Below are 57184 nucleotides of genomic sequence, written 5' to 3'. Positions count from 1 at the left end.
CGACCTTCTGGCACTTGTCGGAGGCCAGATACGCCACCCACTTCTTGGCGCCCGCCTTGTTCTCGGAGGCCTTGGTGACGGAGTCGGCGAGGCCGTTCATCATCGTGGCGCGCTTGCCGGTCGGGCCGACCGGCGTCAGGGCGGTCTTGATGTCCCGGCCCTTGAAGCCCGCGTACGTGGAGATCATCCAGGCCCCGTCGAACGCGGTGGCGGCCTTGCCCGCCGCGACCTGCGTGTTCGCCTGGTTGGACTGGACGTTGTAGTCGGACAGCGGCGGCATGTAGCCCTTCTTCGCCAGGCCGAAGTACCACTGGATGACCGACTGGAAGGTCTTGCTGTCGTACTGGTACTTCGTGCCCCAGCGCGGCTTGTCCAGGTAGCTCCACCCGGCGGAGGCTGCGAAGTTGCTCCACTGGGTCTGGCCGTCGCCGAAGCCGCCGCCGTTGGAGGCCATGCCATAGACCTTGACGTTGTTCTTGTCGAAGCCCGGCTCGTCGCCCCGCTTGCCGTTGTTGTCGATCGTGAGGTGGGCGATGGCCTTCTCGAAGGTGCCGCCGTCCTCCGGGTTCCAGGCGAGGTTGTTCAGCTGCTCGGCGGTGAGGCCCGCGTCCTTCGTCATCTTCGAGTTGTAGAACAGCGCGACGGTGTCCCAGTCCTTCGGGGCGCCGTAGCGGTGGCCGTCCTTCCCGATCCAGTTGGCCGCGAGGCCCGGCTGGTAGTCGGAGTTCTCGATGCCGAGGTCGTCGAGCGGTTCCAGGACCTTCAGGTCGGCGTACTGGCCGAAGTTCTGGATGTGGTCGGTGAACACGTCCGGCTGGGTGCCGGCGATGAACCCGGCGGTGAGCTTGGTCCAGTAGTCGCTCCAGCCCAACTGGGTGATCTTGACGTTCAGTCCGGGGTTCTCCTTCTCGAACCCCTTGGCACAGGCCTGGTAGGCGGGCAGCTGGTTGGCGTCCCACAGCCAGTAGGTGACCGTGTGCGCGGAGGATCCGGCGGGACCGCCCTGTGCGCATCCGCTGACCAGGGACAGCGCCAGCGCGCCGGTTGCCGCGACGAGCGTACGCAGACGAATTCGCATCACAGTCCCCTTACTTGATCCCGGTGAAGCCGATGGAACTGACGATGCGGCGCGCGAAGCAGGCGAACAGCACCAGCATCGGCAGCGCGGCGATCAGCGTCGCCGCCATGAGCCCGGACCAGTCGACGCCGGTCGCCGGGGTCTGCGCCCGGAAGATCGCCAGCGCCACGGTCAGCACCCGCGAGCTGTCGCTGTAGGAGACCATCAGCGGCCAGAAGTAGTCGTTCCAGGAGGTGATGTACGTCAGCACGCCCAGCGTGACGATCGGCGTGGACGCCATCGGCAGCACCACCCGGAAGAAAATCTTGATCTTCCCGGCGCCGTCCAGCAGCGCGGCCTCCTCGACCTCCTGCGGGATGTTCATGAAGAACTGCCGCAGGAAGAACACCGCGAACGGCGTCATGAACATGGTGGGCAGCGCGATGCCGAGGAGCGTGTCCACCAGGTGCAGTTGCTTGATGAGCACGAAGTTCGGCAGCAGGGTGAAGATGGTGGGCACCATCATCCCGGCCAGGAACAGGCCGAACACCTTGTCCCTCCCGCGCCAGCGCAGCCGCGAGAAGGCGTACGCCGCCATCGCGGAGAAGAACAGCTGACAGCCGGTGATCAGGGTCGAGACCAGCACCGAGTTGAGCAGATAGCGCCAGAAGTCGAGCCCGCCGCCGGCCCCGCCCTGTTTGACGGCCTCCTCGGCCGACTGCATGCCCAGGGCGCGTTCGAAGCCGCTCGTGGTGAGGTCCACGGGCAGGGGGTTGGTCGGATCCGCGTTGAGCCCCGCGTTCGTGGACAGCGCGGTGCGCAGGATCCAGTAGAACGGCAGCAGGGTGATGAGGACGATCAGCCCCATCACGGTCCAGGCGGCGGCCCGCCCGAAGGGGAACCTGCGCCGGACCGGTCGCAGGGTCGTCGACGTCGTTGTCGTCACGGCAGCCATACCGGTGTCTTCCTTCCGTCAGCCGAGGTCGGTCCGGCCGGCCCGGGTGAGCCGGTACTGGAGGACGGTGATCGCGCTCAGCACGACCAGCAGGGCGACGGACATGGCCGAGGCGTAGCCGAACTGGAAGCGCCCGAAGGCCGAGCCGTAGATGTAGTACTGGAGCACGTTGGTCGCGTTCGCCGGACCGCCCGCGGTGGTCACGGCGACGGTGTCGAACACCTGGAACGACCCGATCACCGTCATGATCAGCACGACCGCGAGCACCGGCCGCAGCAGCGGCATGGTGATCCGCCAGAACATCCGCCACTCGCTCGCGCCGTCCACCCGGGCCGCCTCGTACATGTCGCCCGGGATCGCCTGGAGACCGGCGAACAGCAGCAGCGCGGTGTACCCGACGTGCCGCCACACGTTGATGAGCGCGATCGTCGGGATCGCCCAGGTCTCGTCGGCGAGGAACGGGATGCGGTCGACGCCGAGGGCGCTGATGATCTCGTTGCCGATGCCGAGCTGGGTGTCGAGGATCCAGAGCCAGACCAGACCCGCGACGACGTTCGACATCAGGTACGGCGTGAGCACGATGCCGCGCAGCATCGCCGACTGGGTCAGCCGCTGGAGGAGGACGGCGATGGCGAGCGCCGCGACCGTCTGCACGCCGATGTTGATGACGACGTACTCGACGGTGACTGTCAACGAGTCCCAGAAGATGGGGTCGTTGACCATGCGGACGTAGTTGTCCAAGCCCACCCACTCCGCCGGTGTCAGCAGGTTGAAGCGGGTGAAGCTCAGGTAGATGCCCCGGAGCGTCGGCCAGAGCAGGAAGACGACGAAGCCGAGCAGCGCCGGCGCGATGAAGAGCGCGGCCAGCCGTCCGTCACCCCGGTTCTCGCCCACGTCGTTCCGTCGGGTCCTGGGCTTGCTGTGGGCCTCCGCCGCGCCGCCCACGGGCAGACGCGACGGAGGGCTGCTGGAGGCGATGGTCATCGGGAGACTCCCTCGCTGCGGCGGCTCGTCCTCTGGCGGGACTTACTTTTGGTGCGAAACAATTGCTGCGTCAAGAGGGGTGCAAACATCTTTTCGCAGGAACCATCATCGCCCTAGAGTGGTCGTGTTGGTTTCAGTGCGAAAGAAAAGGGTGAGGGGAGTCGCACGGACATGACCGCAGGCATCGCCAGCTGGCCGCCGCTGAGCCCGGGGGAGCGCTCGGTAGCCATCGAGGTGCTCGTGCACGGACCGCTGTCGCGCACCGAACTCGCCCGCAGGCTGGGACTGTCGGCCGGCAGCCTCACCCGGCTGACCAAGCCGCTCATCGAGTCCGGCCTGCTGGTCGAGGTGGCCGAGGCGGGAGTGCCTGCGGAAGCGCGCCAGGGCCGCCCCTCGACGCCGCTGGACGTCGTCGCCGACTCCTGGTCCTTCCTAGGCTTCAAGATCACCGAGGACATGGTCTACGGCGTCGTCACCACGCTCAGAAGCGACATCGTCGCCCGCCACGACCGCCCGCTCACCACCCACGACCCCGCCGAAGTCGCCGACGTGCTCGGGGAGATGACCGCCGAGCTGATCCGCGACCACCCCCGGCTCGCCGGGATCGGTATCGGGGTCGGCGGTTTCGTCCAGGACCGCGCCGTCGTCGGGGAGTCGCCCTTCCTGCTGTGGCGGGACGTGCCCCTGGCCGACCTCGTCGAGGAGCGCACCGGGCTGCCCGTGGTCGTGGAGAACGACGTCGCCGCCCTGGTCGAGGCCGAGACCTGGTTCGGCGCCGGACGCGGCCTGGACCGCTTCGTCGTCCTCACCATCGGCGCCGGCATCGGCTACGGGCTCGTCCTGGGCGGCAAGCGCGTGGCCTACGCCGAGGAGGACCGCGGCTTCGGCCGGCACTGGATCGTCGACCCCAACGGCCCGCTCACCCCGGACGGCCGGCGCGGCAGTGCCGTCTCGCTGCTGACCATCCCCAACATCCGCTACCAGGTCCAGGCCGCCACCGGCCGCGACCGGACCTACGAGGAGATCCTCGCGGCGGCCGCCGCCGGGGACCCGATGCCCGCCCGGGTCGTCGACGAGGCGGCCCGGGCGCTGGGCACGCTCGTCGCGCAGATCTCCAACTTCGTGATGCCGCAGAAGATCCTGCTCGCGGGGGAGGGGGTCGGGCTGATGGACGTGGCCGGCAAGACGGTCGAGGACACCGTCCGCGATAACCGGCATCCCCTGGCCGCCCCGGTCGAACTGGAGACGAAGGTGTCCGATTTTCACGACTGGGCGCGCGGCGCGGCCGTGCTGGCCATCAAGGTGCTGGTGCTGGGATCGGCCGAAGTGTGAACAGGCTCACGTTTACTGGGAGATGGACGTGATCAGCGACACTGTCCGGAATTACCGTTTACCTCACGATTACTCACATCGTCTTCACCTGCGGCGACGTATGCTTCACACCATGTCCACCACTGTTGAAACCTCTTCCCAGCGAACGGCTGACGAGGTCAACGAGGAGATCCGGGCCCTGTGGCGCCGGTCGGGCGGGACACTGAGCGTCGAGCAGCGCGAGGAATACCAGCGGCTCGTCCTGGAGTGGGCCGCCGCGGCCCCGCAGTCCGCGCCCGCGGCCTGAGCGTCAGCCAGGTCCGCTGACGCATCGGACCCTCGTCTTAGGGCACCCCTGATCCAATGGGTGCCCTTCTCGCACTTTCCTCGGCCGTCGTCTACGGCATCGTCGACTTCGCCGGCGGCCTGCTGTCCCGGCACATCCATCATGCCGCCGTCACCTTCTTCGGCCAGCTCGGCGGCCTGCTGCTCGCCTGCGCCGCCGCGCTCCTCATCCCCGCCGACACCGTCCACACCGCCGACCTGCTGTGGGGCGCGCTGTCCGGCGTCGGCAGCGGCGTCGCCATGCGGTTCCTCAACCGCGGGCTGAGCCGCGGCGCGATGAGTGTCGTGGTGCCCGTGAGCGCCGTCACCGGTGTCGCGCTGTCGGTGCTGTGCGGGGTGCTCGTCCTCGGCGACCGCCCCGGGGCCATGGCCTGGCTGGGCATCGCCGTCACGGTGCCCGCGCTGTGGTTCGTCTCCGGAGGCGGAGGCAGCGCGGGCAAGGGTACGGCGGACGGACTCCTCGCCAGCGCGGGCGTGGCCGTGCAGTACCTCGCCCTCGGGCAGGCGGCCTCCGCGAGCGGGCTGTGGCCCGTCGCCGCGGGCCGTGTCGCCGCGGTCCTCGTCCTCCTGCCGGACGCCGCCCGCCATGCCCGCCGGCTGAAGCTGCCGCCGGGCCGCTGCGTCCAGGCCCTCCTCATCGGGGCCGGCGCGGCCCTCGGCCTCGTGCTGTATCTGCTCGCCGCGCACCGCCAGTTGCTCGCCGTCGCCGTCGTCCTCGCGTCCCTCTACCCCGCCCTGCCCGTCATCCTCGGCCTCGCCCTCCTGCACGAGCGGATCAGCCGGCGTCAGGCGCTGGGGCTGCTGGGAGCGGGGGCGGCGACGGTACTGCTCACGCTGGGCTGAGCGGGACACCCGCCGGCTCCGGCCGCACGCACGCGCATCATCCCCAAGTAGCCGAGTAGTACTGCCGATACGCCTTGCGGTCCTGCTCCGCGCGGATCCACCGGGTCGCCACCAGGGCGACGAGGCTGCCCGCGATGACGAGCAGGCCGGGGCCGACGTTGCGCGGGTCGGTGAGACGGGTCAGCAGGCCCGACACGTCCTCACCCGAGACCGGCGCCGACGAGCCGGGCGAGGCGGCGCCCTGCGAGGCCGACGGCGCGGGAGAGGCGCCGGTGCCGGCACCGGCCTGCTTGGCCACGATCAGCTTGACGCCCAGCTCGGTCAGCGCCTTCGTCACCGGCTGGAAGAACGTCGTACCGCCCGCCGTGCAGTCCCCGCTGCCGCCCGACGTCACACCGAGCGCGACGCCGTCGGCGAACATCGGGCCGCCGCTGTCGCCGGGTTCGGCGCACACGTTCGTCTCGATGAGGCCGGTGACCGTGCCCTCGGGGTAGTTGACCGTCGCGTTCAGCGCGGTCACCTCCCCTTGGCGCAGTCCGCTCGTGCTGCCGCTGCGGAAGATCTTCTGCCCGACCTCGGCATCGGCCACGCCCGTGATCCGCACACCCTTGCCGTCACCGACCGCCACGACGTCCGCACCCTCGCCCGCGCGGCCGCTGTCGTACTTCACCAGGGAGTAGTCGTCGCCCGGGAAGCTCCCCTTGAGCGACGAGCCGACCTGCTCCCGGCCCCGGTCGTCGGCGAACCAGACGGAACCGTCGGGCCCGCAGTGCCCGGCCGTGAGGATGTAGTCGGTCGTCCCGTCGGTCACGTTGAAGCCCGCCGAACAGCGCCCGGCGGTCGACAGGATCGGCTGCGCGCCGTTGACCCGCGTCGTGAATGTGCCCTCGGTGCGCTCCATGCGCACGAAGCCGCCGATGCTCTCCGCGACGTCGGTCAGCCGCGACCAGTCGGAGGCGGAGACGGTGCTGTCGCCCCGGACCACCACCTCGTTGCTCTTGTAGTCCAGGGCCCAGGCGGTACCGGGCACCCGGGGCGCCGAACGCAGCGTCTTCGTGGCCGACTTGAGGTCGCTCATGCTGTGGCGCACCATCTTCGCCCGCGCACCGGCCCGCTCGACCTCGTCGGCCGCCTTCTCGTCCGTGACCGCGACGACCGGCCGGCCCGCGGAGTCGACCCAGCTGCCCGCCGTGCGGGAGGTGCCGAGCCGGGACACGAGATCGGTGCCCATGCTCGTGGCCGGCCGCGCGGAGTACGGGACGCCGATCGACGGGTCGGGGGGCTCGCTCGCCACGGCGCGTGTGACCATCGTTCCTCCGAGGAGGAGTCCGCCGACGGCCGCCAGCCGTGTCACTCGCCGGACGACCCGTCGTCGTGCGTGCCTCATGCATGGCTCCCGAACCCGAACATCACGGTGTGAACACCGCGGGGCACTCCTTGAGTCGAGTGCCCTCTTCCCATACGGGGCGCAGCCGTGCCGTGTTCAGCGCTCGCGTGATCTCTTCACCGCCGGCCGGCGGCGGGAACGGTCGGACCCAGGTCCGCCGGGGCGGCGAGCAGGGCCCGGCTGCGCACGTCGCCCCAGACCGAGGCCGGGTCGACGTAGGGCCGCAGCAGGGCGGTGAGGGCCGGGTCCCCGCGTCCGTTGAGCTCGTCGGAGGCGATCTTGCGGGCGATCCCGGCGAGGAAGTCCGCCACCTGCACGCGCGCGTCCTCGCGCGCGACGACCAGCCGCAGCCCGGCCAGGCCGACCCCCGCCCGCCGGGCCGTCTCCTCGATCCAGGCGATGCGGTCCGGCGTCAGCATGTTCTGCCGGTCGTGCACCAGACGGACCGGCCGCCCTTCGCCGCTCCACAGCGCGGCCGTCCGGACGATCGCCGGAAGCAGCGGGTTGAGCACCGGGATCAGGGGCGGCCCGTCCAGGAACGCCGCCCGATAGGACACCGCGCGGGCCCGGGTCGCGGCCAGCCGCTCCAGGATCGCTGTCGCGTCCGCATCCGGCCGGGCCCGCCGCAGGGCGTCGACCGTGCCGTAGAAGACCTCCACGGGAGTGCCCGGCTCGCCGTTGTGACGGACCCGCAGCAGTTGGTTGGCCGCCTCCAGGAACGCCCGCCAGTCGTCCTCCCCGAAGGCCCGGCGGCCCTCGCGGAACAGGGCGACGGCCGCGCCCGGGTCGCCCAGCAGCAGACCGACGGCCCGGTCCACCACGAAGAAGGACTTCTCCATCAGATGCACCCGCGCCCGCCCGTGGATCGGCCCGTCGGGCGCGAGCAGCCACTCCAGCACCGCGCGGTGCTTCTCCCGCAGCAGGTGGTTCGCCTTGTACTCCTCGGCCGGCGAGCGGATCCGGTCCCGGATCTCCCGCACGGCCGCCGCCGCCGACGCCATGGACAGCGACATGCTGGCGTGCGCGAACACGTCCGTGTTCCCGCCGGTGAGGTTCTCGCCGTCCGACCCGGACTCGTCGCAGGCGATCTCCAGGAACGGGCCCTCGGCCCCTCCCCGCTCCCCGTCCTCACGATTCCCGCTCACTGCACGGCCCCCTATCGTGTGCCCATGACCAGGATCCCGCACGAGACGTCCGGTGAACCGAATCCCCTGCAGGCTCTCACTCCCGACCAGCTCCGCCGCCGTACGAGCATGAAGTGGCGCACCTATCCGGAGGACGTACTGCCGGTCTGGGTGGCCGAGATGGACGTGCCGCTGGCCGAACCCGTCGTACGCGCCGTCACCGACGCGCTCCGCCTCGGCGACACCGGCTACCCCGCCGGCACGGCGTACGCGGAGGCGCTGGCCGCCTTCGCCGAGAAGCGGTGGGACTGGGACGGGCTCGCCGTGGAACGCACCGCGGTCGTGCCCGACGTCATGCTCGGCGTCGTCGAGATGCTCAAGCTGGTCACCGGACAGGGAGACGCGGTGGTCGTGAACCCGCCGGTGTACCCGCCGTTCTACCAGTTCGTCGAGCACATGGACCGGCGCGTGGTCCAGGCCCCGCTCGGCGCGGACGGGCGCATCGACCTCGGCTTCCTGGAGGAGACCTTCCGCCAGGTGGTCGCGGGCGGAGGACGGGCCGCCTACCTGCTGTGCAGCCCCCACAACCCGACCGGCACCGTGCACACGGCCGAGGAGCTGTCCGCCGTCGCCGCACTCGCCGAGCGGTACGGCGTCCGCGTCGTCGCCGACGAGATCCACGCGCCGCTCGTGGTCGGCCGCACCGACTTCGTGCCGTACCTCAGCGTGCCCGGCGCCGAGCGCGGACTGTCGCTGATGTCCGCCTCGAAGGCGTGGAACCTGGCCGGGCTCAAGGCCGCCCTCGCCATCGCCGGGCCCGGCGCCGGCGCCGACCTGGCCCGGATGCCCGAGGAGGTCGGGCATGGCCCGAGCCACATCGGCGTCATCGCCCACACCGCCGCCCTACGCGACGGCGACGCCTGGCTGGACGCCCTGCTGTCCGGCCTCGACGCCAACCGGCGGCTGCTCGCGGACCTGCTGGCCGAGCAGCTGCCCCAGATCCGCTACCGCCCGGGCGACGCCACCTACCTCGCCTGGCTCGACTGCCGCGCGCTCGGCCTCGGCGACGACCCGGCGGACACCTTCCTGCACCGCGGCCGGGTGGCCCTCAACTCCGGCCTCCCCTTCGGCACGGGCGGCGCCGGGCACGTCCGCTTCAACCTGGCGACCTCGCCCGAGGTGATCGGGGAGGCGGTACGGAGAATGGCCGCCGCGCTGCACTGAAAGCCGGGGGCACGCCGCGCGGGACGCGCTCGTAGACTGCCCGCCATGGACGACAGTGCGCTTGACGACCTGGGCGCGGGCAAGTACCTGCTGATCACCAGCTACCGCAGGAACGGTACGCCGGTCGCCACCCCGGTCTGGGTGGTGCGCGACGGGAACGCGCTCGGCGCCTGGACGCCGGCCGACTCCTGGAAGGTCAAGCGGATCCGCAACCGCGCCGACGTCCTGGTCGGCCCCTGCGACCTGCGCGGCAACCCCACCGGCGAGCAGCTGCCCGCGACGGCGGAGATCTGCGACGCGGCGACCACCGCCCGCTACCGGCAGCTGATCGCCCGCAAGTACGGCATCACCGGCCGACTCACCCTGCTCGGCAGCCGGCTGCGCCGGGGTCTCGACGGCACGGTGGGCATCCGCCTCACGCTGACGCGCTGATGACCCCGGCTCGGGCACGCGCCTTCCCGCGCTGACCCCGGCGTCGGCGCGCGGGATTCCCCACCCGGTCTGCCCGCCCCGCCCGCGGTGACGCCGCACGAGACGATGCCGTACGCGACCCCGACTTCGCCGCACGTGCCCTGTCGGGCTGTCCCGGGTTTGCCGCACGTGCCCTGTCGGGCTGTCCTCGGTTTCGCCGCACGCCCCCTGCCCCGCCTTCCCCGGCTTCGGCCCCGCACCCCGTCGCGCTGACTGCCGCTTCGGCACGCCCTTCCGGCAAGCGCTTTCCGCGCCGGGGGAGTGGACGGCCCGTCCCCGGGACAGACCACCTGTCATGAGCCGAACTCCCGTCCTGCGCGCAGCCGTCGTCGGCACGGGCCACCGGGCCCAGCTGTTCACCCGGGGCCTCGCCGAACGCCCCGGCCACCTCGTGGCCGCGCTGTGCGACCCCAGCCCGACCCGGATGGCCTTCCACAACCGGCTGCTGGCCGAGACCGGCGCGCCGGCCGCCACCACGTGGGAGCCCGACCGCTTCACCGACCTGCTCGCCGAGGAGGACATCGACGAGGTCGTCGTCACCACCGTCGACGCCGAGCACGACCGCTACATCGTCCCGGCCCTGAAGGCGGGCTGCCGGGTCGTCACCGAGAAACCGATGACCGTCGACGCCGAGCGCTGCGCCCGCATCCTCGACACCGTCCGCGAGACCGGCAACCGTCTGACCGTCGCCTTCAACTACCGCTTCAACCCCGTGCACGAGAAGGTCCGCGCCCTGCTCGCCGAGGGCGCGATCGGCGAGGTGCTGTCGGTCCACTTCGAGTGGCTGCTCGACGTACGGCACGGCGCCGACTACTTCCGCCGCTGGCACCGCGAGAAGCACAGCAGCGGCGGCCTGATGGTGCACAAGTCCTCGCACCACTTCGACCTGGTGAACTGGTGGCTCGCCGACGAGCCCCGGGAGGCCTTCGGCTACGGGCGGCTCGGCTTCTACGGCCGCGAGGCGGGGGAGCGGCACGGACTGCGCCGGGACTACGACCGCGCCCACGGCGCCGACCGGGCCGCCGACGACCCTTTCGCCCTGGACCTCGCGGCCGACGGCACCCTGCGCGCCCTCTACCTGGACGCCGAACGCGACGACGGCTACCTGCGCGACCGGAACGTCTTCGACGGGCCGATCACCATCGAGGACGACATGTCCGTCCTCGTGCGCTACGCGCGCGGCGCGACGATGACGTACCACCTGACCGCCTACTCCCCGTGGGAGGGCTACCGGGTGATGTTCAACGGCAGCGCGGGCCGGCTGGAACTGGAGGTCGAGGAGAGCCGCTGGCAGCAGCCCCTGACCCGGGTCACCTCGGCAGCGGGGGCCGTGCACGGGGACACGGCGGCGGAGCACGCGGGCGGCGCCCGCCTCACCCTGCGCCCGCTGTGGCGGCCCCCGGTGGACGTGCCGCTCATGGTCGCCCACGAGGCCCATGGCGGCGGCGACCCGCGCATGCTCGACGCGCTGTTCGGACCTGTCGGCCCCACCCGCGCGGCGGACACCGCGGCGGCGAACCGTCCGACGGCCACCGAACGCGACGGGGCACTCGCCCTGGCGGTCGGTCTCGCGGCCAACCGCAGCTTCGAGACGGGACGGCCGGTGCGCACCGGCGAACTGCTCCCCGGGATCCGGTGACCGGACCGCCCGTCAGCGCCAGGCCCGGTACGGCTCGTCCAGCAGCTGGAAGACCGGCTCGCCCCGTACCGGGTCCTTGGCCGTCGACAGCCGCACCCGGTCCCCGCTGTGGATGCCGATGGGCGGGCCCATCACCCGGCCGCGGACGATGAACCCCTCGGACATCTCGATCAGGGACACGTTGCGCGCCGCGGGCGTGTTGCGGTGCACCACCGTCGAGTGACGCACCGTGCCCGTGCCCTCGCTGCGCTCCGTCCGCAGCTCGCTGCCGCGGCAGACCGGACACAGCACCCGGTGGTACATCGCGGTGCCGCACCAGGTGCAGCGCTGGTAGAGGATGGCCTCGGTGTCCGGGCCCTTCGGGTCGAGCAGACCCGTCGGGGAGCCGGCTGCCTGCTGAGTGACGGTTCCTGAGTGGTGGTACACGCTGGTCAACTCCCTGCACTCGGCCGGAATCCCGTGTGCGTGGTCACCCGCGCACACGTGTGCCCGGTTCGCCGTGCCACCGCGCACGCAGCACAGAGTATGGCACTCAGTGCCACTCGTAAAGGCACTCCGTTCCCTCAATGTGCGGAGGCCTTCAGCCGCGCCCCAGCGTCGACTCGATCTCCTGCACGACCCGCCACAACGGCGCGTCGCGCCGCGAGACGACGACCACCACGTCCTCGGGCTGCTCCCCGGCCGGGGGCACCGGCGTGCCGCCGAACGCGGACTGCACGTACGCCAGCGCGTGGTCCACCGTGGCGTTCGCCTCGCCCTGTCCGTCCGAACGCAGCCAGGAGCGCAGCGCGTTGTTGTGCGCCGCGACCACCGCCGCCGCGATCACATCGGCCTGCAGGGTCCCGTCCCGGCGGGCCGCGAAACGCCGGCGCAGATACTCGGCGAGGGCGCGCTCGTAGCGCCACACCACCGACAGCTCGTAGGCGCGCAGCCCCGGGACCTTCTTGGTGAGGCGGTAGCGCTGTACGGAGAACGTCGGGTTCTCGGCGTACATCCGCAGCACGAGCCGGGCCGCGTCGCAGACCCGCCGCACGGGTTCCTCGTCGCCGGTGCCCGCCGCCAGGAAGGCGGTCATGTCCGCCAGGCACCGCTCGTGGTCCGGGAAGACCACGTCCTCCTTCGAGGGGAAGTAGCGGAAGAAGGAACGCCGTCCGACCCCGGCCAGCGCCACGATGTCGTCGATGGTGGTCTGCTCGTAACCCCGTTCGAGGAACAGCTGGAAGGCTGCCGCCACCAGGGCGTCCCGCATGGGCGGCTTTCCGGTCCCGGCGTCGGCTTTCTCGGAGCTCATGAGCGGGAACGTAGCACCCGGAAGGGTACGCATGGCACTCAGTGCACTCACAGGGAGGAACCGAGTTCCCTCTGAACCCGTGGCGCGGCAGCCGCGTATCTAGCGGCAGGACGATCCCCGAAGACGGGCGCCCCCGAGCCCGGACGGAAGGAGAGCAGCGTGTCGACACCGTCCGAGCCCCGGCAGCCGCACGACGGCCAGGCCCTCGAACCCATCCGCGTCCTGCGGCCCCGCCGCACCGACGCACTCGCGGAACTGATGCGGGAGTACCGCGAGGAGCTCGGCTCCGCACGGGACGGCGACGGGCCCGGCGGCCATGAATCCGGCGGTCATGAGCCCGGCCGTCATGAGCCCGGCCGTCATGAGCCCCGCGGCCATGAATCCGGCGGTCATGAGCCCGGCGGCCTTGAATCCGGCAGCTACGGCTCCAGCGGCTATGGGTCGTCCAGCGGCTTCAAGCCTGGCCGCCACGCGCCTGGCCGCCACGCGCCCGGCGGCTACGAGTCCGTCGTACTGCCCCGGCGGCCGGCCGGCTCCGAGGACCTGACACAGGAACTGCCGCCGCTCACCCGCGAGAAGGGCCACGGCGGTGCCGTGCCCGGGTCAGGGCTGCGCCGGGCAGCCGTCGCGGTGGCCGTCGTCGCCGCGGCGGTGCTCGGCTTCGGCGGCGCCGCCCTCCTGCTCCCCGACGAGAACACCGACGACAAAGCGGCCCCCGCGCCCCGCCCCACCGCGTCCGCCCCTGCCGCCGCTCAGACCCCCACACCCACCCCGCCCCCCGCCGCCGACCCCGACGGCCCCGGCACCCTCCGCGAGGGAGCCACCGGCCCCGAGGTGACCGAGCTCCAGGAACGCCTCCTGCGCATCCCAGACGTCTACCGGGACGGCGCCACCAACGGCCGCTACGACCCCACATTGACCGCGGCGGTCGCCCGCTTCCAGCTCTGGTACGGCATCCGCGGCGACGAAACCGGCGTCTACGGCAACGACACCCGTCTCGCCCTGGAATCCCGCACGGCACCGGGCACCGGCTGACCGCCTGCTCAGGACGGCACCCCGGATGGCAACCGCACCCCCGGCATGGTGAGGTGATGGGTGGTGAGGAGACAGTGGCCGCGCGGGTCGAGGGAGTGGTGTGGGCATGGCGGACATGGACGCGTTCATCGGGCGGCTGGACCCCGACATGTGCGTCGTCACGGCCGTCGCGGGCGGTGAACGGGCGGGGTGCCTGGTCGGATTCGCCTCGCAGTGCTCGATCCATCCCGTGCGGTTCGTCGTGTGGCTGTCCGAGGTGAACCACACCTTCCGGGTGGCCCGGGACGCCGAGGTGCTCGCGGTGCACCTGCTCGCCCGTGAACAGCACGGCCTCGCGGAGCGGTTCGGCGGCCGGACCGGCGACCGGACGGACAAGTTCGAGGGCCTCCCGCTGCGGGAGGCCTACGGCGGGGCCGTCGTGCTGGCGGACGCGCCGGCCTGGTTCGTCGGCCGGATCGTGACGCGCGCGGGCGGCGGCGACCACATCGGCTTCGTCCTGGAGCCGGTCGAGTGGGGCGGGGACGAGACGTACGACGGGCCGCTGCTGCGCCTCTCCGGCGCTCACACCATCAAGCCCGGTCACCCGGTCGACTGAGCCGCGTCCCGCATCCCGCCTCCCGAAGCCGCTAAGCCTCCAGAACTCTCGGCACCCGGACGTCCACGACACACACATCGTCGCGCCGCTCGTCCGGCAGCATCCGCGCGAGCAACGGCCCCAGGGCCACGGGCCCGTCCGCGTCCGAGGACGCCACCGCCTCGGCGAGACGTTCCATACCCCGGTCGATGCCGTCCGGAGGGTGCTCGACCAGACCGTCGGTGAACAGGATGAGCCGGTCGCCCGGCTCGAGACGGCACTCCGCCTCCTCGAAGACCGGAGCCGAGGTCGCGCCGAGCAGCATGCCCTTGGGCCGGCTCAGATACCGCGCCTCGCCGTCCCGCAGCAGCAGGGGCGGAGGATGCCCCGCCTGGGCCCAGAGCAGACGGCGCTGCCAGGGGTCGTACCGGGCCAGCACCATGGTGGCCGTCGCGTGGGAATCGCGGGAGTGCAGCAGCAGCGTGTTCAGCCGGGCCAGCGCGCCGGTCAGCGAGGAACCCGTGATGACCATGCCCTTCGCGGTGAAGCGGAGCTGGGCCATCGTGGCGACGGCGTCGACGCCGTGGCCTGCGACGTCGCCGACCACCAGCAGCGCGTCCCGGTCGGGCAGTTCCACGGCGCTGAACCAGTCACCGCCGACATGAACACCCGACTGCGCGGGCAGATACGCGACCTCGACGCGCAGCCCCGCCAGGTGGACGGGCCGGTTGGCCAGCGGCAGCAGCGCGTGCTGGAGCCGGGACGCGAGGGTCCGCTCGGCCTGGAGCACGTCGTGCTGCGTGAGGATCGCCTGCTCGCTCTCGACCAGCGCCAGCTCCGCCCGCCGCCGGGCCGTCATGTCCTGGACGACACCGTGCACCTCGACGGGCGTGCCGTGCGTGTCGGCCACGGCCTCGGCCACGAGCCGCAGATGCCGGATGCCGCCGCTCGTCCTGATGCGGAAGGGCAGGTCGAACGCCCGCCCCCGCTGGACGAGGTCGCGGACGGCGCGGGTGAACGCGGGCGCGTCCTCGGGCAGCGCGAGTTCCGGCATCCCGGCGAGCCGCACCGGGCCCTGCGCGGGGTCCCGGCCGAAGACGGCGAACGCCTGGGTCGACCAGGAGGCCTCCTGCGTGGCCAGGTTCCAGTTCACCCAGCCGAGGTTGCCCAGCCGCTGGAGATCCGCCAGCCGCTGCTCCTGCCGGTCGGAGGAGCCGTGCCGGATCCAGGTGACGACCAGCGCGTCGTCCAGCCGCGCCACCCGCGCCGAGTAAGTGGACAGCGCCGCGATGCCCGCCACGACCTCCTCGTGCGCGAACGGTTCACTCTCGTACGGCTCCCCGGTGGCCAGGGTGTGCAGGCAGCCCTGCCACAGCGGCTCCTCCGTCAGGGCGGGCCGGAACTCCAGCAGCCGGCGGCCGGCCAGCTCCTCACCGGGGCGTCCCAGCAGGTCACCCGCCCGCGCGGTCGCCGCCTCCACCCGGAAGTCCTCGGTCTCGCCCGACGCGGCCCGCAGCGGGCTGAGCAGCATCGCCGCGATCGGCAGCGCGTCGAACAGTGTCTGCACCGCGTCGGCGGCGGCGTCTCCGGCCCGCTCGGGCGGTGCGTCGAAGGCGCGCAGCCGGCCGGCGCACAGCCCGGTGACGCCCCGCAGATGGGCGCGGTCGCGGGGCGTGAACGACCCGGCGCGGACGCGCAGCACGCCGATGCAGACCTCGGCCGCGCCCGCCGCGTGCACGGGCAGCCAGGCGCGCGACCGCCACCGCTCGGGCGGGTCACCGATCAGCAGTTCCCGACGCTCATGCGTGGCGACGTCCTCCAGCCAGCACGGTTCGCCCGTCCGCAGCGCGTCCAGCGCCGCGATCCCGCTCAGCGGCGGCACCCGGCTCCACTGGGTGGCCAGCTGGTCGTCGATGCCGGCGTGCCCGATCAGTTCGAGTCCGCCGTCGGGCCTGCGGGCGAAGATCATGACGGCGTCGGCCGCCATGTCGGGCGCGAGATGCTCCAGCAGGCACCGGGCCAGGTCGGGCGGTGTCGTCACCCGAACGAGGGCCTGCCCGAGGCGGGCCAGGGCGGCGGAGACGTCGTCCGGCGCGGATGTCTCCATCAGGGCGGCGGAGCCGGCTCCGGGGGCGTCGGCGCCGAGGGGCTCGGTCGCCTCGCCGGGGCCGGGTGCCGTGGGCGCCAGGGAGCCGAGCGTGATCCAGCACTCCTCCAGCAGGGTGCGGCGCGCCGCCTTGGCCCGCTGGAGCAGCCGCTCGTCCGCCGCGTCCGCGGAATACCCGGTCAGCGCCATCACGGCGCCCTTGGCTCGCTCGACGACGGCCGACGTCGCCGCCTGGTCGCGCAGCCGGTCCAGTTCGGCGCGCTGCCGGGCGACGATCTTGGCCAGTTCGACCAGGTCCGGTGCGGCACCGGGCTCCGCCGGTGTCACGGGCTCGCTCGTCACGCGTTGAGCATCGCATACCCGGCCCTGTTCGAAGACTGCCTTGTGCGCACGGGCAGTTTCCCGTTCCCGGGGCCACGCCGGTCACATCAGTCTTCTGAACGTTCAGGGGTCCTCGCGTGGATACAGCCACAGCCGCAGCAGCCGGCTGAGCCTCGGCATCACCAGATACGTCAGCACCGGCAGCAGGACCAGCGGGAACACGGCGGCCCGCAGCGGCAGCGGCCAGCCGGTGGTGTGCGGCGTCACCAGCCACTGGATGAGCAGGGTGAAGGGATACGCGCCGAGGAACGTCGTGAGGACCATCTTCCACCGGGGCGGGGCCTGCACGGTGGTGCCGGGCAGGCTGAACCAGGTCTCCATCCCGGTCGTCGACTGGCGCTCGCTGCTGACCTCGGTGGCGATGTCCTCGATCCGCCGGTGCCAGTGGGCGCGCTCCTCGGACTCCAGCCAGGCGGCGAGCCCGTGCCGGTCGGACCAGCGCAGCACGGCGTGGTAGCGGTGTCCGTCCTCGGGCGTGAGCCAGGAGACGCCCTCGTTGCCCGGGAACTGTCTGGCGCAGCGGGTGATGCCGCGCGTCCACTCCTCGAACTGCCGCTCCCGGCCGGGACGCACCTGCCAGGTCAGAACCGTGGTCACCGGCTCGGCACGCCGGATTTCGGTGGTGCTCATCCCCTCCCGTGTGCCACGCACGACGCGGGTCATGCCCACAGGCCCATGCCCGGAGGGCGGTCATGCCCCGGGGCTCACGGCTGGCGGTTGGCCTCCACCAGCGCCGTGGTGACCGCCCGCACGCTGCGCGCGATGTGCTGCAACTGCATGACCTCGGCCGCGTACAGCTTGATCGTGTGCTCGATGACCCCCTCGTGCAGGCCGAGTCCCGGCAGGTCGGCGCGGGCGGTCTGGAGGGCGGTGCGGGCCACCCTGAGTTCCTGCTGGACCTGGATCTGGGCGTGCCGGGCGAGCAGGACGGGGTGGCGGACGAACGCGGGGTAGCCGGCGTAGCGCGCGGGCACCAGCTCGCGCAGCCACTTGGCCGCCGAGCGCTCCCAGTCGTAGCTCCCGGGGGTCTTGACCTGGCAGGGCCAGTCCGGGCTGATGCGCGTGGTCGTCAGGGGCATGATCATCGCTTCCGGGTGTGCGGCGTCGTGAGGGTGGACGACGGGTCGGGGCGGCCCCGGCCTAGGGGATGACCGGGGCCGCCACGGACACCCGGGACGCCGAAGCGGGTAGGAGCCGGCCCCTCGGGTGCGGAACGGATCCGGAAGGGCCGGGTCGCGATCCGTGTGCAGTATTTATATATGCCATCCGGTTTTCAAGCCGCATGAAAACATTCATGCTCGCTTTGTTGTGGACCGCCGCTCAGTCCCGCAGGAAGAAGTGATGCTGGTCGGCGACCTGCTCGTACTCCTCGAGCCGGGCCTGGGTCCGTTCCGGGTCCGCGTCCGTCATGGCCTGGAGCAGCGCCGAGCACATCACGCCCGGGGCGGCGTAGGAGTCGAAGACCAGACGCGACCCGGTCCCGAGGGCGAAGGCGACGTCGGCCTCGTCCGCGAGCGGTCCCAGCGCCAGGTCGGTGATCAGGGCGACCTTGAGTCCGGCGCCCCGCGCGACCCGGACGGCCGTCAGGGTCTCCTGGGCGTGCCGGGGCATGGAGAACGCCAGCACCCAGGTGCCGCCCGCCTCGCGCGACTGGAGCAGTGCGTCGTAGGCCACGCTGCCGCCCCGGGTCACGAGCCGTACGTCCGGGTGGATCCGGCGGGCGGCGTAGGCGAAGTACTCGGCCAGCGAGACGGAGATACGCAGGCCGAGGACCGTCAGCGGGGTCGAGGACGACAGTTTGCGGCCGATGTCGATGACCAGGTTCGGGTCGGCGAAGTCCCGCCGCAGGTTCTCCAGGTTCTCGATCTCGGCGTCGACCGCCGCCTGCAGCTCGTTGCCCCGGTTCTCCTCGGCCGGTCCGCCGCCCGCGAGGGTGCCGAGCGCGATCGACTGGAGCTTCTCCCGCAGCGCCGGGTAGCCGCTGAAGCCGACCGCCGAGGCGAACCGCGTCACCGAGGGCTGGCTCACGCCGACCCGGTCCGCGAGGTCCGTGATGGACAGGAACGCCGCCTCGGTGATGTTCTCGATCAGGTACTGGGCGATGCGCCGCTGGCCCGGGGACAGCCGGGGCCGGTCGAAGAGCGCTCTGAGCTGGGCGGAAGGGGAGACCTCCGCTTCCGGGGCGGCCTTCCCCGAGGTGATCGCGGATGCCTGTGCGCGTGCCTGCTGCGGCGATGGCACCGGTTCGCCTCCTTCGTCTCCCAGGGAGGTTCAACATAGCTCACGCACCGTGGTGACCAGGGCTTCTTCGCACAGCAATGAGGTGCCCGGCAGGTGGGATACCCGGGCGCCGGGCGGGAACCCGCCGCGGCAGAAGATCCCGACACGACGGACGAGGAGCCGATGCCATGACCGTCCCCGAGGAGAACCGGCCCAAGACGGAGACCACGGACGAGGTCCTGGAACAGCAGGACGAGAACCGGTCCCGGCCGCCGGGCGCGAGCGGCCGCACGCTGCGAGAGGCCCTGGAGGAGGCCGAGGTACGGCCCGACGACTACGACGAGCATTAACGCTCTCCAGGCCACCGCAACCGCACCGACGACGCTTCCGGCAGGTGAGACCGTATGGGCGCACTGAGTGCGCTGGAGGAGACACTGGAAAACCGATGGCAGGCCCTGTGGGCCCGGGTCCTCGACAAGGAGCCGGTCGAGGTCCTCGACGCCCTGCGGCACGAGTGCGACGACAACGCCGTGGTGTGCCGGGCGGGCCGGGTCATGGTCCCCAACGCCTACGACGTGGAACTGGCCGACGAGGTGCACGACCAGCTGACGCGCCACGGCACGAACGTGGGACAGGCGCTCACCGACAGCCTGTCCCGCCACGCGGAACGCAAGGGCTACGAGTTCGCGGGCCCGCTCGCGGTACATGTCGCGAGGTGCCCGGACGTCCCCAACGGCCGCTATCGCGTGGCCAGTCGCGTCATGCAGCACGTGAGCACGGACGGCTTCTTCCACGCGACTCATTGACTCGCACACGACACACTGGTCGAAGACTCACCGGCGATAGATCGTGATCGAGTGCCCGACATCGTCGACCGGGCGGCTGCCGCCGATCAACTCGGCCAGCCGCCCGGTCGCTTTCGCGGCCGCGGAGTCCGACACCGCCAGCACCCCCCGCACCTCGCCGACCGGCACCTCGCGAGGATCACCGGCCCGGATGCCGTAATAGGACGGCACCCCGCTGCCCTTGTACACCAGCCACACCCGCTCACCGCGGTACCGCTCGCGCAACCGCTCCGCCAGCCGCCCCAGATCCTGCCCCCAGTCCACGTTCGAGTCGTGCAGGAACTCCCGCGTCCTGCCCGGCCCGCCGAACACCTCGTTCGAGTACGGCAGGTAATAGGGGTACGTACGCAGCGAACTGGCCGCGACGAACGCCACCAGCACCCCCACCCCGACCGAGACCCACCGCCGCCTCGCCACGAGAACGCACCCGGCCGCCACCGCGAGCAACAGCGGCAGGAAGACGGCGTACCGGGTGCCGAAGTCCCGCGCCCCCTGCATGGCCGCCGCCAGCAGCACCAGAGGCGGGGCCAGCACATACGGCGCGGCCGGCCGCAGGCGGCGCACCGCGAGCACGACGACCGCCCCGGCGGCCCACAGCGCGAGCATCCCGAGCGGCGTCTTCACCAGCAGCGCGGCCGGCAGGTAGTACCAGAGCGAGCCCGAGTACAGCCGGCCGAACAGAAAGCCCTGCCACGGCCGGTTCTCCAGCCCGAACTGCACCCGCATCCCGTCCCGATACGCCTCCGGGAACGGTAGGAGCCGGACCAGCAGCCCCCGCAGCCCGTGCACCACCGGGACATGCTGCTCCGGAGTCCACCGCAGCCGCGGATCGACGATCAGATACGTGGCCCACACGACCGCGATCGCCGCCAGAGCCACCACGCCCGCCCCGGCGGCCGCACGCACGAGGCGCCGGCCTCCCACGGATGCGTGCCCCACAGACACGGCGGCCAGGGCCATGAGCACCGGCACGGCCGGGAGCGTGCTCATCTTCGTCGCCAGGGCCGCCCCCAGCGCCACCCCGGCGAGCGGCACGTACAGCCGGGGCCTGCGGCGCGCCCGCCACAGCAACCACGCCGACGTCAGCACGAACCCGGCCGCCGGCACGTCGAGCGTGGCGAGTGAGCCGTGCGCGATGACGTCGGGGGAGAAGCAGTACAGGGCGAGCGCGGCCAACGCCCCGGGCGTCCCGGCCAGTTCACGGGCGAAGACGAAGACGACCAGCCCGAACAGCAGCGTCAGCGCGATCATGGGGAGGCGGGCCCACAGCATCAGCCGCCAGGGGTCGTTGCCCGTCTCGTACAGCAAGTGCCGCCCCACCGCGCCCTGGTCACCGGTGAAGGAGAAGTCGACGCGCGGATCCGCGAGCGCCACCCCGGCGCCGATGAGGAGCTTGCCGAGCGGCGGGTGCTCGGGGTTGTGGCGCAGCCGGTGCTCGTGCGTGTACTCGGCGGCGGCGCCCACGTACACGGGTTCGTCGATCGTCGGGGTCTGCCGCACGGCGGTGCTGACCATGGCGAAGGCCATCACCGCGAGCAGCACGGACACGAGGAGCGGCAGCGCCCACCGTCTGCCGGACCGCGGGGCGGCCCCCGTCGGCGACGGCGGCGGGAGCGACAGCGGCCGGGGCACGGCGGGAGCGGTCCGGAGGGCCCTCATGGACCCACTCTGCACCAGCCCCCGCCGCCCGGGGCGTCACCGCTTCACGAGTCGCACCGACAGACCGTCAGCGGTGTGAACGGGCACGGCCCGCAGCGTCGTCGAGTCCAGCTCGACGCGGTCGAACCGGCCGCGCAGCGCCGGAGCCGACAGGACCGGGACGGTGGTCCCCGAAACCGGCGGCCGCTCGGCGTCGAGCCGCAGCGACAGCAGGCTGCCCCGGCCCAGCAGCACGCGCCGGCTCACCGTGAGCGCAGGGCCGTGGTTCTTGCGCAGCGTCAGCTCCAGTGCCGACTCGCCCTCCTGGACGTACGAGCCGCGCACCCGCAGGACCTTCTCCGCGCGCAGCGTGCCGCCCGTGACCCGGACGTCACCCTGTCCCAGGGCGTTCGGGGACGCGGCGACCAGCGTGCCGTCCTCGACGACGGTCCCGCCGCGGTACCGGTTGTGGCCGGTCAGGGTGAGCGTGCCCGTGCCGCGCTTGGTCAGACCGCCGTCGCCATCGATGTCGTTGCGCCAGCTGTCGGCCGCGTGGAAGCCACCGGCCGCCGCGTCCAGCGTCACCGTGACGTCGGCGTCGAAGGCGCCGTACCCGTCCGCCGCCGCGAACAGGTTCAGCCGGCCCCACTGCTCGAAGCCGTCCAGCAGGACGTACCCGGAGGGCAGCGCGGTCGTGCGCAGCACCTCGCGGCGCTGGGCCGCGTTCAGGTACGGCAGCCGTGTCTCCAGCAGGACCTCCGCGCCCTTCGGCACGGTGAGCGGGTCCTTGCGGCCGCGGCGGGGCAGGACGTACGTCAACCGGTGTCCGACCGCCCGGGCGTTGGCCTCGCGGTCGGCGTAGGCGTCGCCGGCGTCCGAGTGGGCGTAGGCGTACAGCGTGTCCGCCGTCGTGCCGGTCCTCTCGGTGAAGTAGGCGAGGGCCTGGGCGCGTGCCGCCGCCTTGAGCTCCGCGTTCGCCGGGTCGGCCAGCGTCGCCGCGGTCAGGGCGGTCGCCATGACGCGGCCGCCGATGACGTCGACGGTGGAGTGCATGCCCGACATGATCCGGGTGTGGCTGAGCTCGAACGCCCGCGTCACCAGCTCCTGGAAACGCTCGGGCACCGCGTACGCGTAGGCCAGACCGGCCAGATGGAAGGCGTTGGTGTGGCCGCTCGGGAACCCGCCGTCCTCCTCGGGGGTCTCGGAGCGCTGGCGCAGCAGCTGCGGGGCCACGATCACGTCCGAGTCGTACACCGGGTAGCCGAGGGCGTCCTTCTTCCCGGTGTCGACGACCTCGCTGTCCTCGTTCATCCGCCACGGACGCGGGTACTGGAAGGCGAACTTGGCCGGGTTGCCCGAGGCGAACGGCCCGCGCACGGTGTCGACCAGCTTGGCCACCTTGCCGAGCTCCGAGTCGTGGGAGCCCGCGCCGAGCGCGGATCCGGCCGGGGCGTCGGCGGGCAGGGTGTCGCTGATCTTCCCCGGGGGCGTGCCGTCCGGGGCGCTGGTGATCGACGTGACCGCCCTGGCGCCGGACGTGTACAGGCCGGCGAGCGGGCCCAGACCACCGATCATGGCGTAGCTCTGGTGCTGGCGGTCGTAGAGGAAGGCCTCCTTCGCCTGCGCCTCGGTGCGGGACGTCGTGACCCGGGCGCAGTAGCGCATGTTGGCCCGCAGCACCTCGCGGTCCAGGACGCGGCCGGTGTCCCAGGCGCCGCCGGTCTTCCACACCTTCGCCATGCCGCCCAGGATGCGGACGACGGCGTTGGTCTCCGGGGTCTGGTTCGCGACGACGTTCGACCTGTAGTCGTCGACGAACGCGGCGGGGCCCGTGGCGGCCTTCGCGTCGGCGGCGGCGAGCCAGGCGACGAAGGTGGGCGCGGCCAGCAGGCCGGCCGAGGCGCCGAGGGAGGTCTTGAGGAAACCGCGCCGGTCGACGGACGCGGTGGTGGACTGCCCGGCTGGTGACGGCATGCTGTGCCTCTCCTGAGTTCTGCGAGGGGGGTCTGCGCCGGAGTTCCGCGGCGCGTTCTCCGGCCGTGCGGCCGGACCTGGCGAAGATCTCCGGCCGTGCGGCCGGGGGACGAGCGAAGACTTACGGACGTGCGGCCGGGGATCAGCAAAGATCTACGGCCATGTGGCCGGGGATCAGCGAAGATCTACGGCCGTGTGGTGACCCCGCGGAGAGGGATCGGCCACGAGCCGGTGTCCGGAGCGTGAACGGCACCCGCCCGGCTCACAGCAGCGAACGGGCCAGCGCCACCGCGCCCTCGACCGGCGGCACGCGCAGCGGCCGCGGCCGGGCCCCGGGCAGGGACTCGGCGAGCGCGGAGGTGAACGCGTCGTACAGCGCGGGCTGGGCGAGGACCGTGCCGCCCGCCACCACCACGTCGTCCACCGGGACCCCGCGCGCGGCGAGCCGTACGACGAGTGCGGCGAGCGCCCGCCCGCCGTCGGCGATCACGGCCCGGGCGAGCGGTGAGCCCGCCTCGGCGGCGGCGAACACCGCGGGGGAGTGCCGACCCCATTCGGCGGAGACGTCCCTAGCGGCCTCCAGCGCGGCGCCGAGCGCGGGCACCTCGGCCACCCCGAATGCGGCGACCAGACCGGTCGCCAGCGCGTCGGGCTCCTCGCCGCGGTCATGCGCCGCCCAGACGGCCCGTGCGGCCTCGCGGACGAGTCCGGCCGCGCCGCCCTCGTCACCGAGCACCGCGCCCCAGCCGCCGACCTGGACCGGACCGCCGTCGGGCAGCCGCCCCACCGCGACCGAACCGGTGCCGGCGACCAGCCCGACGCCCTTGTCCAGCCCGGCGGCGGGAACGAGCAGTTCGGCGTCGCCCACGACGAGCGCGGGCACCCCCAGCCGCTCCTGAAGGGCGGCGCGGATGCCCGCGCACTGGCGTGGGGTCTCGCAGGCGTGACCGCCCACGGCGAGAGCGGACGGTCGTACGTGAGAAGGCAGGGCGTCGGCGACCAGAGCGGCCAGCCAGCCGGCGGCGGCCCCGGGGTCGTGCGGCCGCCATCCCGAACTGCTGCGGACATGGTCGACGACGTCCTCGTCGCCCGCGAAGGCGCGCAGATGTGTCTTGGTGCCGCCCACGTCGATACCGACCGCGTAAGGCGTGGAGTCCTGCACGGCTCCTCTTTCGTCGTTGCGCGGTCACGACGACGGCAGGCGAACCGCCCGTCGGACCACGGCAGTTGAAGAGGTAGGGAAGCCCCGGGACGGGCTTCTGCGGAACACGGCAGGCGAGTACCGTGAAGTTCGTTAGGAAGTTAACTAACGAAGTAGGGTGCGCGTCAAGAGGCACGGAATCCCGATGCCGCGCGATCCCTGCCGCCGCCTTTCACGGCCGCAGCACGACCTGGGGAGACCATGCACCTGAGTGAGAGTGCCCGTGTGGTGTTCGACGTACTGGCCGGGACGGGCACGGCCACCCGCCCCCAGCTGGCGGCCGGTGCGGGCCTTTCCAAGCCGACCGTCTCCTCCGCCGTGGCAGAGCTCGAGGCCGTCGAGCTCGCCGCCCACTCCGGCAGGGCCTCCGGCGGCACCGGCCGCAGCGCCGCGATCTACCGGCTCGGACCGGCCGCCGGCGCCGTGCTCGCGGTCGACCTGGGACCCGCCGTGACCCGGGTGCGCGGCTGCGCCCTGGACGGCACCCTGCTCGCCGAGGGCACCGGCTCCCGCCGGGACGCGGCCGACACCGTCCGCACAGTCCTCGACGCGCTGCCCGCCGGGGCGCCGCTGCGGGCCGTCGTCGTCGCCGTCGGTGACGTCCCCACACGGGACCGCGCCGGGGAGCGGCCCGCGACCGCCAAGGCCGGGCCCGTCTTCGACGCCATGGCCGTCGCCCTGCCCGAGGGCGTCCCCGTCCACCTGGAGAACAACGTCAACTGCGCCGCCCTCGCCGAGCTCCACGAGGGCGCCGCCGTCGGCCGCGACACCTTCGGCTACCTGCGCATCGGCGTCGGCATCGGTCTCGCCGTCGTCATCGGCGGCCGGGTGCTGCGCGGTGCGAACGGAGCCGCCGGTGAGGTGGCCCGGCTGCCCTACCCCTGGGACGACGACCGCGCCCCGCGCCACGAGGGCCTGGAGCAGCGCATGGGCTCGCGCACCCTGCTGCGCCGGGCGGCCGAGGCCTGGCAGGACGGTGACGGGCCCCGCCCGCGCACCGCCGAACGGCTCCTCGCCCTGGCCGGGCAGGGGCACGCCACGGCCGGTGCCGTGGTCGCCTCGCACGCCGCCGACGTGGGCCGGCTCGCCGCCGCCGTCGCCGCCGTACTGGACCCCGGACTGATCGTCCTGGGCGGCGGTACCGGCGCGGATCCGCAGCTCCTGCCCGGAGTACGGGCCGAACTGGCCCGGCTGAGCTGGCCCACCGAGGTGGTCAGCAGCGTGGTGGGCGACACCGGCACGGTGGCGGGTGCCAGCAGGCTCGCGGTCGCCCATGGAATTCAAACCGTGACCGGAGCTGTGCGGGCGAAGCATTGACGGCTGCGCCATCGGTCTGCCAATGTCCGGACAAGCGCTTTCTGAGTCGGCCGGGACGCCGACTCCGGGTGAGCCTCCCGCCCGTACGAGAAGTACGGCAGCCGCACGAGGGCGTGCTTGTGCGACGCCGGCCGTCATGGCCGGGGGACCCCACCCGTCAAGGCGTCGCGGCCGGGCGAGGCCGTGCCCCCGGAAAGCGAATCTTTCCCGCAAACTGCACCCGTGCCGCCTCGGCTGGCGCCGTGCTTCCTCCGCTACGACGAAAAGGGATCGAAGATGACCAGTGTGGGTGTGCGGCGCTCCCGCCGACTCGGCCGCGGCGGCATACGCCGTGTGGTTCCCCTCGCTGCCGTGGCCACGGCAGGTGCCCTTCTGCTCTCCGCCTGCGGGTCGGGGTCCGACTCGGGCGGGACCTCCAAGTCGCTGACGTTCTGGATCTCCACGGTTCCGGGGCAGGACGCGGGCTGGAAGAAGATGGTGGCGCAGTACAAGAAGGAAACCGGCGTCAAGGTCAACCTCGTCAACATCCCCTACGACGGTTACCCGACGAAGCTGCACAACGCCGCGCAGGCGAACTCCCTGCCCGACGTGGCGGCCGTGCCGGCGCTGGACCCGATCTGGGCGAACAAGCTGATCGACCTCAGGTCCATCGCCAACAAGAAGAGCAACAAGATCAACCCCAACTTCCTCGCCAAGGACTCGTCCGGGAAGGTGCTGTCCATCCCCTCGGACGTCACCGCGTCCGGCATGTTCATCAACAAGTCGCTGTTCGAGAAGGCCGGTGTCTCCTTCCCGACCTCGCCCCAGAAGACCTGGACCTGGACCGAATTCATCAAGGCGGCGGACAAGGTCCGGGAGAAGACCGGCGCCAAGTACTCCCTGACCTTCGACCAGTCGCCGTCGCGGCTCCGCGCCATGGTGTACGAGCTCGGCGGGAAGTACGTCCACGCGGACTCCTCCGGCAAGTTCTCGGTGGACGCCGCGACCAGGAAGGCCGTGAAGCGCTTCGTCGGGATGAACGACGACAAGACCATGCCGAAGTCGGTGTGGACCAGCGGCGCCGACCCGTCCGCCATGTTCCAGAGCGGTGACGTGGTCGCCTACTGGTCCGGCGTGTGGCAGGTCCCCGCCTTCGCGGAGAGCATCAAGAAGTTCGACTGGGCGAGCGTCCCGACTCCCGCCGAGCCGGTGCAGGCCAGCGACGTCAACAGCGGCGGCATGACGGTGGGCTTCAACAACAACGCCGCCGCTGCCACCGCCGCGACGAAGTTCCTGACCTGGCTGTACGAGCCGGCGCACTACCAGGAGCTGTGCGAGACGTCCGGCTTCCTGCCGGTCGAGAGCGGCCTGAACCCGAAGTACCCCTTCAAGTCCGAGGCGGCGCAGGCGGCGTTCAAGCTGTACAACGAGTCGATCCCGCTCTACGCCCCGATCTCCGGCTACTTCAACACCGCGCAGACGAAGTGGGTGCTGAAGGGCAAGAGCCTCCCCGAGGACCCGACCAAGACGGAGCTCGGCAAGGCGATCAACGGCCAGCAGTCGTCCGACAAGGCGCTGGACAACATCGTGGACGTCTACAACCAGCAGGTCGGCGGCTGAGCGCAGGCCGGCAGGCCCGGGCGGCGGGGTCGAGACACCGCCGCCCGGCCTCGATGCCCACGTGATGCCGGGCTCATGGCCCGAGCCCACAGGAACCCATTCCACCAGCACGGAGTCAGGAAGATGACCAAACGCGCCCCGGACGTGTCCGCGAGCCCGCCCAGGAGACGCAGCAAGTACACCCTTGCGCCGCTCGTGCTCATCGCGGCCAATGTCGTGCTCTTCGCGCTGTTCTTCGTCTGGCCTGCGGTGATCGGGCTTGTCTACTCCTTCACGAACTACACGGGCGTAGGGGTGTTCCAGTTCGTCGGACTGGACAACTACCAGAACCTGTTCGGGGACTCCACCTTCTACGACGCGCTGACCCGGACGCTGCTGTACGCCGTGCTCTTCGTTCCGCTGAACTTCGTGTTCTCGCTGCTCATCGCCAATGTCGTGGTGAGCAGGCACGCCAAGGGCGCGTCGGTCGCCCGCGTCATCTTCTTCATCCCGTGGCTGCTGTCGCCCATCGTCGTGGGTGTCCTGTGGCGGTGGCTGTTCGGCGAGAACTTCGGACTGGTCAACTACATCATCCACGAGCTCGGCGGGAGCGCCGTGCCCTGGCAGTCGAACGCCGACCTGTCGCTGCTGGTGGTGGTGATGGCGGCGTCCTGGGCCTGGACGGGCTTCTCGATGCTGCTGTTCATCGCGGCGATCAAGAACGTACCGGTGTCGTACTACGAGGCGGCCTCGCTCGACGGCGCCGGTCCGTGGCGCCAGTTCTTCCACATCACGCTGCCGAGCATCGCGCCCACCTCGTTCATCGTCATCCTGCTCAATACGATCAACGCGATGAAGGAATACCCGGTGTTCGTCGCCCTCAACAACGGCGGACCCGGAACGTCGAACAACCTGATGGTCCAGTACATCTATGAGACCGGCTTCAAACGGGGCCAGATCGGCTACGCGAGCGCCGCGTCGTTCGTGCTCATGCTCATCCTGATGGCCGTAGCGATCATCCAGCTGATCGTCAACCGGCGGGTGGAGAACCGATGACAACCACAGACATGCCACGCCCGGTCGACGCCGGATCAGGACGGCCCGTCTCCAAGAAGCGGCCCCGCGGCGCGGCCACCGGTGGGCTCCGGCAGGCGGTGTCCGCGACGACACTGCTGTGGCTGCTGGCCTGCCTCTACGGGCTGCCGGTGCTGTGGTTCATCCTCAGCTCCCTCAAGCCGGCCGGCGACCTGTTCTCCTATCCGCTGACGCTCGTTCCGCACGACCCCACCCTGTCGGGTTTCAAGGCAGCGTGGAACAGCGCCAACTTCTCCCAGTACTTCATCAACACGACCATCGTGTGCGTGATCACGACGATCCTCACGGTGGGTGTCAGCTGCTGCACCGGGTACGCGCTGGCCAAGTACGACAACAAGTGGCTCAAGGTCTTCTTCCTCTGCATCCTGGCCACCACGATGCTGCCGTCCGAGGTCATGCTCGCCCCGGAGTTCCTGGTGGTCCGCGACCTCGGCCTCTACAACTCGTTCGCCGGCATCATCCTCCCGGCCGTCCTCACCGCGACCGGATGCTTCATGTTCCGCCAGTTCTTCCTGACGGTTCCCGACGAACTCGTCGAAGCCGCACGCATCGACGGCGCCCGGGAACTGTCGATCTTCCTGCGGATCATGGTGCCGCTCTCCCGGCCCATCATGCTGACCCTCGCCATCCTGTCCTTCCAGTGGCGGTGGAACGACTACATCTGGCCGCTTCTGATGCTCAACGATCCCAACAAGTTCACCGTGCAGATCGGTATCCAGAGCATCGTCGGGGCGCAGAACATCAACTGGTCGGTCCTGCTCGGCGCGTCGGTCATCTCCATGATCCCGCTGATCGTCGTCTTCCTGGTCTTCCAGCGCTACGTCATGGGCGCCGACATCAATGCCGGACTGAAGGACTGACCTCAGGCATGAAGGGCTGATCGACCCGTGCACCTCCCTCACCAGCGCGGTCCGTTGCACGACCTCCCCGACACCCCGGAGGCGTACGACGCCGTCCTCGCCGACGTCACCGAGCAGGCCCTGGCCCGTATGACGCCGGAGGGCAACCTCGAACACCCGGACTGTGTCGACGACATCGGCGACACGTCCCTCGGCGTGACCTCCCTGCTGGCCCTCGCCTGGCAGCGCACCAAGGATCCCCGCCTGCCGGAGGCGGTGCGCCGCAGCCTCGCCTTCCACCTGGACGAGCGGGTCTACACCGAGGACAACCCGGGCTACCCCAACCTCCGGGTGCGCAACTCCAGCCTGCCGTACGCCCGTTACACCCTGGCGGCCGGAACGCACCCCATCGGCGACTGGCCGAGCACGGTGTGGGCCCTGCTCCAGGCGGTGAACGTGCTGGACGCGGCGGACGGACTCGTCGACGACGCACAGCGCGCCCGGCTGTGCGAGGTGGCGCACGGCTACTGGCGCTGGCTGACGGAAGCGACGTTCTTCAACCCGCAGGAGGCCGGCAACCAGGCGATCGGCTGCGTCGTCGGCGGCCTGATGCTGGCCCCGCACCTGCCGTCCGCCGAGGGCGACCAGGTGCGCCGGAAGGCCCTGCGGCTGTACGAGGACGAGATCCGCGCCCACCGGGTCCACGACCGCGGCGCGCTCCTGCCGCCCGAGCACGGCGGCGCCTACGACAACAACTACGGCCCGATCTCCCTGTCCTTCCTCGCCCAGGCCCACCGGGTCAGCGGCGAGGAGGTCTTCGCCGAGGACGGCGACGCGCTCGCCCGCTACATCGACGCCCGCCTCACCAACGGCGGTTTCGACAACGGCGGCCCGCGCTACAGCGAGCAGCACTCCGCCTTCGAGTCGGTGCTGGGCCTGCGCTACTTCAGCGCCCGCATCGGCTCCGACCTGGGCCGCTACCGGGGCGACAGCCGCTGGGCGCGGCACGCGGTCAAGGCGGACGGCGGCGTGGACGGCCACTTCGCGTGGATGCTGGTCTGGCAGATCCAGGACACCACGCGCTGGCACCGCGCCCCGTCGCCGGCTCCGGCCCGGCACCAACTGCGCGCGGGCACGGTGTCGGTGGCCTTCGACGACCGCATGACCCCGTCGGTCATCGAGGCGGGCGGTACCTACTACCTGGCCGCCGCCGTCAACCGCCAGCACGGCTTCGGCCCCGTCACCGACGGCTTCCTGCTGTGCCGCCCGATGGGCGAGGTCCGCGTCCGTGACGTCCGCGCCGACGGCCTGGCGGCCAAGCTGGTCACCAAGCCCGTCGTCGGCCGCGACCACGTCCTGCGCCATGTGCGTTCCCTTTACGTCACCGACGGCACCAGCCTGTGGACGACCGTGGCCGTGGAGCGCCTCGACGGCACCCCGTACCTGCTGTCAGGCCTGCCGTACGCCGAGGACGACGGCGACCGGGTCCGGCGTACGGCGCACGCGGCCGTGTCCTGCGCCGGCACCCTGCGCCTGACCCACCCCGACGCGGAGGGCACCGAGCACTTCGACGCCCGCGCCGAACTCACCCAAGAACAGGCCGCGTTCGCCCTCGCCGAGGACCCGCGCGGCTACGGCAACCCGGACGAGGGCTGGCGCCACCTGATCAGCTCGACCGCGCTGGAGGCCGGCCCCCTCCGGGACGGGCCGGACGACCTGCATGTCTTCGCGGTCCGCTACGGCTCCGCCGAGCCGTGCGCGGTGTCCGTCGAACGGAGCCGGGAGGGCCTGACGGTACGGACGGACACCTTCACCGCCGTGATCGGGGACCCGGCCGGGGACGCCCGCGCCGAGCCGCGGTTGACCCTGCGCGCGGCCGCCGACTGAGGATCGCGGCGTGTGCCCGACCCGACGGTCCTAGCCGAGCGTGTGACCGCCATTGACCTTGATGCGCTCGCCGGTGACGAAGGATGCCTCCGGTGAGGCGAGGAAAGCGACGGCCGCGGCGATGTCCTCCGGCTCGCCCATGCGCCGCAACGGCACCCCACTCGTATAGGCGGCCAACGATTCAGGGCTGGCTCCGGCGTGCCGCTCGACCGGGATCCAGCCCGGGGCGACGGTGTTCACCGTAATGCCGTACGGGCCGAGGGCCCGGGCCCAGCACTCGGTCAGGCTGTGCTGAGCTGCCTTGGCGGCTACGTAGGAGGACATCTCGGGCTGGAGGCGTTCTGGTGCGTCCGAGCCGATCTGGATGATGCGGCCGCCACCGCGCTTCCGCATGCCCGGCAGGACCGCTTGCATCAGCAGGGTGGGGCTCTTGACGAAGAACGCGAGCTGGGCGAGGTGGTTCTCCCAGGTCACCGCCGTCGGGTCCTGCTCCGGCTGGGGTCCGGTGGCGTTGACGATGAGGGCGGTGACGGGGCCGAGGCGGTCGGTGACCTCCGCGATGAGATCCGCGACGGCGTTTTCCTCCGTCACATCCGCGGCGAACGCCTCGGCCGTCCCTCCGGCCGCCCGGATGTCCGCCACCACGCCGCGGGCCCCCTCACTGCTCGCACGGTAGTTGACGGCGACCGGATGCCCGTTGGCCGCGAGACGGCGAGCGATGACGGCGCCGAGGCCGCGGGAGGCCCCCGTGACCAAGGCGGTGCCGGTGCCGGCTGCGCGTGTCATGTCCCCAGAATAGGCAGAGGGAACACCAGGATTGAGGGGGAGGGGCCGTGACAAGAGCGCTACGACCACGAGCCCTTCGCGCTCACTCGCGGTCGCGCACCACCAGGTCCGCTCGCTCCCGCGTCGCCGCGACCAGTGCGGCGTTGGGCTGGTCCGAGCGCAGCACCCAGGCCACCGCCTCGTCGTGACTCTTGCCGAACTCCTCGTGCCGGGCCACCAGCCGGCGCATGCGCTCGTCCTCGTCGAGCTCGCAGAACCACACCTCGTCCAGCTCGGCCCGGACCCGCCGCCACGCGCCCGTGTCCAGCAACAGGTAGTTCCCCTCCGTCACGACGAGCCGGGCCGCCGGCGGCACCGGGATCGCCCCCGCGACCGGCTGCTCCAGGACGCGTTCGAAGCCGGGCGCGTACACCACGTCGTCCGTCTCCACCCGCAGCCGCCGCAACAGCGCCGCATACCCGGCCGCGTCGAAGGTGTCCGGCGCGCCCTTGCGGTCGCGGCGGCCGAGCCGTTCCAGTTCGGCGTCGGCGAGATGGAAGCCGTCCATGGGGACGTGCGCCACCCACGGGTCGCCGGATCCGTTCAGTTCCCGTACCAGTCGCTCGGCGAGCGTCGACTTGCCCGCGCCGGGGCTGCCGGCGATACCGAGGATCGCGCGCCGGCCTTCCCGGGGCAGGGCCCGGGCGCGGCGGACGAGGTCGTCGAAGGTCAGCGGCACACAGCAGAGTGTGTCACCCCTCAGAGTGTGGCGTGCGCCACTCACTGGACATCGCCGGCCGGGGAACCGGACCTGTATGACGCAGCTCGGTCTCCCGGAAGACATCCACGCCTGCCTCTTCGACCTCGACGGTGTCGTCACCAAGACGGCCGTCGTGCACGCGGCCGCCTGGAAGGAGATGTTCGACGCGTTCCTGCGCGAGCGCGACGGCGCGGACTTCCGGCCGTTCGACGCGTCCGACTACGACGAGTACGTCGACGGCCGGCCACGCGCCGACGGCGTGCGCACCTTCCTCGCGTCCCGCGGCATCGACCTGCCAGACGGCGACCCCGACGACCCACCCGGCGCGCAGACCGTGCACGGGCTCGGCAACCGCAAGAACGAGCTGGTCCTGGAGAAGATCCGCACCGAAGGCGTCGAGGCCTACGACGGCACCCTGCGCTACCTGGAGGCGGTCCGCGCCCACGGACTGAGCACCGCGATCGTCTCCTCCAGCGCCAACTGCCGCGACGTGCTGCGCTCGATCGGCGCCGAGCACTTCTTCGACGTCCGCATCGACGGCGTGGTGGCCGCCGAGCGCGAGCTGCCCGGCAAACCGCACCCCGACACGTTCCTGGCCGCCGCCGAGGACCTCGGCATCGAACCGGCCGAAGCCGCCGTCTTCGAGGACGCCCTGGCCGGCATGGACGCGGGCCGCGCGGGCCGGTTCGGATACGTCGTCGGTGTCGACCGCGTGGGACAGACCGACGCGCTGTACGCACACGGCGCCGACGTCGTGGTGAAGGACCTCGCCGAACTGGGGGACACGCAGTGATCGCACAGCGGGCGTACACCGTCGAACCCTGGACGGTGCGCGAGACGGAGCTCAACCTCGACCTGCTGGCCCAGAGCGAGTCCGTGTTCGCCCTGTCCAACGGCCACGTCGGCTGGCGCGGCAACCTCGACGAGGGCGAACCGCACGGCCTGCCCGGCTCCTACCTCAACGGCGTCCACGAACTGCACCCGCTGCCCTACGCCGAGGCCGGATACGGCTACCCCGAGTCCGGCCAGACCTCCATCAACGTCACCAACGGCAAGGTGCTGCGCCTCCTGGTCGACGACGAGCCGTTCGACCTGCGCTACGGGCGGCTCGTCACCCACGAGCGGACCCTGGACCTGCGGCGCGGCGTGCTGGAACGGGTCTGCGAGTGGACCTCCCCGGCCGGCTCGACGATCCGGGTGCGCTCCACGCGGCTGGTCTCGCTGACCCAGCGGGCGATCGCCGCCGTGGCGTACGAGGTGGAGCCCGTCGACAGCCGTACCCGCGTGGTCGTCCAGTCGGAGCTGGTCGCCAACGAGAGCCTGCCCGAGCCGGACGGCGACCCGCGCGCGGCACGGGCGCTGAAGTCGCCGCTGGAACCGGAGGAGGACCTCGCCTCGGGCAGCAGGCTGCGCCTGGTCCACCGCACCCGGCGCAGCGGCCTGCGCGTCGCCGTGGCCGCCGACCACCTCGTCACCGGCCCCGAACAGACCACGACCAGCAGCGAGAGCAACGTGGACGTGGCCCGGCTGACCATCACCTCCGTCCTGGAACCGGGGGAGCGGCTGCGGGTGGAGAAGCTCGTCGCGCACGGCTGGTCCAGCGCACGCTCCCGGCCCGCGATGAGCGACCAGGTCGAGGCGGCCCTCGCGGCGGCCGCGCACAGCGGCTGGTGGGGACTCCTGAAGGACCAGCGGGCCTACCTCGACGACTTCTGGGCGCGCGCCGACGTCGAGGTCGACGGCGACGAGGAGATCCAGCAGGCCGTCCGCTTCGCCCTCTTCCACGTCCTGCAGGCCGGCGCCCGCGCCGAACAGCGCGCCATCCCCGCCAAGGGACTCACCGGCTCCGGCTACGACGGCCACGCCTTCTGGGACACCGAGGCCTTCGTGCTGCCGGTGCTGACCTACACCGCGCCGAAAGCCGCCGCCGAGGCCCTGCGCTGGCGCCTCGACACCCTGCCCGCCGCCCGGGAGCGCGCGGCCCAGCTCGGCCTGCGCGGCGCCGCGTTCCCCTGGCGGACCATCGAGGGCTCGGAAGGCTCCGCGTACTGGCCGGCCGGCACCGCCGCCTTCCACGTCGGCGCCGACATCGCGGACGCCGTCGTGCGGTACGTGGCGGCCACCGGCGACGAGGAGTTCGAGCGCGAGGTCGGTGTGGAGCTGCTGGTGGAGACCGCCCGCCTGTGGCGCTCCCTCGGACACCACGACGACCGGGGCGTCTTCCACATCGACGGCGTCACCGGACCGGACGAGTACAGCGCGATCGCCGACGACAACACGTACACCAACCTCATGGCCCGGGCGAACCTGCTGGCCGCCGCCGACGCCTGCAAACGCCACCCCGACGAGGCGGCCCGGCTCGGCGCCGACGAGGAGGAGCGGGCCGCATGGCGGGACGCCGCCGAGGCCGTGCACGTCCCCTGCAACGAGGAGCTCGGCGTGCACGAACAGCACGCCGGCTTCACCCGCTACCAGCGCTGGGACTTCGACCGCACCGGCCCCGACCAGTACCCGCTGATGCTGCACTTCCCGTACTTCGACCTGTACCGCAAGCAGGTGATCAAGCAGGCGGACCTGGTGCTGGCGATGTACACCTGCGGCAGCTTCTTCGAGGAGTACTTCGACGAGGAGCAGATCGCCCGCAACTTCGCCTACTACGAGCCGCTGACCGTACGGGACTCCTCCCTTTCGGCCTGCGTCCAGGCCGTCATGGCCGCCCGGACCGGCCATCTGGACCTGGCCTGCGCCTACACGGCCGAGGCCGCCCTGATGGACCTCGGGGACCTGGAGCACAACACCCGCGACGGACTGCACATCGCCTCGCTGGCCGGCACCTGGATGGCGCTGGTCGCCGGGTTCGGCGGCATGCGGTGCGCCGACGGTGGTCTGCGGTTCACGCCGCGCCTGCCCGAGAGGTACAGCCGGCTGGCCTTCTCGGTGCAGTTCCTCGGCCGGTGCCTGCGGGTGGAGCTGACCGCCGGTCAGGCCACGTACACCCTGCGCTCGGGTCCGCCCTTGACGATCCGCCATCACGGCACCGAGGTGACGGTGCGTGAGGACGCCCCCGTCACCCGCCCGGTCCCGCCGGCGCCCCGGCGTCCGGCCCCGAGCCAGCCGCCGCACCGCGCCCCGAACACCCGCTGACCTCCGGATCGCGTCAGGCACTTGGCCGAATTCCGGTCTGCACGTCCCCACCCCGCGGGTTAGCTTGGCCATGTTTTCCGATCATCGAACCTCCGCCTTCGGCCCGCGGGCCGTGGAGGTCGCAGCCGGCCTACGCGCGTAGGGGTAAGGGGTGGACGATGTCCGACGGAGCGAACGCCATTCTCGTTCGCAGACGAAGACGCACACAGACGGCCGCGTCGGGCACCAGCCGCAAGAGCCGCGTCGACGGACCGCTCGCCGCGGTGGCCGCCGTCTTCACCGTCGCGCAACTCGTCCTCGTCCGGCCGGTCCTCGGCCTCGGCTGGGACGAGATCGTCTACGTCAGCCAGGTCACCTCCCACACCCCGGCGGCCTTCTTCAGCGCGCCGCGCTCCCGGGGCGTCTCCCTGCTCGTGGCACCGATCGCGTCCTGGTCGTCGTCGACGCCGCTGTTGCGCGTCTACCTCGCCCTGCTGTCCGGCCTCGCCCTCTACCTGGCCCTGCGTGCCTGGCGCGGCCTGTTCCCGACCCGGGTCCTGGTCGCCGGCGGCGCCCTCTTCGCCTCCCTGTGGGTGACCCTCTTCTACGGTCCGCAGGCCATGCCCAACTACTGGGTCGCGATCGGCGCACTGATCACCGTGGGCTGCTTCCTGCGGGCCCGGGCGCAACCCTCCGCCCGGGCGGCACTGTGGGGTATCGCGGCGGGCGCCGCACTCATGGCGTGGATGCGGCCCACCGACGCGGTCTGGGTGACCGTGCCGCTGCTCGTCCTCGTCCTGGTGCGCCGCCACTGGCGGCTCCTCCTCGCACTCGTGGCAGGCCTCGCGGCCGGCGCCGTCGAATGGGTGATCGAGGCCTACGTCGGCCACGGCGGTCTCGGACAGCGGCTGTCCGACGCCTCCCGCATCCAGGGCGGGCTGGGCTGGCAGATCGCCGTCGACGACCAGCTGCGCAGCCTGGGCGGGCGGGCCCTGTGCAGGCCGTGCACCGTGCCGATGCCCAACCCCGTGGTCACCGTCTGGTGGTTCGCCCTGCCCGTCCTCGCCGGCGTCGGCCTGCTCGTCGCGGCCCGGGCCCGGCGCCTGGGACGGACCCTGATCCCCCTGGCCTGCGCCGCCACGGCCGCACTGCCGTACCTGTTCATGATCGGCTACGCGGCGCCCCGCTTCCTCCAGCCGGCCTACGCGCTGCTCGCGCTCCCGGTCGCCGACGCCCTGTGGCACCTGGTCAGAACCCCGGGCGGGAAGTGGCGGCCGGTGGCCGCCACGCTGGTCGCGCTCGGCCTGGCCGGCCATCTGGCGGTGCAGATCGCCGTCCTGGAAGGCGCCGTTTCCCGCAACACCGAGAGCCGGCGCGACTGGGACCGCACCGCCGGCGAGCTGCACCGCCTCGGCGTCCGCCCGCCCTGCCTGCTCACCGGTCACGAGGCCATCCCGATCGGCTACTACACCGGCTGCTCCTCGGGCGCGACGGCCGGCCACAACGAGAACACCACGGTGGCGGACGTCCTGCGCACCGCGCAGCGTCTCCCGGTCGCCCACATCACACCGGCCGGCGGCACCCCGCCCCGCTACGCCCGCACCTGGCCCGTCCACCGGATCTCGGACCTGGACGTTCGCGTCGCACCGCCGGCGCCGGGGAACAGCGGCCACTGAGGCCTCAACTCGCGTTTCCCGCTCGCGTGGTCCAGGTAGGAGTCGGGAGACGAGGGTCACGACGAGGGGGGAACACCATGACGGGGATCGACCACGAGGGTCGGCTGGGGGAGGGGTTCTTCACACCGGGCTCCTCGTCCTTCACCGAGTTCCTGGCGGCCCACCGTCCGGAACTGCTGGGCACCCGCCGGATCCTCCCGGACGGCGTCCGCGCCGAGGGCGCCCCGCACGGCACGACCGTGCTGGCCCTCACCTTCGGCGACGGCGTACTGATCGCGGGCGACCGGCGGGCGACGATGGGCAACCTGATCGCCCAGCGGGACCTGGAGAAGGTGCACCCCGCCGACGACCACACCGCCGTGGCCTTCGCCGGTTCCGTCGGGCTCGCCCTCGACCTGGTGAAGCTCTACCAGGTCGAGCTGACGCACTTCGAGAAGGTCGAGGGCATCCCCATGACCCTCGCCGCGAAGGCCACCCGGCTGGCCACGATGATCCGGGGCAATCTGGGCCAGGCCATGCAGGGCCTCGCCGTCGTCCCGCTGCTCGCCGGCTACGACCCCGCGGCTCCCGAGGGCGGGCGCGGCCGCATCTTCGGCTTCGACGTCGCCGGCGGCCGTTACGAGAAGTTCGGCTTCCACGCCGAGGGTTCCGGATCGCCGTATGCCCGGGGCGCGTTGAAGAAGCTGTTCCGCCCCGGCCTGACCAGGCGCGAGGCCGCCCTTGCCGCGCTCCAGGCGCTCTACGACGCGGCCGACGACGACTCCGCGACCGGCGGCCCGGACCTCACCCGCCGTATCTATCCCGTCGTGTCCGTCATCACCGAGGACGGCTTCGAGCGGCTGCCGGAGACGGAGACGGAGGAGCTCAGCCGCGAGATGGTCGAGCAGCGCCGCGGCCGGCCGGACGGACCGAACGCCGCGGTGTGAGACCCCGGCCGCGGGGCGCCCGGCTCGACGGAGCCTTCGGTCCCGGGAGTTTCCGGTCCCGCGGAGTTTTCGGTTCCATGGACAAGACCTGTCGCGGCCTTTACTGCACATGGATTGCAGGTACTGGAGGATGGCGCGAGGCTGTTCCCCGCAGCCGTCCGTCCGACAGAAAGACCATGCTCCCGATGACGGCCGCCCCTGAGTCCACTCCACCCCTCCCCGCCCCGGCTGCGGCCCAGCGCACGGCCCGGCGCCGCGTCCGTACCTCCATGACGCGGCAGGAGTGGACCAGGGCCGGGGGGATGGCCGCCGTCATCGTGGCCCTGCATGTGATCGGCTGGGTCACCCTCGTCGCGATCGTCGTCCCCGAGCACCGCGCCATCGGCACGCAGACCTTCGGCGTCGGCATCGGCGTCACGGCGTACACGCTCGGCATGCGGCACGCCTTCGACGCGGACCACATCGCCGCAATCGACAACACCACCCGCAAGCTGATGGGCGAGGGGCAGCGGCCGCTGTCGGTCGGCTTCTGGTTCTCCCTCGGCCACTCCAGCGTCGTCTTCGTCCTGGCCTTCCTGCTCACCCTCGGCGTGAAGACCCTGGCCGGACCGGTCCGCGACGGCGGCTCCTCGCTGCACGACGTCACCGGGCTGATCGGCACGACCGTCTCCGGGACGTTCCTCTACCTCATCGCGGCCGTCAACCTCGTCATCCTCGCCGGCATCTGGAAGGTCTTCCGCCGGATGCGCTCGGGCCACTACGACGAGGCCGCCCTGGAGGAACAGCTGAACAACCGCGGCTTCATGAACCGGCTGCTGGGCCGCGTCATGAAGTCGGTCTCCAAGCCCGGGCACATGTACCCGCTGGGCCTCCTCTTCGGCCTCGGCTTCGACACCGCCACCGAGATCGCCCTGCTCGTGCTGGCCGGCTCCGGTGCCGCGTCCGGTCTGCCCTGGTACGCGATCTTGTGCCTGCCCGTCCTCTTCGCCGCCGGGATGTGCCTCCTCGACACCATCGACGGCTCGTTCATGAACTTCGCCTACGGCTGGGCCTTCTCCAAGCCGGTCCGCAAGGTCTACTACAACCTCACGATCACCGGCCTGTCCGTCGCCGTGGCCCTGCTCATCGGGACCGTCGAACTCCTCGGTCTGCTCGTGACGGGGCTCGGCCTGCACGGCCCCTTCTGGGACTGGATCTCCGGCCTCGACCTCAACGTCCTCGGCTACGTCGTCGTGGCGCTGTTCGTCGCCACGTGGGTCGTGGCGCTGCTGGTGTGGAGGCTCGGGCGCATCGAAGACAAGTGGACGGGTGGCCTGGCCCGGCCGGGGCGGGAAGGTTAGAGCCCGCGTAACGGGAAACGCGGAACGGGCACATGAGACGAACGAGTCGACGCAGCGCGACAGGGAGGCAGAAGTGATGGGCACGGAACCGATGCGCCCCGAGCCGATGGCGGACGACGCGTACCAGCCCACCGGGAGCAACGAGGAGCAGGAGGACGCCGCGCCTCTGGACCTCCAGGACGCCGTCGACGAACGGACCTACGACGACACGCTCGACGAGGGCTACTCCCCGCCGGAGAAGCCGCTCGGCGTCACCAAGCGCGGCACGACCGCCGCCGAGCAGCACGAGGGCGAGACGCTCGACGACCGCCTCTCCCAGGAGGTCCCCGACGTGTCCGCCGAGCCCGTCGGGGACGGCGTGGGCGACACCCCTGACGGCGACGGCGAGCCGGTCGACCCCGAGGCGGGCAGCGCCCGTGCGGGCCGCCTGGTCGCCCCTGACGAGGGTGCCCACCCGGACACGACGAAGGAGACCGTCGCGACGGACGTCGGCATCGACGGGGGTGCGGCCGGTGCGGAGGAGGCGGCGGTCCACGTGGTGGAGGACGACAGCGTCCTCCCGGAGGACGACGGCAGGGCGTGACCTCCGGCTGAGGGGAGGGGGGCTACGGCAGCAGCTTCTCCAGCGCGGCCGGGCCCTCCGCGGCCAGCTTGCGCCTGGCCCATTCCAGGGTGCGCGGGGTGAGGTCCTTGCCCGAGGCGAGGACGAGGTCCTCCGGCGACACGTCGGTGCCGGTGCGGGCGTGGAGCAGGCGGTCCGGGGTGGTGCGGTCCTCGGGCGGCCGGGACGCTTCGGGCTGTGAAGTCGACATGTTCTCTGCTCCTAGGGTCCGGATCGCTGGTGCGGCCTCGGTGCTGAAAAACGGGCCCGAGACCACCATTCAACGCGAGAGCCCACCGTGCATCCGGAGAGCCCCGCTCCCGATCCCCGAAACCCCCACGGACGGTCGGCCGCAAGACCCGCTGGGAGCCCGCCGCAGTCCGGAGAAGGCTTGCCGGAAGCCGCTGGGAGGGGGCGGGACGCCGACTCCGGTCCCGTGGAGCTGAACAACACCGCCTGCCGCCGTCAGGGCCGGCCCCGCAGACGGGGCGCGAGCACGAGCATCGTGACGTCGTCCCGCACATCCGGGCAGTACCGGACGAGATCGGTCCACACCCGCTCCGCAAGCGCTGCCGGATCCTCGTCGGCGAGGCCCGGCAGCCGCTCGGCGAGGGGATAGAAGACCCCGCCGGCGTCCCTGGCCTCGGTGACACCGTCGGACGCGAGGAACAGCCGGTCACCGGCCCGCAGCCGCACCGAGACGACCTTCGGCCCGGCGGCCTCGGCGAGGCCCAGCCCCAGCGGCGTGCACGGCTCGACGTCCAGCTCCACGACCCGCCCGTCCCGCAGCAGCAACGGCCCGGACTGCCCGCACGCCACGATCCGCACCACACGCGCGTCGGCGGAGAAGTCCAGCAGCACCGCCGTCGCGAACAGCTCGGCATGCGGTTCGCCCGCGGAGTCCACCGCCAGCCTCCTGTCGAGCCGGGCCGCCACCGCCTCCGGGTCCGGCTGGTCCAGCACCGCCTCCCGGAACGCCCCCAGCAGGGAAGCGACCGTCGCCACCGCGGACAGCCCGTGCCCCTGCACATCTCCCATGACCGCCCGTACGCCGAAGGGGCCCGCGCGTACGTCGAAGAAGTCGCCCCCGACCAGCGTCCCGCTCTGCGCGGCCCGGTACAGTCCCGCGCACCGCACCGGCCCGACCCGCTCCGGCAGCGGCGGCACCACGGCCCGCTGCGCGGCCTCGGCGACGGCCCGCTCGGTCACCAGCTGTGCGTCACGCCTGCTGCGCACGTACGACAGCAGCACGCTCAGCACCGCGACGAAGCACACGGTCAGCAGATCGGTGCTGCCCGGGTCGTCCAGACGGAAGACCGGCACCGTCAGCACGACCACCGCCAGCGCACCGAGTGCCGCCGTCACGACCGGCCCGTGCGCCAGCACGGCCAGCGGCGGGATCGCACCCAGCAGGAAGCCGATGTCGAGCGGCTCCGGACTGATCAGCTCGGCCGTGCAGACGCCCGCCAGCAGTACGGACGGCAGCACCCGCGCCCAGACCGGCGGGGGTGCGCCGCGCAGCCAGCCCCGCCGGTCCAGGTTCCTGTCCCGGTCCGGGTCCCGATCCCGGCCACGGCCCCTGTCCCGGCGCGGCAGCCGGGCACGCGCACGACTCACACCACCACGCTGCTACGCCCCACCCGGCGCCGCACTCCGGGCCCGCGCCAGAACGGCGTGAGCAACCGACGACAACGCCGCAGATGCGCGTGCCAGACCCCGCGTCTGCGGCGTGATCCAAACGACAGGTCCTGGCCCCGATGCCGTTGACGAGAGCGGTCCCAGCCCGCTGAGCTTCGGAGCGCGGACAGCTCAACCCACGGACGGCTGAGCCGATGCCGTGGCGTCGTTCCGCAGTTCCTGGGCCAGCTGTTGCGGGCCGGCGTCCCGCGCCCCCTTGAGCAGGACCAAGTCGCCGGGCTCCACAAGCTCTTTCGCGCCTGTTGCCGACTGGGTACCAGGACGCTGTCCGCACCGTGGGAGCGCGCTGACTCTTCCAGCCACCGTGCTCCTTCCTCCAGCCACGGGGCCTCCGGCCCTCCGACGACGATCAGTGCGGAGATCCCGAGTTCGGCAACCATTCGGCCGATTTCAGCGTGCGCCTCTTTGGAGGCGTCGCCAAGTTTGTGCATCCCGCCGAGGACCGCGATGGTGTCCCGGCCGTTCGCCATCGCAGCCAGAGCCGTCGGCGACGCCCGCACCGCTTCGGGTGCCGCGTTGAAGGCACGACAGAGTTTTGACGCCTGTCTGGCCGGCACGATCCGCCGGCACGTCCTGGCCGCACTGCGTCCCTCACGGCGCCTGCGGGTCAGCCCCCGCATCGTCAAACGCGCCATCTCCAAGGCCCAGCCGCACACTTCACGGTCTTGCCGCTAGCGGGCGCCGCCGTTCAGCAGGTCGTCGGCCGCCGTGAGGATCTCCGTGACCCGCAGGCCGAACGCCGCGTCGCACGTGTGCGGGCGGCCGGTCCGGGCGGCGGTGAGCAGGGCGTCCGCGGCCCGCACCAACGCGGGGACCGCTCCGTCGGAGCTCTGCGGCAGGACCGCGACCCCTGCCTCCCCGTGGAGTTCCACGGCGGCACCGGACGCGGCGGGCGGTGCCGTCAGGCTCAGGGTGAGCGTGCTCGACGCGCCGCCGCTGTGGTCGAGGACGACATGGGCCGTGTCCCCGGGGCCGTACGCCGCCGCCGTCACGCGTCGCACGTCGCCGAGAACCGGCAGCAGGACGGACAGGGCGTGCGGCCCGACGTCCCACACGGCGCCCTTCTCCCGCCGCCACGGCGTGGCGAAGGGGCTCTCGCCGCTGAACACCGCCCCGAGCCACTGCGCCCGCCCCGTGAACCACCCCGGCACCGCCGCCTGTTCGGTGATCCACGCCGCCGGCTCGGGCTGGAAGCGGGTCGTGAAGAACACGACGGAGGCGACCCCGCGTCCTCCACGGCCTCGACCACCGCCCGGCCCTGCTCCACCGTCGCCGCCAGCGGCTTGTCGAGCAGCAGATGACACCCGGCCCGCGCCGCCCGCGCGGCGAGGTCGGCCTGCACCTCGGGAGGCAGTGCCACGGCGACCGCGTCCACGTCGGCGAACAGCGCGTCCACATCGTCGTAGGCCCGGACACCGTGCCGCTCCGCCAGTTCCTTCGCCGCTTCGGGGCGGCGTCCCCACACGCCCGCGAAGTCGAGCTCCTCGTGCCCGCTGAGGGCGGGAGCGTGGGCCATCTGCGCCCATGGGCCGGTGCCGAGCAGTCCTATGCGCATGCCGTCGCCTCTCCACGGTGCCGTGACAGCCGACGGCCGTTCCTCGGCCGCCCGCTCGCCGAAGAGCGTGTCATAAGGAACCGGCCGCGGGGAGGCCAGGCCTCCGGCGCATCTCACTCGCCGGGAAGTGACTGTTCAGCCCAGATGGTCTTGCCGTTGGTCATCTGACGGGACCCCCAGCCCTGGGTGAGCTGAGCGACGAGCAGCAACCCGCGTCCCCCTTCGTCGAAGGTATGGGCCCGGCGCAGGTGGGGCGCGGTGCTGCTGCCGTCGGACACTTCGCAGATGAGGGTGCGGTCGTAGATCAGTCTGAGCTCGATGGGAGGCCGGCCGTACCGGATGGCGTTGGTGACCAGTTCGCTGACGACCAACTCGGTGACGAACACGGCATCGTCCAAGCCCCACTCGGACAGTTGCCGGCAGGCGGTCTTGCGCACGTCCGCGACTGCTGCGGGGTCCGGCGGCACCGGCCAGGTCGCCACGTGCGAGGCGTCGAGGGCCCGGGTGCGGGCCACGAGGAGCGCCACATCGTCGGAGGGGCGATCCGCGATCAGGGTGCCCAACAGGGCGTCGCACACGGCCTCCAGATCCTGAGCCGGTCGCTCCAGCACCTCGCGCATGGCGGCGATCCCCTCGTCGATGTCCCGGCCGCGGACCTCGACGAGCCCGTCCGTGTAGAGGACGAGGAGGCTGCCCTCGGCCAGCTCCAGCTCGGTCGACTCGAAGGGGAGGCCGCCCAGGCCGAGGGGAGGGCCTGCCGGGACCTCGAGGAACTCGACCGTGCCGTCGGGCGCCACGAGGGCCGGCCCGGGGTGGCCCGCGCGGGCGATCGTGCAGCGGCGCGAGACGGGATCGTAGACGGCGTAGAGACAGGTGGCGCCCACGTCGCCGTCGAGCGGGGCCATGGTGTCGCCGCCGACCGCGTGGTTGACCAGGTCGTCGAGGTGGGTCAGCAACTCGTCGGGGGGAAGGTCGACATCGGCCAGCGTGCGTACGGCGGTGCGCAGCCGCCCCATGGTCGCCGAGGCCTGGATGCCGTGGCCCACGACGTCACCGACGACCAGGGCGACCCGGGCACCGGAGAGCGGAATGACGTCGAACCAGTCGCCGCCGACACCGGCCCGGGTGCTGGCGGGCCGATAACGGGAGGCGACCTCGAGAGCCGCCTGCTCGGGGAGACGCTGCGGCAGCAGGCTGCTCTGCAACGTGAGGGAGGTGTCGCGTTCGCGGGTGTACCGCCGGGCGTTGTCGATGCACACGGCGGCGCGAGCGGTGATCTCCTGGCCCAGCAGCAGGTCGTCCTGCTGGAAGCGCTGGGGCCGGCGATGGCGGGAGAACGTGGCCACGCCCAACGTGAGGCCACGCGCACGCATGGGCACCGCCAGCACCGAGTGGAACCCGAACCGCCGCATGCGTTCGGCCCGGTCCGGGGCCGTCCGGTCCAGATCCTCCAGGGCGTCGGGCGTGATGTGCTCGATGAGCGGCCGCCCGGCGGCCAGGCACTCCGCCGCGGTGGAGCCCTCGGGGTAGGGCGCCACGGTCCCGAACGGCACCACGGCTTCGGGGCAGCCCTCCAGCACCGACTGACAGGCGACCCGGCGGAGCATCACCGGACCGTGCGGAGAACCCTGCGGCGGATCCTCGCCCCCCTCGATCGCCGGCAGGAGATCGACCGTGACGAAGTCCGCGAACCGCGGGACGGCCACATCGGCGAGTTCTTGGGCGGTACGGGGCAGGTCCAGGGTGCTGCCGATCCGCAGGCTGGCGTCGTTGACCAGGACCAGTCGCTGCCGTGCGAGGTGCTGCTCCGTCACGTCGTGTGCCGACAGCAGGACACCTTCGGGCCGGCCGTCGGAGTCCCGTACGGGGACGAGGGACACCGACCACACGCTCTCCCGCTCATGGCCGGCGAGGTGCAGCGCGGCTCCGAGCTCCTGGAGACACCCGGTCTCCAGTGCGGTTCGCATGCCCTGCTCGGCCCGTTCGCTCTCCGGGTCGAGGACGATCTCCGTCACCCGCAGGCCGCGCATCTCCTGCTCGGACAGGCCCATCACGCGTTCCATGTCCGCGTTCGCCCACAGCAACCGCAGTCCGGTGTCGTACAGGGCCATGGCGTAGGGAGCCTGGGCGAAACTGCGCCGCACGAACGCGTCGTCCTCGGGCGTCGGTGCCGGTCGGGCCACCGGTGACACCAGCAGCCAGTCGTCTCCGTCGATCGTCCGGTGATGGGCCAGCAGCCCGACGGTGAGGCGCTGGCCGTCCCGGTGCAGCAGCGTGGCCGTCCCGCTCCACCTGCGCAGGCCGGCCAGCGAGTCCACCACGTGGGCCGGGACGGCGTCCGCGACAAGCGCGGCCGCCTTCCGGCCGACCACCTCGGAAGCCCGGTACCCGAGCAGCCGCCGCGCCCCTTCGTTCCACGCGGTCACGATCCCGAGGTCATCGACGACGACCCGGGCCGTCGCCGCACCGTCGAAACGTTCCTGCGACCCGGCGCTCGGGCCGTCGTCCGAGGCGGACGCGGATCCGGTCATGACGTCATCTGCCCTCAATCCCGCCCTGGCGGCCTTCTGCCCAGGAGGCCCCTGCGCCGGAGGTGCGTCGCACCCTCACTATTACGACACTAGACAACAAGAGTGACAGACAGGCGTGTATCGGTCCTCATGTCAGGACGGCGGCACCGATCCCGGACGGAGGGCGGCACCCATGAAGGGCAACGGCACGAAGTGGCCGGACCCGGCCGAATGGACCGGGAAGATCTACAGCGAGGGCTGGCGCGCATCCGAGGGCGGCACGCGCCAGGTGATCGAACCGGCCACGGGACAGGTGCTGGCCGAGGTCGGCGTCGCCTCCTCCGCGGACGTCGTCCGGGCCGGCGCACGGGCCGCCCGAGCCGCCGGGGACTGGGCCGCGGCAGCTCCTTCCGACCGTATCGACGTCCTGCTGCGCGCCTCTTCCGCGCTGCGTGAGCACAGCGCCGCATTCCGCGACTGGATCGTCCGGGAGTCGGCCGGCGTCCCCGCCAAGGGTGACTACGAGATCACCGCCGCCCTCGCCCAGCTGACGCACGCCGTGGGACTCGCGTCCCTGCCCAGGGGCGAGGTCCTGGCCCCGCAGACCCCGGGCGGAACGAGTCTGGCGTGGCGGGTGCCGCTCGGCGTCATCGGCGTCATCAACCCATGGAACGCGCCGCTCCTGTTCGCGGTGCGCGCGCTGGCGCCCGCACTGGCGCTGGGCAACACCGTGCTGCTCAAGCCCGACCCCCTCACCCCGGTGTCCGGGGGCGTCCTCGTCGCGCGGCTCTTCGAGGACGCCGGACTGCCCGACGGGGTGCTGCACGTCCTGCCGGGCGGCGCGCAGACCGGGCAGGCGGTCGCGGCGGATCCTCATGTCGCCATGGTCGCCTTCACCGGCTCCGCCGAGGTCGGACGCGTCGTGGCCCGTGTGGCGGGCGAGGGGCTGAAGCGGGTCGCCCTGGAGCTCGGCGGCAAGAACTCGCTCGTCGTGCTCGAGGACGCCGATGTGGACGCGGCCGCCCTGGCCGGAGCCGTGAGCACCTTCGGATACCAGGGGCAGGCGTGCGTCGCCGCAGGCCGCCACCTGGTCCATGCCGACCTGGTCGAGGCGTACACCGAGGCGCTGGTCCGGCACGCGCGGGCCCTGCGCGTCGGTGACCCCCGCGTGGAGGGCGTCAGCCTCGGCCCGATCATCAGCGAGCGGCAGGCCACCAGGATCGAGCGCATCGTCGACGAGAGCGTGGCCGGCGGGGCGCGCGTGCTCACGGGCGGCCGCCGCGACGGACTCTTCTACCCGCCCACCGTCCTGGACCGCGTCGACCGGGCCATGCCCGCGTTCACCGAGGAGATCTTCGGTCCCGTCGCCCCCGTCCTTCCCTTTCACAGCGAGGAAGAAGCCGTCGAGATCGCCAACGACACCGCCTACGGCCTGACGGCCGCCGTGCACTCCGGATCCGTACCGAGGGCGACCGCCGTCGCCGAGCGACTGGGCACCGGCATGGTCCACATCAACGACGTCTCCGCGAAGGACGCCGCGAACGCCCCCTTCGGAGGCATGGGCATCTCCGGCAACGGCTCCCGCATCGGCGGCACAGCCAGTCTGGAGGAGTTCACCCAGTGGCGCTGGATGACGGCACCCGGACCGGTGTGACCTCGCACGAACGGCGGCCCGGAACAAGAAAGGCAAGGCCCGAAAGAAGAAAGGCAAGGAGTCCTCTCCTTGCCACTCTCAAGCTATAACACACAGGGGGTCTTGCGGCAAGGCCCCATGTCTCCCGCAAACTGTCCCGCCTAGGCCCACGACCTGCGGAAACGGGAGCATGACGTGACCCCCCTGACCACGAGCGCGTTCGACCTTCCCGACCGCCTCTCGCACAAAGCCGACCCGGCGCTGATCGCCGGGGACGAGCGGCACTTCGCCGCCGTCGCCGACTGCCTGGAGCAGTCGATCGCCGAACTGACCGAGCGTCTCGAAGCCGAGCGCAAGGCTCCCGGCGGCAAGGGACGGCAGGCCATGGACCGGGACGCCGAGATCTACCGGCTGACCGCCCGCCTGCGCGCACTGCGCCGCTTCGGACTCGACCTGTGTCTCGGGCACATGGTCGCCACCGACGACTCCGAGCCCGTGTACGTGGGACGGCTCGGCCTGACGGACCGTGAGGGGCGCCGCCTGCTGGTCGACTGGCGGTCCCCGGCGGCCGAGCCGTTCTTCGGGGCGACCCACGCCAACCCGATGGGGCTCGCCAGCCGTCGCCGGTACCGCTGGACCGGCGGCCGGGTCGGCGACTACTGGGACGAGGTGTTCACCGCCGACGCCTTCGACGGGCACGCCGCGCTCGACGACCAGTCCGCCTTCATCGCCAGCCTGGGCACCAACCGCTCGCCCCGGATGCGGGACGTGCTCGGCACCATCCAGGCCGACCAGGACGCCATCATCCGCGCCGGTTCGCGCGGCGCCCTCGTCGTCGACGGCGGGCCGGGCACCGGCAAGACCGTCGTCGCCCTGCACCGATCCGCCTACCTCCTCTATTCCGACCCGCGCCTCGGGCAGCACCGCCGGGGCGGCGTGCTGTTCGTCGGCCCGCACCGGCCCTATCTGTCCTACGTCTCCGACGTCCTGCCCAGCCTCGGCGAGGAGGGCGTGCAGACCTGCATCCTGCGGGACCTCGTCGACGAGGGAGCGACGGCGGCGGAGGAGACCGACCCGGACGTGGCCCGGCTGAAGTCGTCCGCGGACATGGTGCGCGCGATCGAGAAGGCCGTCCGCTTCTACGAGGAACCGCCCACCGAGGCCATGACGGTCACGACCCACTGGTCCGACATCCACCTGAGCGCCGCCGACTGGGCGGTGGCGTTCGAGGCGGCGGAACCCGGCACACCGCACAACGAGGCCCGCGACCAGGTCTGGGAGGAACTGCTCACGATCCTGGTGGACAAGCACGAGGGCGAGGTCTCCGAGGCCCTGCTGCGCACGTCGCTGGCACAGGACCGGGAACTGCTCACTGCCTTCAACCGGGCCTGGCCGATCCTGGAGGCCACCGACCTCGTCGGCGACCTCTGGTCGGTACCGGCCTACCTTCGGATGTGCGCTCCCTGGCTCAGCCGCGACGAGGTGCGCACGCTGCAACGCGCGCAGCCCCAGGCCTGGACGGTGTCCGACCTGCCGCTGCTGGACGCGGCCCGGCAGCGGCTCGGCGACCCGGAGGCGTCCCGCCGCGCGCGCCGGAGGGAGGCCGCCGTCGCCGCCCAGCGCGAGCGCATGACCGACGTCATCGACGACCTGCTGGAGGCCCACAGCTACGACGACGGCGAAGGAGTGCTGGTCATGCTGCACGGGCAGGACATGCGTAACTCCCTGGTGGACGAGAGTGCCCTGTCCACCGCCGACCCGGACCGGCTCGCCGGACCGTTCGTGCACATCGTCGTCGACGAGGCGCAGGAACTGACCGACGCGGACTGGCAGATGCTGCTGCAGCGCTGCCCGTCCCGCAGCTTCACCATCGTCGGGGACCGCGCCCAGGCCCGGCACGGCTTCACGGAGTCGTGGCGGGAACGGCTGGAGCGGGTCGGGTTCGACCGGGTCGACCTGGCCTCGCTGAGCATCAACTACCGGACACCGGCGGAGATCATGGCGGAGGCCGAGCCGGTCATCCGGGCCGCGCTGCCGGACGCCAACGTACCGACGTCCATCCGCAGCGGCGGCGTTCCCGTCGTGCACGGATCCACCGCGCAGCTGCACTCGGTACTCGACACCTGGCTGGCCGAACACGCCGAAGGGATCGCCTGTGTCATCGGCGATCCCACGTTCCGCCCGGCGTCCTCCCGCGTGCGTTCGCTGACCCCGGAGCTGTCGAAGGGGCTGGAGTTCGACCTGGTCGTCCTCGTCGACCCGCAGGACTTCGGCACGGGCATCGAGGGAGCCGTCGACCACTATGTCGCGATGACCAGGGCGACCCAGCAGCTCGTCGTCCTCACGAGCTCCTGAGACGGGCTCCGGCCGGGACCCTCCCGCAGTGGGGGCCCCGGCCGGAGGTTCAAGGACGCCTCTCAGGCGGCGAGTTCCTTGCGGATGCGGTCCAGCATGAACGCCGACGACTCCCGGGCCCGCTCCTCCCAGGCGAAGACACAGGACGTGGCGACACCGTCGAAGCCCAGCTCGCGCAGCGTGCCGAAGAAGGCGTCCCAGTCGACCTCACCCTGGCCGATGTCCAGGTGCTGGTGGATACGGGCCGCGGTGCCCGGCGGGTTGAGGATGTAGCGCAGGCCGGAGGAGCCCTTGTGGTTGAAGGAGTCCGCGATGTGCACGTGCTGGAGCTTGTCACCGGCGTAGCGCATCATCGCCGCGATGTCGGCGCCGGCCTCCGAGGCCCCGGAGAGGTGGAAGGAGTGCGGGGCACAGTAGAGGTAGTTCACCCACGGCTTGTTGATCGCGCGGACGAGATCGACGGCGGGGGTGTTCTCCTCGCAGAAGTCGTCCGGGTGCGCCTCCAGGTTCAGAGCGATGCCTTCGCGCTCGAACACCGGCAGCAGCTCCTCCAGCGAGCGCCAGAAGGCGGCCTCGCTCTCGGCGGCACGCTCGGGCCGGCCGTTGAACTCCGAGTTCATCAGCGGGCACTCGAGCTCGACGGTGATCTCGATCATCCGCTTCCAGTAGCGGACGGCGGCCTGCCGCTCGGTCTCGTCCGGCGACGACCACTTGTACAGCGGCAGCACCGAGGACAGCCGCACACCGTGCCGGCGCAGCGACTGCTTCAGCTCCGCCACCCGCGCGTCGTCCGCACGCGGGTGGAGGAAGAACGGCATGAAATCCGCGCGCGGCGACAACTCGATGTACTCGTAGCCGAGTTCGGCCACCGTACGCACCATGTCGTCGATCGGCAGGGTGCGGAACATGTAGGGGTCGAGGGCGATCTTCACGCGGTCCCTCCGTAGAACGCGGGGCGGGGCTTCATGTCGACGGTGACTCTCTCGCCGCCGGTCTCCAGGGACCGGACGGCGGCGTCGGTGATGACGGTGGCGGCGTAACCGTCCCAGGAGGACGGGCCGGTGGGCTCGGTGCCGGCGGCGACGCCCGCGACCCACTCGCGGAACTCGGTGTCGAAGGCCTCCGCGAACCGGTCCTTCCAGTCCTGGGGGACACCCGTGCCGTGCCGGGCGGCGGTGCGGATCCCGACGGCCGCCGGGTCGGGCAGCCGCACCAGTCCGTCCTCGCCGACGACCTCGCACTGGATGTCGTAGCCGTACTGGCAGTTGACGAAGACCTCCAGGTCGATCCGGACGCCCTCGGACGTCTGGAAGATCATGATCTGCGGGTCCTTGAGGTGCGCGAAGCGCTTGCTCGTGGTGCGCGGGGTGACCACCTGCGCGGAGACGATCTCGTCGTCGAGCAGCCAGCGCAGCACGTCGATCTCGTGCACGGCGGTGTCCTGGGCGGCCATGGCGGAGTGGTACGACTCCGGCACGGTCGGGTTGCGGTGGGCGCAGTGCACGATCAGCGGGGCCCCGAGCGAGCCGGTCGACAGGACCTCCTTCATCTGGCGGTAGCCGGCGTCGAAGCGGCGCATGAAGCCCACCTGCACCAGGCGGCGGCCGTGCGCCCGCTCGGCCTCCACGATCCGCAGACAGTCCTCGGCGGTCGTGGCCAGGGGCTTCTCACAGAACACCGGCTTGCCGGCCGCGATCGCGCCCAGGACGTGCTCGGCGTGGGTGGGCCCCCAGGAGGTGACGAGCACGGCGTCCACGTCGGGGGAGGCGATCAGCTCCGCGCCTGTGGGCAGCGCCGTGGCACCCACCCGGGCCGCCACCTCGGCGGCGCGGTCGGCGTCGATGTCGGTCACGGCCGTGACGGCGGCCCCGGTGACGACCTCGGTGAGCCGCCGGATGTGGTCCTGGCCGATCATTCCGGCGCCGATGACGCCTACACGTACGGTCATGGTCGTTCCTTCGAAGGGAGGGTCAGGAGAAGCGGGTGCGCAGTTCGGCTTCGAGGGTTTCGAGGGTGCGGCCCTTGGTCTCGGGGACGTAGCGCTTGACGAAGGCGAGCGACAGCAGGCCCGCCACCACGAACAGGAAGAAAGTGTTGGAGATCCCGATCCCGGAGACCAGGGACGGGAAGACCAGCCCGATCACGAAGTTGGTCAGCCACAGCACCACGGCCGCGACGCCCATGCCGAAGCCGCGCATCCGCATCGGGAAGATCTCCGACAGCATCAGCCAGGTCACCGGCGAGATCGCGCCCTGCTGGAAGGCGAGGAACGTGACCGTCATGGCCAGCACCGCGAACGCCCGCGCGTCACCCGAGGGCAGGACCAGGGAGAAGACGCCGATCAGCAACAGCGCGGCGGTCGTGCCGGCCTGACCGGTCATCAGCATCGGGCGGCGCGGTACCCGGCCCAGCAGCCAGATGCCGACGAAGGTGGCCAGCACCGAGATCACACCGTTGGCGATGTTCGCCGTCAGGGCGCTGTCGGCGGCGAAACCGGCGTCGGTGAGGATCTGCGTGCCGTAGTACATGATCGTGTTGACGCCGGTGATCTGCTGCACGATCGCGATGCCGAACCCGACGAACATCAGCTTGCGCACCCACGGCGTGCTCTTCATGTCCTGCCAGCCGCCGAGCTTGGCCTGCTCGTCCTTGACGGCGAGCCCGGACACCTCCTTCAGCTCGGCCTCGGCCCGGGCCTGGGACCGCACCTGCCTGAGGACATCGAGAGCCTCCCCGAAGCGGCTCTGGGAGGCCAGCCAGCGCGGGCTCTCCGGCATCACCAGCATGCCGAACCAGAGCACCACCGCCGGCACCGTCGCGATGACCAGCATCCAGCGCCACACGCCACCGGACTCGCCGCCGACCTGGGCGATGATCGCGTTGGACGTGAAGGCCAGCAGCTGACCGCTGACGATCATCATCTCGTTGCGGGTGACGAGGGCACCGCGCCGCTCGGCGGGCGACACCTCCGCGAGATACACCGGCACGGTCACCGACGCGCCGCCGACCGCGAGACCGAGCACGAACCGCGCCACGATCATCACCTCGGTCGTGGGGGCGAGCGTGCAGCCGAGCGCGCCGACGAAGAACAGCACGGCCAGCAGCAGGATGTTGCGCCGCCTGCCGCGCGCGTCCGACAACCGCCCGCCGGTCACCGCGCCCAGCGCGGCACCCAGCAGCAGCGAGCTGGTGACCATGCCCTCGGTGACCGGGGTCAGGCCGAGGTCCTCGGTCATGTAGGGCAGGGCGCCGTTGATGACGCCGGTGTCGTAGCCGAAGAGCAGACCACCGAACGTGGCGATGATCGTGATCAGCCTCAGCCGCCGCCTGACCGCCGGGGGAGCGTGGTCCGCGACGGCGGTGGCGGGGGGCGGGACGGGGGCCGGTGTCGTGTCGTCCGTGACGTCCATGGCCGCTCCTTACCTGTCGATGTTCGGGCGCCGGGTACCCGACAGTCCGCAGCCGGCCAGGTGTTCACGGGTGCTGACCGCGATCGGCAGCGGCACCTCGGGAGCACACGGGTACAGGTCCTGCTCGACGATCACGAACAACTCCGCGTCGACCTCGGCGAGTTCGCCCACCACATCGGCCGGCTTCGGCACCCCGGCCGGCGGTGACACGCACACCCCGCGCTTCACGGCTTCGCCGAAGGACAGGTCCTCGGCCGCGACCTGCGCCAGGATCTCCGGGTCCATCTGCTTGATGTGCACGTAGCCGATCCGCTCACCGAAACGGCGGATCAGGTCGAGGTTGTCCCCGCCGCCGTAGGCGACATGCCCCGTGTCCAGGCAGAGGTTCGTGTAACGGCTGTCGGACTCGTTGAGCAGCCGCTCGATCTCGGCTTGGGTCTGGATGTGGCTGTCGGCGTGCGGATGGACGACCAGCCGTACGTCGTACTCCTCCAGCAGCAGCCTGCCCAGCCGGTCGGCGGCCCGGCCGAACCCGGCCCACTGCTCGGCGGTCAGCTCGGGCGACTCGGTGAACGCACCCGTCTTCTCGTCCCGGTACATCGGCGGGATGAAGACCAGGTGGTGCGCCCGCGCGGCGGCGGTCAGCTCGGCGACCTGCCGGACGTGGGCGAGCATCTCGTCCCACGCCTCGGGCCGGTGCAGCGCGCCGAACGCGGTGCCGCCGGAGACCTTCAGCCCGCGGGCGTCCAGCTCGGACTTCAGCCGCCGCGGGTCGGTGGGGAGGTAGCCGTACGGGCCGAGCTCCAGCCACTCGTACCCGGCCTGGACGAGCTCGTCGAGGAAGCGGGTGTACGACACCTGGTGCTCGTCGTCGGGGAACCAGACGCCCCAGGAGTCGGGGGCGGAGCCGAGGCACAGGTTGCCGACGGTCGTACGCAGCGGGGCTGGCACCGTTGCCATGGTGAGAGTCCTTCGGGGAGAGGAAGGGGGCAGACGTGAAACTGATGCGCTCTACTAGCGCGCTCTAGTTCGAGTACGATGACCCCTGTCCAAATGTCATGTCAATAGGGTGTTGCCGGGAGATTGCCGAGTCCTGGTACGGGCCTCGCGCGGGACACCCGTAAGGTGGTCGGCGTCGGAGGGTGGGTTCACACGTGGATGCATCGGGCAGGCAGCGGCCCACGATGGCGGACGTCGCCGAGAAGGCGGGCGTGTCCCGCGCGCTCGTCTCGATCATCTTCCGCAACCAGGCGGGAGCCAGCCGGGAGACCCGGGAACGCGTCCTGCGCGTCGCCGACGAGATCGGTTACCGGCCCGACAGCGCGGCCCGGCTGCTGGCCCGGGGCCGCAGCCGCACGCTCGGCGTGATGTTCACCGTGCACCAGACCTTCCACACGGACCTCATCACCGGCATCTACCCCGAGGCCGAGCGGCTCGGTTACGACGTCCTGCTCTCCGGTGCCACCCACGGCCGCAGCGAGGCCAAGGCGGTCGAGGCGCTGCTCAGTCACCGCTGCGAGGCGGTGATCCTGCTCGGCCCGGACGCCGACCCCGCCTACGTCGCCGAGCTCGGGCAGCGCACGGTCACCGTCTCGATCAGCCGCCGGGTGCCCCAGGCCCACGTCGACTTCGTGCACTCCGCCGAGGGCAAGGGCGTCCGGCAGGCCATGGACCACCTGGTGGAGCTGGGGCACCGCCGGATCGTGCACATCGACGGCGGACGCGGCCCCGGGTCGGCGGAGCGGCGGCGTGCCTACCGCGCCGCGATGCGGCGCCACGGACTGGAGGACCGGGCGCGGGTGATCCCCGGCGAGCACACCGAGGAGTCCGGCATCGAGACCGGCCGGCTGCTGCTGGCCGAACGCGACAGCGGGCGGCCGCTGCCGACGGCGGTCCTCGCCGGCAACGACCGCTGTGCGATGGGGCTGCTGATGGCCCTCACCCGGGCGGGCGTGGAGGTTCCGCGCGACCTGTCCGTCGTCGGCTACGACGACAGTCACCTCTCCCACCTGATGCCGATCGGTCTGACCACCGTCCGCCAGGACGCGGTCCTGATGGCCGAGCACGCGGTCCGCTTCGCCGTCGAACGGCTGGAGAACGGGGAACTGCCGCCGAGGGAGGCGGTGCTGGACCCCAAGCTGGTGGTGCGGGGAACGAGCGGACCTGCCCCGGCGGAGGGTTCCTAGGGGGTGTCCGCCTAGCGCGTGCCCTTCTTGGCGAACTCGGCGACGCTGTCGACGTTGTCCTTCGTGACGAAGGCCGGCCCGGTGAGCACGGGAGCGGTGCTGCCGCCGCTGAAGTTGCCGTTCGTCTTGTAGAGCCACAGTCCGTCGACGGCGAGGTAGCCCTGGAGGTAGGGCTGCTGGTCGACGGCGAACTGTATGTCCCCGCCCTGGATGGCGGCGACGAGGTCCTTGTTGAGGTCGAAGGTGGCGACCTCGGCCTTGCTGCCGGCGTCCTTGACCGACTGCACGGCGGTCATGGCGATCGGGGCGCCCAGCGTGACCACCTGGTCGATGCTGGCGTCCTTCTGGAGCTTGGCCGTCAGGGTCGACTTCACGGAGGGCATGTCGGTGCCGTTGACGTACAGGTTCTCCGTCGTGCCCTTGAAGCCCTTCTTCAGGCCGGCGCAGCGCGCCTCCAGCGCGACCTGGCCCTGCTCCTGGATCACGCAGACGGCGTGCTTGGCGCCCTGCTGGTTGAGGCGCTCGCCGAAGGCCTGGCCGGCGATGTTCTCGTCCTGGCCGAAGTACTCGAGCATGCCGAGTTCCCGCCAGTTGTCCAGGCCGGAGTTGAAGCCGACGACGGGGATGCCGGCCGCCTTGGCCTTGGCCACGACCGCCTTCATGGCGTCGGGCTTGGCGGCGGTGAGCGCGATGCCGTCGACCTTCTGGTCGATGGCGTTCTGCACCAGGTTGGCCTGGTTCCCGGCGACCGGGTCACTGGAGTAGACGAGCTTGATGTTGTCCTTCGCTGCAGCCGCCTGGGCGCCCTTGCGGATCAGGTCCCAGAAGGTGTCGCCGGGTGCCGCGTGGGTGACCATGGCGACGGTCATCCGCGGGGTGGTGGCCTTGCCCGCGGCGGCGTCGGTGCCGCCGGACTCGGACTTCTTCCCGCCGGCGCCGCTGGAGCAGCCGGCGGCGAGCAGGGCGCCCACGAGGACGGCGGTGGTCAGGGCGGCGGATCTGTGGTGTCTGCGCATGTCGGGTGCACCTCGGTGTGCTGGGGAGAGCGGGCCGTGCCCGGTCCGGGGAGGCAACTGGAGCGCGTCACTAGCGCGCTCTAGTGGCAGGTACTATGCGGGCGCCCCCGGGTGATGTCAACAGCTTTGTCAGGACGTACCAACAAACGTGACGTTCCGACGAACCGGAGATTCCGGCCGACCGGACGCTCCGGCACAACAGGGCCGCCCGCCCACACCCGCCGTGCCCCGGGGGTGCGGGCGGCCCCCCCCCGCCGGCGGGCCCAGACCCTCCCGTCGGTCCCGCACAACACACCCCAACCCAGAAC

The 57184-nt window shown here is 71.7% G+C and carries 49 protein-coding genes and 1 pseudogene (1 of these 50 only partly in view); 24 read left to right on the top strand and 26 right to left on the bottom strand.

The annotated features are described in order from the left end of the window. The 3 genes in view from ACIBL4_RS17420 to ACIBL4_RS17410 are tightly spaced (at most 18 nt apart) and all read right to left on the bottom strand, a layout consistent with a single transcriptional unit that may run on beyond the window. On the bottom strand, nt 1–1078 hold the 5' portion of the coding sequence (locus tag ACIBL4_RS17420; protein WP_399410851.1) for an ABC transporter substrate-binding protein. The gene continues 272 nt to the left of window position 1, outside the view; 1078 of the gene's 1350 nt are visible here — the first part of the coding sequence; its start codon is at nt 1076–1078; its stop codon lies beyond the left edge, outside the window. A 10-nt stretch (nt 1079–1088) separates the two neighbouring features. Next, entirely contained in the window at nt 1089–2012 is a 924-nt protein-coding gene (locus tag ACIBL4_RS17415) for a carbohydrate ABC transporter permease (RefSeq protein WP_399410849.1), read from the bottom strand. 18 nt (nt 2013–2030) lie between these two features. Further along, on the bottom strand, nt 2031–2996 hold the full coding sequence (locus tag ACIBL4_RS17410) for a carbohydrate ABC transporter permease (RefSeq protein ID WP_399410847.1): 966 nt from the start codon (nt 2994–2996) through the stop codon (nt 2031–2033). 171 nt (nt 2997–3167) lie between these two features. Between ACIBL4_RS17410 and ACIBL4_RS17405 the strand changes: the two genes are divergently transcribed. From ACIBL4_RS17405 to ACIBL4_RS17395, 3 genes are all read left to right on the top strand, one after another. Then, nucleotides 3168–4328: an ROK family protein gene (locus tag ACIBL4_RS17405; protein WP_399410845.1), complete on the top strand. Its 1161-nt coding sequence runs from the start codon at nt 3168–3170 to the stop codon at nt 4326–4328. 100 nt (nt 4329–4428) lie between these two features. Then, nucleotides 4429–4614 carry a hypothetical protein gene (locus tag ACIBL4_RS17400; protein WP_399410843.1) on the top strand — a complete coding sequence of 62 codons (186 nt, stop codon included), beginning with the start codon at nt 4429–4431 and terminating at the stop codon, nt 4612–4614. 56 nt (nt 4615–4670) lie between these two features. Beyond that, entirely contained in the window at nt 4671–5495 is an 825-nt protein-coding gene (locus tag ACIBL4_RS17395) for an EamA family transporter (protein WP_399410841.1), read from the top strand. A 37-nt stretch (nt 5496–5532) separates the two neighbouring features. Here ACIBL4_RS17395 and ACIBL4_RS17390 read toward each other — a convergent pair whose 3' ends face one another. Together ACIBL4_RS17390 and ACIBL4_RS17385 are read right to left on the bottom strand one after the other, a co-directional pair. Then, nucleotides 5533–6882, bottom strand: a complete 1350-nt coding sequence (locus tag ACIBL4_RS17390) for a S1 family peptidase (protein ID WP_399410839.1) — start codon at nt 6880–6882, stop codon at nt 5533–5535. Nucleotides 6883–6998: 116 nt separating this feature from the next. Continuing rightward, the gene (locus ACIBL4_RS17385; RefSeq protein WP_399410837.1) at nt 6999–8027 is read right to left on the bottom strand and encodes a hypothetical protein; all 1029 of its coding nucleotides are present in this window, start codon (nt 8025–8027) and stop codon (nt 6999–7001) included. A 24-nt stretch (nt 8028–8051) separates the two neighbouring features. On the opposite strand from ACIBL4_RS17385, the gene ACIBL4_RS17380 reads away from it, so the two are divergent. The 3 genes from ACIBL4_RS17380 to ACIBL4_RS17370 all read left to right on the top strand — a co-directional run bounded on the left by ACIBL4_RS17380 (nt 8052) and on the right by ACIBL4_RS17370 (nt 11340). Beyond that, the gene (locus ACIBL4_RS17380; RefSeq protein ID WP_399410834.1) at nt 8052–9230 is read left to right on the top strand and encodes a MalY/PatB family protein; all 1179 of its coding nucleotides are present in this window, start codon (nt 8052–8054) and stop codon (nt 9228–9230) included. A gap of 45 nt (nt 9231–9275) precedes the next feature. After that, nucleotides 9276–9662 carry a PPOX class F420-dependent oxidoreductase gene (locus tag ACIBL4_RS17375; protein ID WP_399410832.1) on the top strand — a complete coding sequence of 129 codons (387 nt, stop codon included), beginning with the start codon at nt 9276–9278 and terminating at the stop codon, nt 9660–9662. Nucleotides 9663–9996: 334 nt separating this feature from the next. Continuing rightward, on the top strand, nt 9997–11340 hold the full coding sequence (locus ACIBL4_RS17370; protein ID WP_399410830.1) for a Gfo/Idh/MocA family protein: 1344 nt from the start codon (nt 9997–9999) through the stop codon (nt 11338–11340). A 12-nt stretch (nt 11341–11352) separates the two neighbouring features. On the opposite strand, the gene ACIBL4_RS17365 is transcribed toward ACIBL4_RS17370, so the two are convergent. Together ACIBL4_RS17365 and ACIBL4_RS17360 are read right to left on the bottom strand one after the other, a co-directional pair. Further along, nucleotides 11353–11766, bottom strand: coding sequence for a zinc ribbon domain-containing protein (locus tag ACIBL4_RS17365; protein WP_356924875.1), 414 nt, complete (start codon nt 11764–11766; stop codon nt 11353–11355). A 154-nt stretch (nt 11767–11920) separates the two neighbouring features. Beyond that, entirely contained in the window at nt 11921–12631 is a 711-nt protein-coding gene (locus tag ACIBL4_RS17360; protein WP_399410828.1) for a TetR family transcriptional regulator, read from the bottom strand. Nucleotides 12632–12790: 159 nt separating this feature from the next. Here ACIBL4_RS17360 and ACIBL4_RS17355 point away from each other — a divergent pair, with 159 nt between their 5' ends. Together ACIBL4_RS17355 and ACIBL4_RS17350 are read left to right on the top strand one after the other, a co-directional pair. After that, complete coding sequence (locus ACIBL4_RS17355) at nt 12791–13666, top strand: peptidoglycan-binding protein (protein WP_399410826.1); 876 nt, start codon at nt 12791–12793, stop codon at nt 13664–13666. 106 nt (nt 13667–13772) lie between these two features. Further along, on the top strand, nt 13773–14261 hold the full coding sequence (locus tag ACIBL4_RS17350) for a flavin reductase family protein (RefSeq protein ID WP_399410824.1): 489 nt from the start codon (nt 13773–13775) through the stop codon (nt 14259–14261). Between the two features lie 31 nt (nt 14262–14292). Here ACIBL4_RS17350 and ACIBL4_RS17345 read toward each other — a convergent pair whose 3' ends face one another. From ACIBL4_RS17345 to ACIBL4_RS17330, 4 genes are all read right to left on the bottom strand, one after another. Beyond that, nucleotides 14293–16689: a SpoIIE family protein phosphatase gene (locus tag ACIBL4_RS17345; RefSeq protein WP_399410822.1), complete on the bottom strand. Its 2397-nt coding sequence runs from the start codon at nt 16687–16689 to the stop codon at nt 14293–14295. A gap of 102 nt (nt 16690–16791) precedes the next feature. Then, nucleotides 16792–17358, bottom strand: a complete 567-nt coding sequence (locus tag ACIBL4_RS17340; protein WP_399410820.1) for an antibiotic biosynthesis monooxygenase — start codon at nt 17356–17358, stop codon at nt 16792–16794. A gap of 74 nt (nt 17359–17432) precedes the next feature. Continuing rightward, nucleotides 17433–17807: a hypothetical protein gene (locus tag ACIBL4_RS17335; protein ID WP_399410818.1), complete on the bottom strand. Its 375-nt coding sequence runs from the start codon at nt 17805–17807 to the stop codon at nt 17433–17435. A 241-nt stretch (nt 17808–18048) separates the two neighbouring features. After that, nucleotides 18049–18969: a MurR/RpiR family transcriptional regulator gene (locus tag ACIBL4_RS17330; RefSeq protein ID WP_020269647.1), complete on the bottom strand. Its 921-nt coding sequence runs from the start codon at nt 18967–18969 to the stop codon at nt 18049–18051. A gap of 167 nt (nt 18970–19136) precedes the next feature. Here ACIBL4_RS17330 and ACIBL4_RS17325 point away from each other — a divergent pair, with 167 nt between their 5' ends. Beyond that, nucleotides 19137–19298, top strand: a complete 162-nt coding sequence (locus ACIBL4_RS17325) for a hypothetical protein (protein ID WP_399410816.1) — start codon at nt 19137–19139, stop codon at nt 19296–19298. Nucleotides 19299–19352: 54 nt separating this feature from the next. After that, complete coding sequence (locus ACIBL4_RS17320) at nt 19353–19754, top strand: DUF3662 domain-containing protein (protein ID WP_399410814.1); 402 nt, start codon at nt 19353–19355, stop codon at nt 19752–19754. 27 nt (nt 19755–19781) lie between these two features. Here the strand turns inward: ACIBL4_RS17320 and ACIBL4_RS17315 are convergent, their stop codons facing one another. The 3 genes from ACIBL4_RS17315 to ACIBL4_RS17305 all read right to left on the bottom strand — a co-directional run bounded on the left by ACIBL4_RS17315 (nt 19782) and on the right by ACIBL4_RS17305 (nt 24567). Continuing rightward, nucleotides 19782–21452 carry an ArnT family glycosyltransferase gene (locus ACIBL4_RS17315; RefSeq protein ID WP_399410812.1) on the bottom strand — a complete coding sequence of 557 codons (1671 nt, stop codon included), beginning with the start codon at nt 21450–21452 and terminating at the stop codon, nt 19782–19784. Nucleotides 21453–21488: 36 nt separating this feature from the next. Then, nucleotides 21489–23405 carry a phosphatase PAP2 family protein gene (locus tag ACIBL4_RS17310; RefSeq protein ID WP_399410810.1) on the bottom strand — a complete coding sequence of 639 codons (1917 nt, stop codon included), beginning with the start codon at nt 23403–23405 and terminating at the stop codon, nt 21489–21491. 262 nt (nt 23406–23667) lie between these two features. After that, nucleotides 23668–24567 carry an N-acetylglucosamine kinase gene (locus ACIBL4_RS17305; protein WP_399410808.1) on the bottom strand — a complete coding sequence of 300 codons (900 nt, stop codon included), beginning with the start codon at nt 24565–24567 and terminating at the stop codon, nt 23668–23670. A 240-nt stretch (nt 24568–24807) separates the two neighbouring features. On the opposite strand from ACIBL4_RS17305, the gene ACIBL4_RS17300 reads away from it, so the two are divergent. The 5 genes from ACIBL4_RS17300 (at nt 24808) to ACIBL4_RS17280 (ending at nt 31322) form a co-directional block, all read left to right on the top strand. Further along, complete coding sequence (locus ACIBL4_RS17300; RefSeq protein WP_399410806.1) at nt 24808–25923, top strand: ROK family protein; 1116 nt, start codon at nt 24808–24810, stop codon at nt 25921–25923. Between the two features lie 276 nt (nt 25924–26199). Next, nucleotides 26200–27522, top strand: a complete 1323-nt coding sequence (locus ACIBL4_RS17295; protein WP_399410804.1) for an extracellular solute-binding protein — start codon at nt 26200–26202, stop codon at nt 27520–27522. 123 nt (nt 27523–27645) lie between these two features. After that, nucleotides 27646–28557, top strand: a complete 912-nt coding sequence (locus ACIBL4_RS17290; protein ID WP_399410802.1) for a carbohydrate ABC transporter permease — start codon at nt 27646–27648, stop codon at nt 28555–28557. Next, nucleotides 28554–29456 (top strand): carbohydrate ABC transporter permease, encoded by a 903-nt coding sequence (locus tag ACIBL4_RS17285; protein WP_399410800.1) that lies wholly within the window; start codon nt 28554–28556, stop codon nt 29454–29456. The genes ACIBL4_RS17290 and ACIBL4_RS17285 overlap by 4 nt, the downstream gene beginning before the upstream one ends. 27 nt (nt 29457–29483) lie before the next feature. Then, the gene (locus ACIBL4_RS17280) at nt 29484–31322 is read left to right on the top strand and encodes a hypothetical protein (protein ID WP_399410798.1); all 1839 of its coding nucleotides are present in this window, start codon (nt 29484–29486) and stop codon (nt 31320–31322) included. Between the two features lie 30 nt (nt 31323–31352). Here ACIBL4_RS17280 and ACIBL4_RS17275 read toward each other — a convergent pair whose 3' ends face one another. Next, the gene (locus tag ACIBL4_RS17275) at nt 31353–32108 is read right to left on the bottom strand and encodes an SDR family oxidoreductase (RefSeq protein WP_399410796.1); all 756 of its coding nucleotides are present in this window, start codon (nt 32106–32108) and stop codon (nt 31353–31355) included. Between the two features lie 82 nt (nt 32109–32190). After that, the gene (locus tag ACIBL4_RS17270) at nt 32191–32826 is read right to left on the bottom strand and encodes a nucleoside/nucleotide kinase family protein (protein WP_399410794.1); all 636 of its coding nucleotides are present in this window, start codon (nt 32824–32826) and stop codon (nt 32191–32193) included. A 76-nt stretch (nt 32827–32902) separates the two neighbouring features. On the opposite strand from ACIBL4_RS17270, the gene ACIBL4_RS17265 reads away from it, so the two are divergent. The 6 genes from ACIBL4_RS17265 (at nt 32903) to ACIBL4_RS17240 (ending at nt 40495) form a co-directional block, all read left to right on the top strand. Further along, the gene (locus ACIBL4_RS17265; RefSeq protein WP_399410792.1) at nt 32903–33640 is read left to right on the top strand and encodes an HAD family hydrolase; all 738 of its coding nucleotides are present in this window, start codon (nt 32903–32905) and stop codon (nt 33638–33640) included. Continuing rightward, nucleotides 33637–35991: a glycoside hydrolase family 65 protein gene (locus tag ACIBL4_RS17260; RefSeq protein ID WP_399410790.1), complete on the top strand. Its 2355-nt coding sequence runs from the start codon at nt 33637–33639 to the stop codon at nt 35989–35991. The genes ACIBL4_RS17265 and ACIBL4_RS17260 overlap by 4 nt, the downstream gene beginning before the upstream one ends. 158 nt (nt 35992–36149) lie before the next feature. Next, a complete protein-coding gene (locus tag ACIBL4_RS17255; protein ID WP_399410788.1) occupies nt 36150–37646 on the top strand; it encodes a hypothetical protein in 1497 nt (498 codons plus the stop codon). Between the two features lie 77 nt (nt 37647–37723). Continuing rightward, nucleotides 37724–38572, top strand: a complete 849-nt coding sequence (gene prcB, locus ACIBL4_RS17250; RefSeq protein WP_399410786.1) for a proteasome subunit beta — start codon at nt 37724–37726, stop codon at nt 38570–38572. A 185-nt stretch (nt 38573–38757) separates the two neighbouring features. After that, the gene (locus ACIBL4_RS17245; protein WP_399410784.1) at nt 38758–39912 is read left to right on the top strand and encodes a HoxN/HupN/NixA family nickel/cobalt transporter; all 1155 of its coding nucleotides are present in this window, start codon (nt 38758–38760) and stop codon (nt 39910–39912) included. A 91-nt stretch (nt 39913–40003) separates the two neighbouring features. Continuing rightward, nucleotides 40004–40495, top strand: a complete 492-nt coding sequence (locus tag ACIBL4_RS17240; protein WP_399411559.1) for a DUF5709 domain-containing protein — start codon at nt 40004–40006, stop codon at nt 40493–40495. Nucleotides 40496–40517: 22 nt separating this feature from the next. On the opposite strand, the gene ACIBL4_RS17235 is transcribed toward ACIBL4_RS17240, so the two are convergent. The 5 genes and pseudogenes from ACIBL4_RS17235 to ACIBL4_RS17215 form a co-directional block, all read right to left on the bottom strand. Continuing rightward, a complete protein-coding gene (locus tag ACIBL4_RS17235) occupies nt 40518–40724 on the bottom strand; it encodes a hypothetical protein (protein WP_356924899.1) in 207 nt (68 codons plus the stop codon). 254 nt (nt 40725–40978) lie between these two features. Further along, nucleotides 40979–42109, bottom strand: a complete 1131-nt coding sequence (locus ACIBL4_RS17230; protein ID WP_399411556.1) for a PP2C family protein-serine/threonine phosphatase — start codon at nt 42107–42109, stop codon at nt 40979–40981. A 17-nt stretch (nt 42110–42126) separates the two neighbouring features. Next, complete coding sequence (locus ACIBL4_RS17225; RefSeq protein WP_399411554.1) at nt 42127–42831, bottom strand: glutamate ligase domain-containing protein; 705 nt, start codon at nt 42829–42831, stop codon at nt 42127–42129. 51 nt (nt 42832–42882) lie between these two features. Next, nucleotides 42883–43766, bottom strand: a pseudogene (locus ACIBL4_RS17220) (Gfo/Idh/MocA family protein). A 113-nt stretch (nt 43767–43879) separates the two neighbouring features. Beyond that, nucleotides 43880–46297, bottom strand: a complete 2418-nt coding sequence (locus tag ACIBL4_RS17215) for a SpoIIE family protein phosphatase (protein WP_399410781.1) — start codon at nt 46295–46297, stop codon at nt 43880–43882. 172 nt (nt 46298–46469) lie between these two features. Here ACIBL4_RS17215 and ACIBL4_RS17210 point away from each other — a divergent pair, with 172 nt between their 5' ends. Together ACIBL4_RS17210 and helR are read left to right on the top strand one after the other, a co-directional pair. After that, entirely contained in the window at nt 46470–47930 is a 1461-nt protein-coding gene (locus ACIBL4_RS17210; protein ID WP_399410779.1) for an aldehyde dehydrogenase family protein, read from the top strand. A gap of 174 nt (nt 47931–48104) precedes the next feature. Next, a complete protein-coding gene (gene helR, locus ACIBL4_RS17205) occupies nt 48105–50264 on the top strand; it encodes an RNA polymerase recycling motor ATPase HelR (RefSeq protein ID WP_399410777.1) in 2160 nt (719 codons plus the stop codon). 62 nt (nt 50265–50326) lie between these two features. On the opposite strand, the gene ACIBL4_RS17200 is transcribed toward helR, so the two are convergent. The 4 genes from ACIBL4_RS17200 to ACIBL4_RS17185 are packed head-to-tail and all read right to left on the bottom strand — an operon-like array spanning nt 50327 to nt 54634. Beyond that, the gene (locus tag ACIBL4_RS17200; RefSeq protein ID WP_399410775.1) at nt 50327–51196 is read right to left on the bottom strand and encodes a sugar phosphate isomerase/epimerase family protein; all 870 of its coding nucleotides are present in this window, start codon (nt 51194–51196) and stop codon (nt 50327–50329) included. Further along, nucleotides 51193–52212 carry a Gfo/Idh/MocA family protein gene (locus ACIBL4_RS17195; protein WP_399410773.1) on the bottom strand — a complete coding sequence of 340 codons (1020 nt, stop codon included), beginning with the start codon at nt 52210–52212 and terminating at the stop codon, nt 51193–51195. Before ACIBL4_RS17195 ends, ACIBL4_RS17200 begins: the two co-directional genes overlap by 4 nt. Before the next feature lie 22 nt (nt 52213–52234). Next, the gene (locus ACIBL4_RS17190; RefSeq protein ID WP_399410771.1) at nt 52235–53674 is read right to left on the bottom strand and encodes a sugar porter family MFS transporter; all 1440 of its coding nucleotides are present in this window, start codon (nt 53672–53674) and stop codon (nt 52235–52237) included. Between the two features lie 9 nt (nt 53675–53683). After that, complete coding sequence (locus ACIBL4_RS17185) at nt 53684–54634, bottom strand: TIM barrel protein (protein WP_399410769.1); 951 nt, start codon at nt 54632–54634, stop codon at nt 53684–53686. A gap of 224 nt (nt 54635–54858) precedes the next feature. On the opposite strand from ACIBL4_RS17185, the gene ACIBL4_RS17180 reads away from it, so the two are divergent. Further along, nucleotides 54859–55860, top strand: a complete 1002-nt coding sequence (locus ACIBL4_RS17180) for a LacI family DNA-binding transcriptional regulator (protein ID WP_399411552.1) — start codon at nt 54859–54861, stop codon at nt 55858–55860. Nucleotides 55861–55871: 11 nt separating this feature from the next. Here ACIBL4_RS17180 and ACIBL4_RS17175 read toward each other — a convergent pair whose 3' ends face one another. Continuing rightward, the gene (locus tag ACIBL4_RS17175) at nt 55872–56876 is read right to left on the bottom strand and encodes a substrate-binding domain-containing protein (RefSeq protein WP_399410767.1); all 1005 of its coding nucleotides are present in this window, start codon (nt 56874–56876) and stop codon (nt 55872–55874) included. Nucleotides 56877–57184: the final 308 nt, after the last annotated feature.

This window comes from Streptomyces sp. NPDC050416 (genome assembly GCF_044458845.1).
GTDB lineage: Bacteria > Actinomycetota > Actinomycetes > Streptomycetales > Streptomycetaceae > Streptomyces.
Note: the sequence above shows the minus strand (reverse complement) of the source record. Positions and strands in the feature narration are given on the sequence as shown.

Coding starts and splice junctions, on each gene's coding strand:
- ACIBL4_RS17380 (WP_399410834.1), top strand. CDS start 8,052: ATGACCAGGATCCCGCACGAGACGTCCGGTGAACCGAATCCCCTGCAG.
- ACIBL4_RS17360 (WP_399410828.1), bottom strand. CDS start 12,631: ATGAGCTCCGAGAAAGCCGACGCCGGGACCGGAAAGCCGCCCATGCGG.
- ACIBL4_RS17285 (WP_399410800.1), top strand. CDS start 28,554: ATGACAACCACAGACATGCCACGCCCGGTCGACGCCGGATCAGGACGG.
- ACIBL4_RS17225 (WP_399411554.1), bottom strand. CDS start 42,831: ATGCGGGGGCTGACCCGCAGGCGCCGTGAGGGACGCAGTGCGGCCAGG.
- ACIBL4_RS17290 (WP_399410802.1), top strand. CDS start 27,646: ATGACCAAACGCGCCCCGGACGTGTCCGCGAGCCCGCCCAGGAGACGC.
- ACIBL4_RS17180 (WP_399411552.1), top strand. CDS start 54,859: ATGGCGGACGTCGCCGAGAAGGCGGGCGTGTCCCGCGCGCTCGTCTCG.
- ACIBL4_RS17240 (WP_399411559.1), top strand. CDS start 40,004: ATGCGCCCCGAGCCGATGGCGGACGACGCGTACCAGCCCACCGGGAGC.
- ACIBL4_RS17415 (WP_399410849.1), bottom strand. CDS start 2,012: ATGGCTGCCGTGACGACAACGACGTCGACGACCCTGCGACCGGTCCGG.
- ACIBL4_RS17275 (WP_399410796.1), bottom strand. CDS start 32,108: ATGACACGCGCAGCCGGCACCGGCACCGCCTTGGTCACGGGGGCCTCC.
- ACIBL4_RS17310 (WP_399410810.1), bottom strand. CDS start 23,405: ATGCCGTCACCAGCCGGGCAGTCCACCACCGCGTCCGTCGACCGGCGC.
- prcB (WP_399410786.1), top strand. CDS start 37,724: ATGACGGGGATCGACCACGAGGGTCGGCTGGGGGAGGGGTTCTTCACA.
- ACIBL4_RS17340 (WP_399410820.1), bottom strand. CDS start 17,358: ATGAGCACCACCGAAATCCGGCGTGCCGAGCCGGTGACCACGGTTCTG.
- ACIBL4_RS17255 (WP_399410788.1), top strand. CDS start 36,150: ATGTCCGACGGAGCGAACGCCATTCTCGTTCGCAGACGAAGACGCACA.
- ACIBL4_RS17390 (WP_399410839.1), bottom strand. CDS start 6,882: ATGAGGCACGCACGACGACGGGTCGTCCGGCGAGTGACACGGCTGGCG.
- ACIBL4_RS17405 (WP_399410845.1), top strand. CDS start 3,168: ATGACCGCAGGCATCGCCAGCTGGCCGCCGCTGAGCCCGGGGGAGCGC.
- ACIBL4_RS17195 (WP_399410773.1), bottom strand. CDS start 52,212: ATGACCGTACGTGTAGGCGTCATCGGCGCCGGAATGATCGGCCAGGAC.
- ACIBL4_RS17185 (WP_399410769.1), bottom strand. CDS start 54,634: ATGGCAACGGTGCCAGCCCCGCTGCGTACGACCGTCGGCAACCTGTGC.
- ACIBL4_RS17325 (WP_399410816.1), top strand. CDS start 19,137: ATGACCGTCCCCGAGGAGAACCGGCCCAAGACGGAGACCACGGACGAG.
- ACIBL4_RS17210 (WP_399410779.1), top strand. CDS start 46,470: ATGAAGGGCAACGGCACGAAGTGGCCGGACCCGGCCGAATGGACCGGG.
- ACIBL4_RS17410 (WP_399410847.1), bottom strand. CDS start 2,996: ATGACCATCGCCTCCAGCAGCCCTCCGTCGCGTCTGCCCGTGGGCGGC.
- ACIBL4_RS17375 (WP_399410832.1), top strand. CDS start 9,276: ATGGACGACAGTGCGCTTGACGACCTGGGCGCGGGCAAGTACCTGCTG.
- ACIBL4_RS17320 (WP_399410814.1), top strand. CDS start 19,353: ATGGGCGCACTGAGTGCGCTGGAGGAGACACTGGAAAACCGATGGCAG.
- ACIBL4_RS17300 (WP_399410806.1), top strand. CDS start 24,808: ATGCACCTGAGTGAGAGTGCCCGTGTGGTGTTCGACGTACTGGCCGGG.
- ACIBL4_RS17315 (WP_399410812.1), bottom strand. CDS start 21,452: ATGAGGGCCCTCCGGACCGCTCCCGCCGTGCCCCGGCCGCTGTCGCTC.
- ACIBL4_RS17395 (WP_399410841.1), top strand. CDS start 4,671: ATGGGTGCCCTTCTCGCACTTTCCTCGGCCGTCGTCTACGGCATCGTC.
- ACIBL4_RS17370 (WP_399410830.1), top strand. CDS start 9,997: ATGAGCCGAACTCCCGTCCTGCGCGCAGCCGTCGTCGGCACGGGCCAC.
- ACIBL4_RS17265 (WP_399410792.1), top strand. CDS start 32,903: ATGACGCAGCTCGGTCTCCCGGAAGACATCCACGCCTGCCTCTTCGAC.
- ACIBL4_RS17190 (WP_399410771.1), bottom strand. CDS start 53,674: ATGGACGTCACGGACGACACGACACCGGCCCCCGTCCCGCCCCCCGCC.
- ACIBL4_RS17400 (WP_399410843.1), top strand. CDS start 4,429: ATGCTTCACACCATGTCCACCACTGTTGAAACCTCTTCCCAGCGAACG.
- ACIBL4_RS17215 (WP_399410781.1), bottom strand. CDS start 46,297: ATGACCGGATCCGCGTCCGCCTCGGACGACGGCCCGAGCGCCGGGTCG.
- ACIBL4_RS17350 (WP_399410824.1), top strand. CDS start 13,773: ATGGCGGACATGGACGCGTTCATCGGGCGGCTGGACCCCGACATGTGC.
- ACIBL4_RS17335 (WP_399410818.1), bottom strand. CDS start 17,807: ATGCCCCTGACGACCACGCGCATCAGCCCGGACTGGCCCTGCCAGGTC.
- ACIBL4_RS17245 (WP_399410784.1), top strand. CDS start 38,758: ATGACGGCCGCCCCTGAGTCCACTCCACCCCTCCCCGCCCCGGCTGCG.
- ACIBL4_RS17175 (WP_399410767.1), bottom strand. CDS start 56,876: ATGCGCAGACACCACAGATCCGCCGCCCTGACCACCGCCGTCCTCGTG.
- ACIBL4_RS17235 (WP_356924899.1), bottom strand. CDS start 40,724: ATGTCGACTTCACAGCCCGAAGCGTCCCGGCCGCCCGAGGACCGCACC.
- ACIBL4_RS17295 (WP_399410804.1), top strand. CDS start 26,200: ATGACCAGTGTGGGTGTGCGGCGCTCCCGCCGACTCGGCCGCGGCGGC.